Here is a 57,452-nt window from a genome sequence, read left to right on the forward strand (position 1 = left end):
GTGTTATCTCAGTGCCACTTGCCCGGCTGGTCGCCGGTGTCGAAATCGCCTGCCTGATAGCGCAGTTCGGTGAGGACGCGGATCAATGAATCCAACTGCTCGGGGGCGAGTCCGGGTTCGGCGAACACCTGCGCGTTGAGCGCCTCGGTCGCCCGCAGCGCGAGGGCGCGCCCCTCGTCGGAGATCTCGACGAGGGTGGCACGCCGGTCGGTCGGGTGCGGCACCCGCCGGACCAGACCCGCGTCCTCGAGTCGGTCCACGGCGTTGGTGACACTCGTCGGGTGGACCTGCAGGCGGGCACTGGCCTTCGCCATCGGCAGGGCGCCGGAGCGAGTGAACGTCAGCAGCGTGAGTAGTTCGTAGCGGGAGAAGGTGAGCCCGAACGGTTTCAGTGCCTTCTCGACGCGCGCCATCATGATCTGCTGAGCCCGCATCAGCGACGTCACGGCCGCCATGCCGTCGGCCACTGCGCCCCAGCCGTGCTGCGTCCACTGGCGGTGCGCTTCCTCGATCGGATCCAGCGGCAGTGGTGACGGTGACGGCATGCGTCGATCATCCCATGCTGCGCCGGGCGAATCGACCGCTGTCCCTCCCCGAAACGCGCTCGGACGTGCTCTGGGGGCAGACGGCGGCGGTATCCGATCTGTCTGATTCGGCTAGGCTGGCTCGGACCGGTGTACTGCGGATACAGAGCGTGAACGAGGAGGAATCTCATGGGATTTTGGGATCAGCTCAAGTCGAAGACCCAGGAAATGAGCGGACAGCTTCAGACGAAGACCGCGCAGTTCAAGAACAAGGAATTCGCGAACGGCTCCATGGCGATGTGCGCGCTGATCGCGGCCGCCGACGGCAGCATCGATCCGTCCGAGCGTCAGAAGACGGCAGCGCTCATCATGAACAACCAGTCGCTGCAGGTGTTCGACTCCTCCGAACTGCGTGAGAAGTTCGACTGGTACTGCGACAAGCTGGCCGGAGACTTCGACTTCGGCAAGGTCGAGGCCACCGCGACGATCGGCAAGCTGAAGTCCAAGCCGGAGCAGGCGCGCGCGGTCATCCAGATCGGCATCATCATCGGTGGCGCGGACGGCAACTTCGACCAGCACGAGAAGGCCGCCGTCAAGGAGGCCTGCTTCGCGGTCGGCATCGATCCGTCCGAGTTCGAGCTCTGATCCTGCAGATTTCGTGCCCTCGGCGTTCGACAGGTCCGTGAACGCCGGGGGCATTGCTCTGCGCCGGGCGGGACGCTCAGTGGTGTTCGAGCCGGGCGCGCAGCAGCGCCCGTCGTCGACTGGTGCCGTGGTGGCGGTGGTGGTGATGTCGAGGCCCGCGTAGCTGCCGGACGTCGTGGTGGGCCTGCCGTACGAACTCGAACATGCTCTGTCCTCCCGTCGGTACGGGGAACGCTAGTGGAGGCAGGGGGCGAGCGACCTCACTCGTGGAGAGTGAGATCGCTGTCGGCATCGGCCCGGACGAACTACAGGAGCGGCAGCGCACGTGGATTGNNNGTGCGGTCCCGCTCCTGTTCGGCGAAGGGTGGAACTACTTACGGCCTGCCTGCCACTGCATACCCCACCCGTAGGCGGCGTCCAGGTCGGACTGGCTGCCGTTGATGTAGTTGACCAGACGGTTGACCGTGATGCCGTTGCCGTTGTTCTCGAGCATCGCGATCGCGCAGATGCGGGCATTGTTGTCGGCCGAGTCGAGGCGGACCTCGACCTGCGGACCCACCGTCGGGAACAGCGTCACGACGCCGTCGACGGCCGCCCAGTTGGGGGCACCCTGGTAGATCATCGCGAAGATCAGCACCCGCCGGAACATCTCCGGCCGGTCCAGGTTGACGTGCATGTTCTCGCCGCCGGAGACGGCACCGCTCCGGTCGTCGCCGTCGAGTTGGACGAAAGGTGCGGTATCGAGCGCACCGAAGCTGTTGCCCAGCGCCTGGATGACGCCCTTGGATCCGTCAGTCAGCTCGTAGAGGCAGCCCAGGTCGAGGTCGACCCCGCCACCGCCTCCGGTCAGCTTGGCGAAGAAGCCCTTCTTCTGGGGCTCACCGCCCTGCGACCAGTTGAGGTTCACGCGCATCTTGCCCTGGCGCTCACCGGCCTTCGTGAGGCTGACCGACGGTGCACTCTTGGTCAGGCTGATCTTGCTGAGGTTCACACCGCCCTGCGGCGTCGCGCCGGCCGGGGGAGTGCTGGGGCGGCGGGTGTAGTCGATGGCCATCTGTGGCTCCTTCGGTTCGGGTCGGGTCAGCCGACTGAGGCGGGAGTGCGCTCGGCGACAGCGTCGCCGTCCTTGCCGGCCTTGCGGTTACGGACGAGGCTGGAGATGAACGCGGCCCCGATGAGGAGGATGCCGACGAGGCCCGTGATCAGCTCGTTGACGTGCACGCCGATCGACACGAGCAGGATCACCGCGAGGGCGCCGATGGCCCAGTGCGCGCCGTGCTCGAGGTAGACGTACTCCGAGAGCGTGCCCTTGCGGACGAGGAACACGGTGATCGAGCGCACGAACATGGCGCCGACGAAACCGAGGCCCAGGGCGATGATGATCGGATCCGCGGTGATCGCGAAGGCGCCGATCACACCGTCGAACGAGAACGACGCGTCGAGAACCTCGAGGTAGAGGAACAGGAAGAAGCCGGCCTTACCGGTGGCCTTCGCCAGGTTGGACGGCCCACGTGACGGTTCGGCCTCCTCGCCCTCCTCCGGCAGGTTGAACAACTCGCCCAGGCCGTTGACGACGATGTAGAGGATCAGGCCGGCCACACCGGCCACCATGATGGTGCCGCGGTTGTCGTCGTCGGCGAACAGGAACGCGGTCGCCAGTAGCAGGGCGCCGGCGACGACGACCTCGAGCTGATCGAGCTTGCCGATCTTGGCCAGCGGGCGCTCGAGCCAGCTGAGCCAGGTGATCTCGCGCGATTCGAAGATGAAGTTCAGGAACAGCATCAGCAGGAACATGCCACCGAACGCGGCGATCTGCGGATGCGCATCGGTGAGGATCGTCTCGTAGCTCGCGCTGCCGTCCGGGAAGTGCGACGCGCCGTCGGCCGGCGGATTGAGAGCGAGGCGCATCGCCTCGACCGGGCCCAGGCCGGAGGCGACCCAGACGATCACCAGCGGGAAGACCAGTCGCATGCCGAACACCGCGATCACGATGCCGACCGTGAGGAAGATCTTCTGCCAGAACTCACTCATCCTCTGCAGGACGGTGGCGTTGATCACGGCGTTGTCGAAGGACAGGGAGATCTCGAGGATGGACAGGATCGCGACCAGGAAGACGGCCTCGGGGCCGCCGTAGATCCCAGCCACGATGAGAGAGAGCACAGTGACGACTAAGGAGACGCCGAAAATGCGGAGAACCATTGTGCGGCCGTTCTGTAGGGTCGCCGACCGCGGCGGCCGGCGTCAGAGTTGGGTAACTCGGTCAGCCGAGGTTCACGCCGTAGTCGCGGGCGATGYCGGCCAGGCCGGAGGCGTAGCCCTGCCCGATGGCGCGGAACTTCCACTCGGCACCGCGGCGGTAGACCTCGCCGAAGACCATCGCGGTCTCGGTGGACGCGTCCTCGGACAGGTCGTAGCGGGCGAGCTCGATTCCGGTGTTGCGATCGACGACGCGGATGTAGGCGTTGCGGACCTGGCCGAAGGACTGACCGCGCGCATCGGCCTCGTGGATCGACACCGGGAAGAAGATGTTGGTCACATCGGCCGGCAGGGCGATCAGGTCGACGTTGATGACCTCGTCGTCGCCGTCGCCGTCACCCGTGAGGTTGTCTCCGGTGTGTTCGACTGAACCGTCGGGTGATCGCAGATTGTTGTAGAAGACGAAATGCCGGTCGGAGAGGACCTTTCCGGTCGCGCCGGTCAGTAGAGCCGAGGCGTCGAGGTCGTAGGCGACTCCGGTGGTGGCCCGTTCGTCCCAGCCGAGGCCGACAGCGACTGTGGTGAGGTTGTCGGTCTGCTTCGAGAGGGAGACGTTGCCCCCCTTGGTGAGCGTGACGCTCATGGTCTGTTTCCTCTGTTGACAGCGGATCTCGGACACGGGAAAGCGGACGCCCACGGGAATCGGGAACTGTTGTCGTGCAACGTTGCCGGTCCCGTGCAGCGTCGGAGGTTCCTGGCGCGTGTGGCCGCGGGATCGTAGTTCGGATCGCGCGGCCACACGCTCAGGTCGATCGGTGGAACGTGCCGGAACGACTAGACGTTGACGCCGTAGTCGCGGGCGATGCCGGCCAGACCGGAGGCGTAGCCTTGGCCGACCGCGCGGAACTTCCACTCGGCGCCGTGGCGGTACAGCTCGCCGAAGACCATCGCGGTCTCGGTCGAGGCGTCCTCGGACAGGTCGTAGCGGGCCAGCTCGTTGCCGTTGGCGCGGTCGACGACGCGGATGTAGGCGTTGCGGACCTGGCCGAACGACTGTGCGCGGGTGTCGGCATCGTAGATCGAGACCGGGAAGAAGATGCTCTCGATGTTCGCCGGAACGGCCGCGAGATCGACGTTGATGACCTCGTCGTCGCCGTCGCCCGCACCCGTGGTGTTGTCGCCGGCGTGCTCGATCGAGCCGTCGGGCGAGCGCAGGTTGTTGAAGAAGATGAAGTGCTGGTCGGAGATTACCTTCTTGTCGGCGCCCGCGCCGATCGCGCTCGCGTCGAGATCGAAATCCGTGCCGGTGGTGCTGCGCACGTCCCAGCCGAGACCGACTGCAACCGCCGTGAGGTTCGGCGCCTCTTTCGTGAGGGAGACGTTTCCGCCCTTGGTCAAGCTGACACCCATCGAGGAGTCCTTTCGGTGGTGTGGAATCAGGCACTAACCTTCGGCCACGTGCCCGATATGTCGTGTTACAGCGATCGTGCAGCAACACCATAATCGTTCGACATGACATCGCGTTACGGCGCAGGTCGCCAGGTCGCGAATGCGGGCAAACCAGTACGATGCAGCGGTGGCCGGTAGATGGTCGGGACGGTTCTTCGGAGAGTCCCGCGACGAGGACGAGGCGATGCGTCGTGCCCGCGAAACCATGACCGCCGCGTTCCTCGACCTGGACGGCCGCCAGCGTATCGCCGAGTCGTCGGTTGCGGCATCGAATCGGCTCTATCCGGACAAAGGGATCCACCAGCAGTGGCAGTCGGTGCGCGACGGTTGTTACGAGGTCGGCAGTCGGTACGTGGCGACATGTGACGATGCCGACAGCGGACGGGCCACCGTAACCGACCTCGACGCGACCACCCGGGCGCTGATCGACGCGGCCCACCTCGTGGACGAGTTCTACGGCTCCCACCGCGCGCATCTCGAGCATGCTGCGTCGTTGCTCGACGCAATTCCACGGATCGCCGTCGAGGCGCAGTCCGCCGCCGATGCCGCGCGCCGGAGTGCGGTGGGCCCGTACGCGGGCTACTCCTCGGTCCGGGCCGGGGTCGCCGCCATCGACGAGGCCTCGCTCCTGCTGGCCGGCGCGGGTGCGCAGGACGACATCCGTCGGGTCCGCGACGCGGCCGCGCGCCTCAACGACGCGGTGGCCGAGCTGGGATCCGCGTTGGCGGCCGCACCGGACCGGGAGCGCCAGGCGCGGAATGCGCTGTCGTCGGTGACGACCCGGATCGCCGCGGTACGGAACCGGGCCGCGGACCTCGGCCCGGCGTACTCGTCGATCCTCCGCGAGTTCAACGCCGAGAGTTCGGACGACCTGGTCGGCAACGATCGCGAGAGTGTGCGCCTGATCGAGCAGTCCGAGGTGCTGTTCGCCGAGGCCCAGGCTGCGCTCGCCGCGGGCGACCCCGACCTCGCGTCGGAGCTGACCGTGAGAGTGCGTGCAACGCTGGCGGATGCGGAGGGCCTCGTCGACGCCGTCACCGATCGGCTCCGGCTCCTGCGCGACGTACGCACCGACCCGCGTGCGAAGGTCGATGCCGTACGCTTTCGGCTTCGAGACGCCCAGTTGCTCGCGGTCAATTCGGGGCTTGCCGCGGAGTGGGGTTCCGCACTGGACGCTCAGGTGGACCGGATCGAACGCGCCGTCGACCGCCTGACCGGGACACATCCGGACTACTGGGCCTACATCACCGAACTCGACGCCGTGTCGAGTTTCGTCGCTGGAATTGTGCAACGCATGAGAGGGCAGAGCGCCACACCATGACATGGGGGACTACAACCGAGTCGTGCGCGATGAGGCATTTCCATCAACTCGACGCGGCGGCCGCCGAGACGCTGTTCCTGCATCCGACCGAGGCGTTCGACGACAGCGCGGACCGGGATCTGCTGGCCGTCGCGCTCGGTGCGACGCTGTACGTGCCGGCCACGCGTGACGACCTCACCGCGACGATCCTGCGTCGCGGCAGCGAGGGCGTCTGCTCGATGGTGCTCGATCTCGAGGACGCCGTCGCGGACGACGAGGTCGAAGCGGGCATGGCCAATGCAGTTGCGGCGCTGGACGAGCTCGCCGGGACCGTGGCGGCGAACATGCTGCTGTTCGTGCGGGTCCGGACGCCGGACGGTATCCGGGCGATCACCGACGCAATCACCACCGGCGTCGTCGCGCTGACCGGGTTCGTCGTTCCGAAGTTCACCAGTGCTAGCGGCGCGTTCCTCGACGAGATCGCGGACGCGTCCGACCGGCTCGGCAAGCACCTGTACGCGATGCCGGTACTCGAGTCGCCGGAGTTGGTGCACCGGCAGAGCCGCGACGCCGAGTTGCATGCGGTCGGTGAACTGCTCGCGCGACATCGTGACCGCGTCCTCGCGGTCAGACTCGGCGCGACCGACATGTGCAGCACGTTCGGGATCCGCCGGGACCGGGACCTCACCATCTACGACGTCCGAGTGGTCGTCGACGTGATCGCCGACGTCGTGAACTACCTGGGCCGCGCGGACGGGACGGGCTTCGTCATCACCGGCCCGGTGTGGGAGTACTTCGCCGACCACGAGCGAATGTTCCGGCCGATGCTCCGGGCCACCCCGTTCGCCGAACACGACGCGGTGCTCTTCCGCCAGCAGCTCGTCAGTCGCGACCTCGACGGGCTGTTGCGCGAGATCGCCCTGGATCGGGCGAACGGCATCCAGGGCAAGACCGTCATCCACCCGTCCCACGTGGCGGCGGTCCATGCGCTGTCCGCGGTCACGCACGAGGAGTACCACGACGCGCTCGACATCCTCGGCAGCGAGGCGGTCGGTGGTGTACAAGCGTCGGGATACAGGAACAAGATGAACGAGGTTCGCCCACACCGGAACTGGGCCGAGGCGACACTGCGCCGTGCCCGGGTGTTCGGGGTCACCAACAAGGGCGTGACGTTCGTCGACCTGTTGACCGCGCTGGTGACGCGGTGACGGCTCCGGGGGCGCCGGTCGTCGAGTCGTGGGCGACGCGTGAGTTCGGGCTCGCGCTCGACCACGTCGATTCGGACGCCGGCTACACCGTCCCGCAACTCGTCGAGCCGGGACTGCGTCGCAATCCGCGTCGCGCGCACCTGCTGGTGTCGACGGTCCTCGGCAAGCATCTGCCGACCGCGCCCGACGTCGTCATCGCGGCCGGTGACCGGCTCGGTGACCTGGTGCTCGCGGCGCTGGGGGTCCCCGCCGAACGCGAATCCGAAGTCGATGTCACCGTCCTCGGATTCGCCGAGACGGCGACCGGTCTCGGGCACTGCGTCGCCACCCGGATGCGAGCCCGCTGCTATCTGCATTCGACCCGGCGCGACGTGCCCGGGGCCCGGACCTTCGCCGGGTTCGAGGAGGGGCACTCCCACGCGACGAGCCATCTCCTGCAACCCACGTCGCCGGATCTGCTGGCGGACGACTGTCCGATGATCCTCGTCGACGACGAGATCTCCACCGGTGCAACGGCTGTCGACGCCATTCGTGCGCTGCACGCGCATCATCCGCGAGGTCGCTACATCGTCGCGTCGCTGGTCGACATGCGGACCGGACGCCACCGTGACCAGACAGAGGCTGCCGCAGCCGATCTCGGGGTCACCATCGACTTCGTGAGCCTCGCGAGCGGGCGCACCGTCCTCCCCGAGGGGCTGATCGAGCGGGTCGTCGCCCTGCCGGACCCGGTTCTCAACCCGATCTCCGGTGACCGCGGCACGGTCGAACGCATCGAGTTGCCGTGGCCGGCGGCGGTACCCGACGGTGGACGGCACGGATTTCTGCACTCCGACGCCGACGACTTCGACGCGGCGATCACGGCGGCGGCGACGGAACTGGCCACCCGCGTCGACCCCGACCACCCGGCCGTCGTCATCGGTCACGAAGAGCTGATGTACCTGCCGCTGCGACTGGCGGCCGCGCTCGGCGCGAGCGGTCGAGAGGTTCGGTTCCAGACCACCACGCGCTCACCGGCGTACGTGCTCGACGAGCCCGGGTACCCGCTGCGCCGCGGATACACCTTCGTCGCGCCCGAAGGGGACGACACCGCGGCGCGGTATCTCTACAACGCCCACTGGCCCGACGATCCGGCGGTGCGTCCGCTGCTGATCGTCGTCGCGGATTCTCCCGCCGACACCGACCGCCTTCACGTCGGAGGAGGGCTCCTCGACGTGCTGACCGCGGCGGGCAACGACGTCCTGCTCGCGGTGGTCCCGGCTGCCGACCCTCGGTACCTCGCCCGCATGCGACAGGATCCGGCGTGACCGCGCCGTTGACCGGCCCCGACTTCGGCTCGTACCCGGCGGCCGACGTCCGCTGGTTGCTCAAGGACCTGTCCGGGGTGGATCTCGAGGCCGATGTCGCCGAACGTGAGCGGCGCATCCAGTCGGGCCGCGCGCACTACGCCGAATCGCTGCCCATCGAGTACCAGCCGGACGCGCAGTACCGGGAGCTCTTCGACAAGGTCCTCGTCGAGAGTGCCGAGCGCCTGGCCCGGGCGGTGGGTGTGGTCACCGAACTCATTCTCGAGGAGCGGGGCCACGACATCACGCTCGTCTCCCTCGCACGTGCCGGGACCCCGATCGGGATCCTGATGCGCCGGTGGGCGATGCGCATGCACGGACTCGACCTGCCGCACTACGCGGTGTCGATCGTCCGGGATCGCGGGATCGACACTGCGGCGCTGGACTACCTTGCCGCCCATCATGATCCGGCGTCCGTCGTGTTCGTCGACGGTTGGACCGGCAAGGGTGCGATCACGCGGGAGCTCGACGCGGCGCTGGCGGCCTATGCCGCGTCGGGCGGGGCGGTGTTCGATCCCGACCTCGCGGTCCTGGCCGATCCGGGCTCGTGTGCGCGCACCTACGGCACCCGGGACGACTTCCTCATCGCGTCGGCGTGCCTCAATTCGACAGTCTCCGGACTCGTGTCGCGCACCGTCCTCAACGACGCACTGATCGCGCCCGGCGAGTTCCACGGCGCCAAGTTCTACCGCGAACTCGCCGCCGCCGACGTCTCCAACGATCTGCTCGACACGATCGGCGCCTGCTTCCCCGACGTGCAGGCGACCGTCGAGGGAGACGTCGCCGCCATCCGATCCGGCGACCGCACGCCGACCTGGGCGGGCTGGGCCTCGGTCGAGGAGATCCGCGCGCGGTACGACATCTCGACGATCAACTACGTCAAGCCCGGCGTGGGGGAGACCACCCGGGTGCTGCTGCGCCGCGTCCCGTGGAAGGTACTGGTCCGGGATCTCGATGCGCCCGAACACGCCCACATCCGTCTGCTCGCGGATGCCCGGGGCGTCCCGGTCGAGGTCGTGCCCGACCTCGCGTACTCCTGCATGGGCCTGATCAAGGATGTGACATGACCGTTCTCGTCGCCACCGACCTCGATCGGACGATGATCTATTCGCGGGCCGCGATGGGCCCGGACCCGACGGCCACCGACTCCGACATGCGCTGCGTCGAGCACTACGACGGCGCACCGCTGTCGTTCGTCACCGAGACCGGGGCGACGCTCCTGCAGGCCGTGGCGCGGGCTGCGGTGCTGGTCCCGACCACGACCCGCACGATCGAGCAGTTCCGCCGCATCACCCTGCCCGGCGGCCCGTGGCGGTACGCCATCACCAGCAACGGCGGCAACATCCTCGTCGACGGGATCTCGGATCCGCGGTGGCGGAGCGGCATCGACGAAGCCACGCAGCGCGCGGGTGCAGAGCTCGACGAGGTCACCGCCGCACTGCGGTCTCGGATCAGCGACGACTGGGTCAGCAACTGCCGCGTCGCCGACCAGCTCTTCTGTTATCTCGTGGTCGATCTCGCCGCGTTGCCGGGCGGCTTCCTCGCCGAGTGGGGTGCGTGGTGCGCCGCGCGCGGCTGGAACGTCTCCCGACAGGGCCGCAAGATCTACACGATGCCGAACGCGGTGTCGAAGAGTGCCGCGGTGGCCGAGGTTCGCCGACGTCTGATCGCCGACGGCTCCATCGCCGCGGATTCGATGACGCTCGCGGCCGGGGACGGCGCGCTCGATGCCGACATGCTCGCCGCCGCCGACGCCGCGATCCGGCCCCGGCACGGCGAACTCGACGCGTTGGACTGGCAGCACCCGCACCTGACCGTCACGGCCGGACGCGGAATCGCTGCGGGGGAGGAGATCCTGCGCTGGTTCCTCCGTCACGCCGAGACCGCTCGACCGGCCGGCCCGAGCGCGTCGACCGCCACCGCCCCGCGCACCTGACCGAGACCCGTACCGTCCACCAGAAGAGGATGATCGCCGTGCCCCAAGAGCTCACCAAGGGGCAGAACGCCGCCCTGTCCGTGAACGATGTCGTCGTCTCGATCGTCCTCACCGCGGCGGCGGACCTGTCCGCGCTGCTGGTCACCGCGGAGGGAAAGGTCCGCTCCGACAGCGACTTCGTGTTCTTCAACCAGCCCACCGGGCCGGGCGTGCGCCTGCAGCCCGGTGCCCCCGGGCAGGCCGCGGAACTGGCGGTGTCGCTGTCGGCGATCCCGGCCGACGTGGAGCAGGTGCGAGCGGTCATCACCCTCGACGACGTCGCGAGCAGCTTCGGTCGCTCGGCGCCGCCGACCGCGCGACTCTCCGATGCTTCCGGAAACGTGTTGTACGAGTACCGCATCGACGGTCTGGACACCGAGTCGATCGTGATCGCGCTCGAACTGTACCGCCGCCAGGGCTCGTGGAAGGTGCGTGCCGTCGGCCAGGGATACGCCGGCGGATTCGCGGCACTGGTCACTGATCACGGAGTGTCCGTCGACGACGCGCCTGCTCCCACGCCCGCGGTGACCGGCGCGGCCCCCACGATGGTGCCGCCCGCGGCACCCGCGCATCAGTCCACCAACGGCGGCACCGCCGGCACGCATGCGGCGCCGCCACCGGCCCCGGCACCGCCGCAGGCGCCCGAGGTCAGCCTCACCAAGAAGAAGCGGGTGAACCTCAGCAAGGGGCAGAAGGTCACCCTCCGTAAGGACGGCGGGGTGGCGCTGACCCAGGTCCGGATGGGGCTGGGCTGGGATCCCGTCAGCAGCCGAGGACTGTTCGGGTCGCGGTCGTCGTCCAGCATCGACCTGGACGCCTCGGCCGTGATGTTCGCCGGGACCAAGGTCTCCGACATCGTGTTCTACGGCGCGCTCCAGTCCGACGACCGGGCCGTCGTGCATTCCGGAGACAACCTCACCGGGGACGGCGCCGGCGACGACGAGGTGATCACCGTGGATCTCACCCGCGTCGATCCCACGGTCACCACCATCGTCTTCATCGTCACGTCGTTCCGGGGACAGACCTTCGAACAGATCGCCAACGCCTTGTGCCGCCTGGTCGACGCACCACAGGGGACCGAACTCGCGCGGTTCACGCTGCAGGGCGGAATGCCCTTCACCGCTGTCGCGATGGCGAAGGTCTACCGGCAGGGCGGTGAGTGGAAGCTGCAGGCGATCGGCGAGGGCTTCGACGCGAAGACCGCGAGCAAGGCCATTCCGCACCTCGGCCGCTTCCTGAACGACTGACGACGCGGGCGGCCGGGCGCGCGTGATCGGCGCGTGTCACGGCTGCCGGCGTGCAGTCCCGATCATCACGGCCAGGGCGAGCGCGAGCGCAGGGGCGTTCGGCAGCATGAAGCAGATGGCGGCGAGCATGATCCACAGGGCGGCGACCAACCCGGCGAGCCCGCCGAATTCGAAGTGCGCGAACACGATCGCGACCAGCCCGAAGCCCAGCGCGGCGGTGAGCGACGCCCGCACGATCTGCAGCGGAGACCAACGGCGCAGCAGTCGGACGTTGACCTGGGTTGCGCCGATCATCGAGAAGGCGCCCGCGCTGAAGACGAGCGCGAACTGTTGCTGGTCGAGTCCGAAGTGATCCTGGTACACGAAGGACGCCCCGGAGACGTAGGCGAAGAGCGAGGCCGTCACGACACTCGACACGAGCGTCAACGCCACCAGCCGCGCGCCACTGACACTGGGGGCGATCACGGGCGCGACACCGAGGATCAACATCAGTCGGGATATTACGACAGCTACGGCCTTGTCGGAGAACAGGTCCCGGACCATCGCCATCGTGACGACCGCCGCGGCCGCGGCGCCCATGCCCTGGAACACGCGCAGGGCGCCGAGCATCGCGATGCCGGTGGCGAACACCGCGAGGAGCGGACTGACGATATGGAGGGCGATCCCCGCGACCAGGGGACGCTTGCGGCCCAGGCTGTCCGACAGTGGACCCACCACGAGCTGGCCCAGTGCCAGACCGATCAACGTTCCGGTGATGGTGAGCTGCGCGCCCGACGGCGTGGAGTCCAGTGCCGAGGCGATGTCCGGCAGGGCCGGCAGATGCATGTCGATCGTGAAGGGGCCCAGGGCCGTCATGGAGCCGAGTGCCACGATCGTGCCGGTTCGCGGTCCCCGCGTCGCGTTCGTGGCGGCGCCCGCGGCGTCCGGATCGGTTCCGGGCGTTGTTCGTAGCGTGTCGTCGGCCGTCATGCACAGACGATGGCGGATGTGCGCCCGGTCACGCGAGTTCGCTCCCGTGGGATGGAAACCCGGACGCGCGATGGCGCGCCGTGCGCGCGGATTCGGCGTCCGGCCTTCCGCCCGCGGATGCCGCAAGGGCCGGGCTCCCTGGGGAACCCGGCCCTCACGTGCTGGCGATGATCAGCTCAGCGAGCTGAGCTGCTGGATCAGCGGCATGATGGTCTTGACGAGGTCGATGACGGCGCTGAGCGTGGAGAAGGAACCCATGTTTAGTCCTCTGAGTGAGCTGGTGGATGTGGCCCGACGCCACTGGGTCTAGAAGTTAGCAGGCGAATGTCGGATATGGGTGAACTCGAACCAAACTACTGGACATTTGTCCAATTGACGGGTCGTCGACGGGCCGAGGGGGGCGTCGATAGCGTGAGATGGCGCACGCCGACGTGAGGGGGTTCGGGCATGACGGGGCGGGTCGCGGCTTCCGGACCCTTGCCGTCGATCAGCGCGGCTGCTCGCCGGGGGCCCGGCCCCGCGCTCGGTGGGCCTATCGGCTCTCCGAACTCGCGGCGGACACCGTCGCGCTCGTCGAACAGTCCGGGCTCGGTCCGGTACACGTGGTGGGGCACGACTGGGGTGCGGCCGTCGCCTGGACGCTCGCCGCCCGTCGTCCGGACCTGGTCCGGACCCTCACCGCCCTGTCGGCGCCGCATCCTGCTGCCTTCGCGCGGGCGCTGATGACGAGCCGCCAGATCGGGATGTCGTGGTACATGCTTGCGTTCCAGCTGCCGCTCCTGCCCGAACGGGCGTTCGCGGCAGGAGAATTCGTGCGACGTCACCTCCTCGCGAGCGGGATGACCGCGGCGGCGGCCGACCGCGATCTCGCGGCGATGCATGATCGTGGCCGAGCCCGCGGGGGACTGAACTGGTATCGCGCGATGATGCTCACCACTCCCGGTGCGACGTCCGCCAGGGTGCGTGTCCCCACCCTGTATGTGTGGAGCGACGGGGACATTGCAGTCGGGGAGGCGGGCGCGCGTGGGACGGAGCGGTTCGTCGACGCGCCGTACACGTTCGAGATCCTCCGCGGAGTCAGCCACTGGATCCCGGAGGAGGCGCCGGAGCGCGTCGACGCCCTGCTCGGCGCCCACCTCGGGCAGCCSCCGGTCAGCTCCTGACGTAGGTGCTGCGGGCGGCAGCGACCAGGGTTCGACCGTCCTCGAATCGCAGGAAGCCGGCCGCGACCGCGCGATCGGTGGCCTCGGAGACCCGGGAGACGTAGGTGTCCTGGTCCGGGTACAGCGCGGTCAGCGTCTCGGCGTCGAGCGGCACGGTCGCGCCGTTGTTCGGCACCCGAACCGTCTCTCCGGTCAGCGCCGCGACCGGGGCCTCGACGGCCGGCGTGCGCACGCCGCCGCGGGCGTTGCCGAAGCGGTCGCGGACGATGCCGGAGCCGGTGGTCTCGATGGGCTCGGCGGATGCCGGCGCGGTACCGTCCGTGACCCAGGTGCGCAGGGCACGCAGCGCGGCCGACACGACCTGTGCCTGAGGGCCGTCGTTGACGATCCCGAACATGGTGCTCAGATCCCGGATCTGCCCGAACTGGGCGGTGTACTGCGGGTAGAGGATTCGCAGGGCGTGCGCGTCGGAGTGCGCGGTGCCCGCGATCTCCCATGTCCGGAGGCGGTCGGTGTCCGGTTGGCGGGCGGCGACGAACGACTTGGGGCCGGGTCCCCCGCCCAGTTCGAACAGTTCGGTTTCGGTGAGGACCTGGAACACCGGGATGTCGAGGTCCGTTCGCACCCGGGCGGGCGCGACCACCGTCGGGCCGTCCGGCCCGTCGAGCGCCGCGACACCGGATCCGGAGCCGAGCGGAGCCCCGAACCCGGCGCGGCTGTGGACGAAGAGACCGTCGAAGACCCGTGCGTGCGGATGGATCGCGTTGGCGTACGTGAGCATCCGGAATCCGGATTGCGACTGGCCGGTCGCAATCAGGTTCTCCACCACCAGTCCGGCGAGCGGGGCGGCACCGCGCGGTGCGCGCAGTGCCGCCCCGGCCTGGGAGAAGATGTCGTACGAGTAGGCGTCGCCCGGGTGGTGCAGCGGTCCGTAGCGCTGCGGATCCCACGCCTTGAGCCCGACGACGTTGGGTCCGAGCGGGCTGCCGCCGGTGCTGTTGACGCCGGCCGCCTGAGCGGAGACACCCACCCACGCGTAGCCCTGCAGCAACTCGGAGTGCATGTAGCCGAAGTCGACGTCCACATCGACGTTGCCGCTGACGTTGAGCCACTCGACGACGACGGTGCCGTTGAAACGGCTCGGATCCTTCGGCGCCCGCACCAGCAACCGCGTCCGGTACGGGGCCTGCCCGGCCTCGGCGACCCCCCACCGTCCGTCGGATTCCCACGCCCCGTCCTCGCGGTACGCCGTGGCGGTGCCGCTGAGGAAGAACTCCTGCTCGGTGTAACCGGCCGCCGCCAGGTCGACGGAGGTCGCAGTCCCGGGGGAACTGTGCATCCCGTCGGGCAGTCGGTCGCGGTCGGTGTCGAATCGTCTTGCGTGCAGGAACATTCGGATCGAGCCTCTCTGACAGGGGACTGCGCCGTTGCAGCCCCCACGCGTGAAACCTAACGCGTCGGTGTGGCGACGATCACACTAGGGTCTCGCTGGGTGGGACTCTTTCTCGGYTCAGCCCCCGGCGTAGTCCCCGAACCGCTCGTCGACCTCCTCGGCGGTGAGCCCGTACTCCTCGAGCGTGTACCGGTGGGCCGGTTTGCGGTTGCCGGAGTGGCTCTCGGAATGCATGTCTTCCATCTCGCGATGTGCCTGGTCGGACATCGGGATCGAGAACTGGGAATAGATCTTCTCGACCGTCCCCAACGGGTCCGCGACGAAGTCTCGGTAGTCGACGTCGATGAACTGGGCCGGGTCGTACTTGGCCCGCGCCGCCGTGAAGTCCTCGAGCCCGCGTGCCCACAGGTCCAGCTGGCCGCGGCCGATCACCTCGCCGCGGAACGTGTTGGACCAGCCCTCGGTGGCGTGCTCGGCGAGGCTGCACATCGACGGGATGATGGTGCTCGGCGGACGGTGGGTCTGGACGATCAGCGCGTCCGGGTACACCGCCATCAACTCGTCGAGCGCGAACAGGTGGCTCGGGTTCTTGAGGACCCACCGCCGGTCGCGGTCCGGCAGGCCGATGAGCTGGAGGTTCTTCTTGTGTCGGGCGTAGGCGTTGGTCCAGTCCTGGCCCTGCAGCCATGTCGAGTACGTCGGCAGGTTCGCCAGGCACTCGTACGACACCGACTTGAAGGTCTGGCGCAGCAGCTGCCAGCACTCCTCGACCTCGCCGGCCGACATGTAGTGCACGCCCATGAACTCGGGGTGATCCACGTGGTGCTGGCTGAACTGCTGTTCGATCGCCTGGAACACGGGATTGGAGTCCCACGTGTCGCGCGGCGGCCGCGGCTGCGGCATCTCCGTCAGCCACATCTCCAGACCCTGATGCGCGGGGTCGACGGTCAGGAGGCGGTGCAGTGCGGTGGTGCCGGTGCGGGGGAGGCCGGTGACGAAGATCGGACGCTCGATCTGCACGTCGGCGTGTTCGGGGAACTGCTTCCAGGCCGCCTCGCTCAGCAGCCTCGCCACCAGCGCGCCGCGGAGGAAGACGCGAGAGATCTTGCTGCCGAACGGCGTCAGGTCCTCGTCGCGGGCGTACGAGTCGAGCAGTACGCCGAGAGCCTCGGTGTAGTCGTCGACGCCGAAGTCGGTGAGGCCGGTCATCCTGGTCGCGGACGCGTGCAGGTCCTCGACGGTGCCGACGGTCGTGCGTTCAGTCATGGTGCTCCTTCAGAAGCCGGCTCTAGTGGTGGAACTCGCCGCAGTTGACGTCGAGGCACTGGCCCGTGATCGCGCTGGCCATCGGTGAGGCCAGGAAGATCACGGCGTCGGCGACCTCGTCGGTGGTCGGCAGGCGCTTGAGGTCGCTGTTCGCCGCGGTGTGCTCGTAGACCTGGTCCACCGTGATGCCGAACTTCTCGGCCTGGTGCTCGAAGAACTTCTTCAGCGTGTCGCCCCAGATGTAGCCGGGCGCGACGGAGTTCACGCGGATGCCCTGCGGTCCCAGTTCGGTGGCGAGCGACTGCGACATCGCGAGCAGCGCCGACTTGGCGAGCTTGTAGCTGCCGTAGCGCTCCTGCGAGTGCCGCAGCACCATCGAGTTCACGTTCACGACCGCACCCTTGGACTCGGCCAGAGCCGGGGTGAACAGCTGCGTCAGGCGGAGCGCACCGAGCACGGTCAGCTCGATCGCGTCGCGGATGTGCTGGAAGTCGGTGCGGCCGAACGGCTTCATCGACGGCACCGTGAACGCGTTGTTGATCAGGCCGTCGACCCGGCCGAAGGCGTCGGTGGTGGCGGCCAGCAGGTGGGCGGCCGAGGCGTCGTCGGTGATGTCGGTCGACACCGTCACCGCGCGTCGGCCCAGATCGGTGACCTCCTTGGCCACCTCGTCGAGTCGCGACTGGGTGCGCGCGGCCAGCACCAGGTCGGCACCGGCTTCGGCGCAACGCAGCGCGAGTGTCCGGCCGAGCGCCRGACCGACGCCCGAGATGACGATTACCTTGTCCTGCAACAGATTTGTCATGTCCTACCCCAGCATTCTGTCGGCGACGGCAGACTGGCGCGCCGCGATGCGGGCGGCGAAGTCCTCCGGCGTGATCTTGTTGTGTTCGTGGAACGGCAGGTTCGCGGCGATCTCGTCGAGCTTGACCACCTCGACGGTCGGGCCGTCCTCGGGCGTGAACTCCCGCGACGTCCGCTGCCACCGGAACTGCAGGTAGCCGCGCGGATGGCCGAGGGCCTCGAGCCAGTTGGTCACGCCCGGGTTGTGCTCGCTCAGGACCATCCGGATCATTCCGTCCGGATCGACCTGCGCCTGGGTGTTGTTCAGCGACGTCTGGTGATTGATGTAGTCGAGCGAGATGTACCACAGGCTGCCCAGCTGGAAACCCTGGTACGGCGCATCGGATTTCGGCACCGTGATGATCATCGCCTCGTCGTCGGCGAGTTCGTAGTGGCCCACCGAGGAGTACTGCGTGGCCAGGCCGCCCGGGGTGAGCCGCGGTGCGGTCATCGTGTTGACCGGCAGGTTGTCGTAGAACCACTGCGGGAACTGCAGCCACGTCTTGACGCGGGTGACCAGTGCCTTGCCGGCGCGCGCGAACCGCTTCTCGGTCTCTTCCTTCGTGAGCGGCGGCACCGGGACACCGATCCGGTCGGYGCGTTCGATCCGGATGGTGCCGCGCTGCTGGCTCCAGTCGCTGTAGACCTCGCGGACCACCAGCTGGCTCGAGCCCGGTGCAAGCGTGAAGTGGTTCCGTCGCCCGTCCGCCGGACTCGGCCCGAACGTGGCGACGAACGTCCCGTCGTCCTCGATGTGGAGTTCCCGGTCGTCGAAGGCGATCTCGCTGCCCGGCACGTTCGCGTTGGTGTAGTTGCCGCTGAGCACCTGGAAGCTCAGGTCGGCGGTGGTGCCGCGGGTTCCGGTCACGATGTACTCGGCGTCGTCGTTGATCCGCGCCCCGAAGTACAGGGTGTCGGGATTGTCGAGGCCCATCTTCGTGTACGGCCCGGTGCCCTGGATGAAGGTCGGATGAGTCTTCTCGGTGGCCCAAGCCGCGTGGACGGTCGCGAGGATTCCGCCGGCGAGGTACTGCATCCCCTCCAGCAGGTCCTGCTCCGACCGAATATGGGGGGCGCTCTCGACCAGTTTCTCGGCCTCGGCCATGGCCTCGGCGAGTGGATCCGTCAGCACACCTTGCTCCTTCTATCCGGTGGTACAAATATGTACCTGGGTGGTAGAACATGCGATGCGTCAGACGATAGAACGTGTTTCAAGGAGTGGTCAATGACTGCAGGGGTCGCCGAGCCCGCCGAGTCCGGTGGACGCCGTTCTCCGCCGACGGCGCGGGTCGTCCAGATCCTCGACTTCCTCGTCGCTCGGGAGGAGCAGCGATTCGGGCTGTCCGAACTCGCGCGCACGCTGGCGATCAGCAAGCCGACCTGCCTCGGCATCCTCTCCGAATTGGTGTCCGGCGGATACCTCACCCGTGATCCGGCGTCGAAGACGTACGGCCTCGGTCCTGCGCTCATCGCCGCTGGACGCGCCGCGCAGCGAGGATTCGCCATCGGGCCGATCGCGCGTGCCCAACTCGACAAGATCGCCGCCGAGTTCGGTGCGGTGTGTACGGCGTCTGCGGTGGTGGGTGACCAGGTCATGATTCTCGAGACCGTCAACCCGCCGGGGGTCACCCTGGGGCGCACGGCGGCCCGGGTGGGGCAGGCGTATCCGTTCGCCCCGCCGGTCGGACTCATGTACGTGATCTGGGACGGCGACGACGATCTCGAGGCCTGGTTGCGGCGGGAGCCGGCGCTGCCGGTCGTCCTCGACCGTGACCTCCTGCAGCGGGTCGTCGACGACTGCCGCCGGGTCGGCTACCTCGTCGAGCGGCTCACCCCGGTCGGGCGCAAGCTCTTCTCGCTCATGGCGGGCGTCGCCGGTCGGGATCTACCGACGGAGCTTCGTGAGCTGATCGGCGAGATGGTGTCGAGCCTCGGTGAGCGTGTCTATCTGCACAGCGAGACCGAGGTCGGCGTCGAGTATCCGGTGAGCCTGATCGCCGCGCCGGTCTACGACGCGGACGGCCACCAGTCGCTCGTGCTGACGCTCGACGTGGGTGGGGCGATCAGTGGCGCGGAGATCGCATGGCGTGGTGCGGCGCTCGTGGCGGCCGCGGATGCCGTGACTGCGGAGGTCGGCGGTCGGTGTCCCGTCCGCCCCTGACCGGCCGAATGTCACATGCGTTCGGTCTGACTGAACCGATGTGACATTCGGCCACGGCGCGGGGTGATCGCGAGCCATTGACCGCCCGGTGGAACCGGTTCTATTCTCAGCTCAGAGTAAGTATGCGAACCGACCCGGTACAAAACTGTACCGATTTGATCCGTCGAGGAGCCGCGCGTGACACCCCTGGCGTCCCCGTCCACCTACGAGCTGTCCCACCTGCAGGCGCTCGAGGCCGAGGCGGTCCACATCTTCCGTGAGGTCGCCGCGACGTTCGAGCGTCCCGTGCTGCTGTTCTCCGGCGGCAAGGACTCGGTGGTCATGCTGCACGTCGCGGCGAAGGCCTTCTGGCCCGCGCCGCTGCCGTTCGCCGTGATGCACGTCGACACCGGACACAACTTCGACGAGGTCATCGAGTTCCGGGACCGGACCGTCGACCGCCTGGGGCTGCGGCTGGTCGTCGCGAGTGTGGAGCACGACATCGCCGCCGGGCACGTGGTGGAGGAGACGGGCCCGCGGGCCAGCCGCAACCGGCTGCAGACGCACACCCTGCTCCGCGGCATCCGGGACAACCGTTTCGACGCGGTCTTCGGCGGCGCCCGGCGCGACGAGGAGAAGGCCCGCGCCAAGGAACGGGTGTTCAGCTTCCGGGACGAGTTCGGCCAGTGGGATCCCAAGGCGCAACGCCCGGAAGTGTGGAGCCTCTACAACGGGCGACACCGCCGCGGCGAGCACATCCGGGTGTTCCCGCTGTCGAACTGGACCGAACTCGACATCTGGCAGTACATCGCCGCGGAGGAGATCGAGCTGCCGTCGATCTACTACGCCCACCGCCGACCCGTCGTCGAGCGCGACGGAATGCTGCTGGCGCACACGCGGTTCCTGTCCCTGTTACCGGGGGAGGAGTCCCGTGACGAACTCGTCCGGTTCCGCACCGTCGGCGATGCGACGTGCACCGGCTGCGTCGAGTCGTCGGCCGTCACCGCGGCCGAGGTCGTGACCGAGGTGGCCGCGAGCCGCATCACCGAGCGCGGCGCCACCCGCGCCGACGACCGGATCTCCGAGGCCGGGATGGAAGACCGCAAGAAGGAGGGGTACTTCTGATGGTGCACACCCAGCAACTCCTCCGCGTCGCGACCGCGGGCAGCGTCGACGACGGCAAGTCCACCCTGATCGGACGCCTGCTGTACGACTCGAAGTCGATCTTCGAGGACCAACTCGAGGCGGTCGAACGCAGCAGTCGCGAGCGGGGCACCGAGTACACCGATCTCGCTCTGCTCACCGACGGACTTCGGGCCGAGCGCGAGCAGGGCATCACGATCGACGTCGCGCACCGCTACTTCGCCACCCCACAGCGCAAGTTCATCATCGCCGACACCCCCGGTCACGAGCAGTACACGCGCAACATGGTCACCGGCGCCTCGACCGCGGACCTCGCGCTGATCCTCGTCGACGCCCGCAAGGGTGTGCTCGAGCAGACCCGGCGGCACGCCTTCCTGTCGACGCTCCTCGGGATCCCGCACCTCGTGTTGTGTGTGAACAAGATGGACCTCGTCGAGTGGTCGCAGGAGCGATTCGAGGAGATCAAGGACGAGTTCGGCCAGTTCGCAACCAAACTCGACGTGCACGACCTGACGTTCATCCCGGTGTCTGCACTCAAGGGCGACAACATCGTCACCCGCACCGAGAACATGCCGTGGTACGAGGGTTCGTCGCTGCTGCACCATCTCGAGGACGTGCACATCGCGTCCGATCGCAACCTCATCGACGCGCGCCTGCCCGTGCAGTACGTGATCCGGCCGCAGCAGCAGACCGACGCCGACCTGCACGACTTCCGCGGCTACGCCGGAACCGTGGCCAGCGGTGTGTTCAAACCCGGCGACGAGGTGGTCGCCCTGCCGTCGGGATTCACGTCGACGATCGCCGCGATCTGGGGGCCCGGCGGCGAGCYGGTGAAGGAGGCGTTCGCGCCGTCCGCGGTGTGCGTGCAGCTGGCCGACGACCTGGACGTGAGCCGCGGCGACACCCTGTGCCGGCCCAACAACCGCCCGCTCGTCGGTCAGGAGCTCGACGCGATGGTCTGCTGGCTCACCGAGCAGTCGGCCCTCAGCGAGGACGCCCGGTACACCGTGCTGCACACCACGCGCGCCACCAGGGGCCAGGTCGTCCGGCTCGACTACCGCCTCGACGTCAACACCCTGCACCGCGACGAGACCGCGCAGTCGTTGACGCTCAACGAGATCGGACGCATCCAGCTGCGCACCCAGCAGCCGCTGCTGTTCGACCCGTACCGCCGCAACCGGGTTACGGGCAGCTTCATCCTCGTCGACGACTCGACCGGCAACACCGTCGCGGCCGGCATGATCACCGGCCCGACGCTCAAGGAATCGAAGGTGGTGTGGCACTCGGCCGCGGTGTCCCGGGAGGAGCGGGCCACGCGCGGGATGACCGTGTGGCTCACCGGGTTGTCGGCGTCCGGCAAGTCCACCGTGGCCGTCGAACTCGAACGCCGCCTGGTCGCGGCCGGGGTGCCGGCCTACCGGCTCGACGGCGACAATCTCCGGCACGGACTCAACGCCGACCTCGGTTTCACTGCCGCGGACCGCGCCGAGAACGTCCGTCGGGTGGGTGCGGTCTCGCAGTTGCTCGCGGACGGCGGCACCGTCGCGATCGCATCGCTCATCAGTCCGTACCGCGCGGACCGGGACCGGGTGCGCCGCCTGCACGAGGAGGCCGGGCTGCCGTTCGTCGAGGTGTTCGTCGACACCCCGATCGAACAGTGCGAGGCGCGCGACCCGAAGGGCATGTACGCCAAGGCGCGGGCGGGGGAGATCACCGGCTTCACCGGCGTCGACGACCCGTACGAGGCGCCCGAGGACGCCGAACTGGTGCTGCGGCCCGAGGATGGCGACCCGGTCGCGCAGGCCGCGAAGATCATGGAGTATCTGCACCTGTGAGCACCGACGCCGAACTCGCCGCCGACCTCGCCGCTCGCGCGGGCGACCTGCTACTGGAGATCCGCGCCCGCGAGCTGGGGGAGACCCCGCTCGACCGGGCGGCCGCGAAGGAACTGGGCCGACGCGGCGACAAGGCGGCCAACGTCCTGTTGCTGGACGGGCTGGCCGCCGCCCGGCCCGGCGACGCCGTGCTGTCCGAGGAGTCCGCGGACGATCCTGCGCGCCTGGACAGTTCGCGGGTCTGGATCATCGACCCGCTCGACGGCTCCCGGGAGTACGGCCTCGTGGGCCGCACCGACTGGGCCGTCCACGTCGCGCTGTGGGAGCGGGGACTCGGCATCACCGCCGCCGCCGTCGCACAACCCGCGCGCCGCGAGGTGTACGTCAGCGGTGCGGTCCACGCCGTCGCCACCGACCGTGCTCGGCCACGAATCCTGGTGAGCGACAGCCGGCCACCGCAGTTCGTCGACGCGCTGGCCCGGCGGGTCGGCGCCGACGTCGCCCCGATGGGGTCGGCGGGAGCGAAGGCGATGGCGGTGCTGCGCGGTGAGGCCGACGCGTACGTGCACGCCGGTGGGCAATGGGAATGGGACTCGGCGGCACCGGTGGGCGTCGCTCTGGCCGCCGGACTGCACTGTTCCCGGATCGACGGGACGCCCCTGCGCTACAACGAACCCCATCCGTACCTGCCCGACCTGCTCATCTGCCGCCGCGACCTCGCGGTCCCGCTGCTCGCCGGGATCGCCGAGGAGACCGGCGGTCCCACCGACACCCCGCGGGTGGCGATGGCGCGCGAATACATCGACTCCCTCGTCACCCACGACACCAGCAAGGTCCGGCTCGCCCGGCACTGTCACCGCTACGAGAACGGCCAGCGCACAGGCGATTCCGGTGACGAGATTCGCGCCATGCTCGAGAACGGAGCGCAGTACCGGCCGATCAGCGCCGTCCGGGACCTCGAGTTCCGGGAGTGGGGCACCGACGTGGTGGCCCGCTTCCTGCTCGACATGAGCTTCGGACGCGACACCCTCACCGTCGCGATCACCGAACACTTCGCGATCCCGAGCGCCGAGATCGACTCGATCACGGCGATCATCGAACCGCCGCAACGCTAGCTAACTAGGCGTTCAGACCTGTCGGTAGTGTCACCCCCGTGGCATTCGATGACAGCGAACGGTCGGCCCTGTTGGCTCTGAAAGGTGTCGGGCCCACCGTGGTGCGACGGCTCGAAGACATGGGCCACGACAGCTTCGACGCATTGCGATCCGTCCACGCCGACGACATCCTCGACGCGGGGGCTGCCGTCACCGGGTCGACTTGCTGGCGCAACAGCCCGCAAGCCCGCGCGGCGATCGCTGCGGTCCTCGAGCGGGCACACCGGGATCGACCGGAGTTCGGGGCTCCGTAACCGGCCTCCGTCGTCGGGATCGACGATTACGCCGATGCGGACTCCGCCGCCAGGGCGGCCCCGAGCGCGTCGAGTAGAAGATTTGTGCCTTCCTCGCGGGACCCGGCGTCGTCGTAGCCGTCGAGGAACGCGCCCTGCTCGGTCATCACCAGCCGAGTGCCGGCCCCGGACGGGAACAACTCGATCGTCGCCAGCGACACGGAGGTCCGGACGTCGTCCATGTGCATGTCGTACGTGTAGACGATTCGCTCGTTCGGCACGATGTCCTGGTAGATGGACGAGAACGAATGCGCCGGGCCGTCCTTCGGCCCGCCCGCGGTGGTCTCGCGACCGCCGACACGGAAGTCCATCGTGTTCTCGCCCGACACCCATTCGTCGGGGGCGGTGAACCAGCGGGCCTTGGTGTCGGGGTCGGCGAACGCGTGGAAGACCTGTTCCGGGCCTGCGTCGTAGGTGCGTTCGATGACGAATGTGGAATGGGTGACCGATCGGGTGCTCATGGCTGCTCCTTACGAATCAGCGTGCTTCGTCGGTCTCGGTGAGGTACTCGCCGAGTCGGTCGAGTCGACGCTCCCAGGTGGTGCGCCGCTGGGCGATCCACTGTCCGGCGCGGTCGAGAGCGCCCGGGATCAGCTGGTACGTGCGGGTTCGGCCGATCTTCTCGGACCGGACGAGTCCGGACGCCTCCAGCACCCGGAGGTGCTGCACCACGGCGGGCAGTGACATGTCGAACGGCGCCGCGAGCTCGCTGACCGAGGCCGAGCCGCGGCTGAGTCGCTCGACCATTCCGCGCCGACTCGGATCCGACAGTGCGTGGAACACCCCGTCGAGCGGCGCGGAATACTTAAGCACCCACTTAAGTATTCTCGCTCGCCGCCCCAAGTCAAGGGATCGACGTCAATTCGCGGGCCGTCAGAAACGCAGGGTCATCGGACCCGGGTTCCACAGCCCCGACCGCCGTTCCGTCACCGTCGTCAGTTCGGCCGGCACCGCGGACTCGTTGCGCGGCGTGAACTGTTCGATCTGTCCCCAGTCCCGACGCCAGTCGTGATCGAGATACGAAGGGATCGTCTCGGCGGTCAACAGTTGGTCGGTCCAGCCCAGCGGGCCACCACCGAAATGGTCCTCCCACCGGTTCGTCGAGACCGCACCCGGGCGATCGGGAAGGATCCGGTACCCGGGCACCTCCGCGACACCGTTCAGATGCGAGAACGGCTGCTGGCACGGGAACTGGAGCCCCACGGCCCAGTCCGCGAGCACCGGGGTGTCGGACCCGACGACGTCCTGGAGGGTTCGCGTCTGCGGAACTCGCGGAGGAGTGACCGCGAGCCATTGATCGGGATCGCGGTCCTCGTCGGAGGCGACGAGACGAACCGCGTCGGCCTCGGCGGGCAACTGGTCCAGGGGAACCCGCACGTTCCGCCACGACGGCTCGGGCCCGATGTCGAAGGGCAGCGCCCGGCCCAGGACGTCCACCGAACCGTCGGGTCGGCGGACGCCGTACTCGAGCTCGAGGTCCTGGCCGTACGTGACGATGCCGTCGCGGTCCATCGAGCGGATCCGCCCGGCGACCGCAATCGAGACGATGTCGGCGCGGGTGCCGTCGTCGCCGACGGCCGGCAGACCGTACCAGCCGCTGACCAGTGACGCCGGGGTCTGCTCGCTGGTGCGGTAGCTGCCGAGCACGGGCGTGGTGGCGGGGTCGAGCCCGTACGGCAGCGCGACGGAGCTGCCGTTGACGCCCACCGATCCCTCGCCGCCGCCCGTTCCGGCTGCGGTGTCCGTCGTCGTGGTCGTCGTGTCGGGGTTGACCATGTTTGCGGTGCCCGATGCCGCGGTCTCCGCGTCGGCGCTGAGATCAGACGCGACGCCGTTGGGCCCGAACCCGGTGGATTCGGTGCCGGCGAGCGCGGTCGCCGCGTCGCCCGAGAGCGGTTGCAGCATGGACGCATTCGGATCGGTTTCGAGCAGCACGTCGTTCGCGAGCCCGCAGTTCTGGCCACGCAGCGCGTCGAAGTTCGATCTGCCGACCGAGTACGCGGGGTACTGGCTCACCGTGCTCTTCGCGAGCGAGAGCACTTCGAACAGCACCATCGCGGCGGCGGCGATCGTCAGCGGGGGCAGCGCCCACAACCATCGGGTGCGGGAACCAGGTTCGGGTACACGGGAATCGCGGACGTGACACCACGCGGCAACCGCGACCATCACGATCGCCCCACCGAACAGCACGGTCGCAGCTCCGGTGCCGGCGAGCGACGGCGGCTTGTCCCACCACATCACACCCCACGCCGACACGTACCAGTAGTTGTTCGTCCCGATGAACGTGAACGCCAGGAGGAACAGGATCCCGGCTGCGAACAGAGCGCGGTTACGGGGCGAGCGCAGCACCGCCGTGCTGACGGCGACTGCGGTGAGCACAGCGAGGGTACCCGCCAGGCCGGCGAAGACGCCGAGGTGGTGCGTCCACTTGGTGGGCGTGAACATCATCAGCGCGACAGCGCCGAACGTGACCCCGATGATCCGGCGGGACGGACCGGCCGAGGTGCCGGGGATGCGTCCTCCCTTGCACAACATCGCGAGGACGGAGACCGCGAGCCCCAGGAACATCACGAAGATGCCGAACCTCCGCGAGAGCGAGCCGTCGGCGGTGTCGTTGAGCAACCACTGGTACCTCAGGTTCTCGCTGAACCACTTCTCGCTCGGGCCGCCGGCGTCGTGGGCGTCCTGCATCGCCGGGACGACCGCGAGCGTCTGGTCGGCGAAGATCGCGACGAGTATGGCGGTGCCGGCGGCCACGAGCGGCAACAACAGCGCCGCATAACCGACGGTCTTCGCGCGTGCGATCACGATCCGCAGGAGCGGCCGCAGTCCGGCGAGCAGTGCAGCGAAACAGATGATTCCGGAGGGCCCGACCGAGAGCGTCGCGGCGGCGACGAGGATCGCGACCGCCGCCGGCAGCAGGCGCCGGGTCGCGATCGCCCGCTCCACCGAGCACCAGGTGAGCAGCACACCGGCCGCGACGATCGGTTCCGGACGCAGGCCGTTGTTGTACGGCAACCACACCGCGAGGAAGCCCAACGCGCCCGTCCACAGCGCGAGGCGACTCGTGCGCGCCGCGGCACCGAGCCGCGGCACCACCTCGCGACTGAGCACCATCCACGTCACGATGCCCGCGAGCAGCGCCGGCAGGCGCACCCACGGACTCGCGTTCCAGATGTCGTCGAGCAGTCCGAAGATGTAGTAGTACGGGGTGCCGAACGGGGTCTCCGGGACACCGAAGTAGCGGAAGTAGTTGGACATGTAGCCGGACGACTGCGCCGAGCGCGCCATCGTGTACTGGTAGCCGTCGTCGGCAGTGGTCGCGCCGATGAAGTGCCACAGCACCAGCGTTCCGATGACGACCACGTCCACGACCCCGAAACGCCACCACCGGGCGGGCAGGAAACGGCGCGCCCGGCGGCCGTCCGTCAGATCGAGTCGATGCAGCGCGAGCAGGGCCAGCAACGTCGCCAGCACCGTGACGATCATCGCGACGATCTTGATCAGCGTGGGCGTCGTGGAGAACCGGGTGTCGAGTTCCGCGGTCACCTGCAACCCGGCCGGTGCCGAACCGTCGAGATCGCTGAACACGCCGACCATCTGGGGGCGGACGTCGCCCTCGACGGTCTTCGTCGTCAACTCCCCGCCGGGGCCCGTGATCGACGCCGTCGTCCGATTCGAATCGGACGAGATGACGATCGCGCAGTCGACGCCGCGCAGTTCCGACAGCGGAGTCGAGATCAGCGACCTGTCGCGGAGGATCACCTCCAGGCGGGCGGGTGTGGACTCCGACGCCGCCACGGTCTTGGCGATGAGGCCGTACTGCTCCGTTCCCGGCGCACCGGCGGGAATCGTCGAGACCAGAAGGCCTCCGTCGTCGAGGCCCGCGGCCGTCGCGCACGGGATGCGGGCGTCGAAGGTGAAGGGCGCATACGACACGAGGGGCGCCTCGACGCTGGTCGTGACGCCGTTCTGCGGCCACGACAGCGTCGCCTGCTCCTGATGCACCGGCAGTAAAGGTATGACCAGCGCCGACACGATGCCGACGATTGCCGCGACGATCGCGATCAGTCGCGCGCGTCGAAGCCCCCACCTCGACGCCGCCCGATCGTCTGCTCGTGCCTGCCCGCTCGCGGATGCATGCTCCGCCCCCACCATGCTGTCGACCACGAGAAGCGATGGTAACCGCAATCACACGAACCGCGGCCATACGCACCGCGTCACTGCGAAATCCGGCAATTCGCCGGGTAGAACTGACGGATGAAGGTCTACACCGGAACCGATCCCGCCATCGATCTGTCGAAGGTGGCCGAGTTCGCCCGACGCGTGGAGGCCGCCGGCTACGACGGCCTCCACGTCTCGGAGACCGTGCACGACCCGTTCCTGCTCGCGTTGCTCGCGCTGCAGGCCACCGAACGGATCACGGTGCGGACCTCGGTGGCGCTCGCGTTCGTGCGCAGCCCGCTCGTGACCGCCTACACCGCATGGGACCTGTCGAAGCTGTCCGGCGGACGGTTCCATCTCGGTCTCGGCAGCCAGATCCGGCAGAACATCGAAGAGCGGTACGCGATGCCGTGGAGCGCGCCCGCGGCGGCGATGCGTGAATACGTCGGCGTCGTGCGGGCCGCGTTCGCGACGTTCCGCACCGGAGAACTCGTTGCGTACGAGGGGGACAGGTACCGCTTCACGCGGATGCAGCCGTACTTCAACCCGGGCCCCGATTCGGCAACCCCGATGCCCCCGATCTACCTGGGCGGGGTGGGACCGCTCATGTGCCGCGTCGCAGGAGAGTGCGCGGACGGCCTCGTCACCCACCCCACCAACTCCGATCCGCGCTACCTCGTCGACGAATGCGTGCCGGCGCTGACCGACGGTGCGTCGACGGTAGGTCGCTGCCTCGACGGCTTCGATGTCGTTGCCGGACTGCAGGTGATCACCGGCGCGACCGACGCGGACGTCGCCGAGGAACGCGAACGTCGCCGCCGCCTGTTCGCGTTCCTGTACTCGACGCCGGCCTACCGCGGTGCGCTCGAGCGTCACGGCTTCCCCGACCTCCAGGGTCGGTTGTCCGACCTGGTCCGTCGCGAGGACTGGGATCGGTTGCGCGACATCGTCACCGACGACGTCCTCGGCACGATCGTGCCTACCGCGCGCTACGACACGCTCGCCGACGCGATCAGCCGGCGTCTGGACGGCGTCGCGCAGGGTGTCACGCTGGCGCTGCCCGAGAACCCCGACCAGGATCGGCGGATGGCCGACGTGGTGGCCGAGTTGCAGGCCATGTAGGGCCCGGAAGCTGGAGAGTTGTGGAGGGGAGTGGGATGAGTCGTGTCGCTCGGATCGTGCCCGTGCTCGCCGCACTGCTGTGCGGTGTGCTCGCCGGTCGGGTGCTGTGGTCGCCGATGCCCGACGACTACGTCAGGGGCGGGAGCAGGCTGCCCGACGCCCTCTCCGCGAACGGGGCGGGTGTCGCGTGTGCCGCCGTCGTGGCCGTGCTGGTGACGGTTGCACTGACCCGGCGGCGCTCGGTGACGCTGGTGACGGCCGCTGCCGTGGCCGGGCTGCTGCTGCTCGCCTTGCCGGAGGTGCTGTCGTATCCCGACGATCCGGCGGTGCTCCTGTACTCGAATTCCGTTGCCGCAGGCATGATTCTGGGTGCGATCTCACCTCTCGCCGCCCGCGATCGGAACGTCCAGGCCGCGCTCGCCGGGGGTGCCATCGGTGCCTTCCTGCTGTCGGGGTCCGTCGTCGACCTGCGTCGGTTCGGTAGTGCGGACTCGGGTTGGATCGGCTATGCCCCGCTGACGTCGCGCGAGTCCGTGGAGCAGTCGGGCGTGGTGGGCCTGTGGCCCGCCGTCGTAGCCGCGGTTCTGGTCGTCCTGACGGCCCTCGTCGATCGGAGAGTTTCGTGGACTGCGCGGGTCGACACCCGGTGGCTCGCGGTCGCCGCCGCACTGCCCGTCGCGGCCTTCGCGGCCAACTGGATCCTGATCGAGTCGGGGGCGCGTCCCGAGTGGTGGTATCCGTACGTCGGTGTGACGGTGGCGCTGGTTGCCTGGATCGCGTGGCAGTTGCCCGGGCGTGACGGGCAGGTGGTGTTCGCCGGTGCCGCGGTACTCGCCGCGGCAACAGGGGGAATGCCGTGGTCGAGCACCGACTGGTGGGCCCTCGCGATCCCGGCCGCGCTGATCGTCGCCGGAGTCGCGACGGGGCTCCGGTGGCCGGTTCCGGTGGCCGGGTTCGCGCTCCTGGCGGCGGTGGCTGCGGCGTCCCTGGTGGCACCCGAGTGGGATCTCCGCTCGATCGCCTCCATGTTCGTGCTGCCCGCCGCAGCAGGGTACGTGGTCGGTACCTGCCTGCCCACAGCCGCGCCTGCGTCCACGGTCGGACTCTCGCTACCGTTCACCGTCGGGATCCCGGGCATCGCGGCAGCGGCCTGGACGATCACCGAACGGTACGCCGACTACGCGTCGTCGTCGGTCTTCGAACCGCAGGTGTCGGTCACGGCGCCCGCCGCCGCGGTTGCCCTCGCAGCGATCGTGTTGTGCGGTGTGGGCGCGTGGGGACTCGATCTGCGATCGGGAGCCCGGGGGGCCTACTGACGTCACGGACCATGCCCGGAAACGGCCGAAGGCCCCACTCTCGAAAGAGTGGGGCCTTCTCGGTGCCCCCGGCAGGATTCGAACCTGCGGCCTTTCGCTCCGGAGGCGAACGCTCTATCCCCTGAGCTACGGGGGCGCACCGGAAATCCAGTGTGCCAGTGGGCGGAGTTAGCGTAGCGCATTGTCGGCGATCATCCACATCGYCTGGTAGATCGGTGTTTCTCGGCCGGTCGGCGCGGAAACGAGACCGGGCGGCACACCTGTTCGAGGATGCGCCGCCCGGTCCACAGGCGTACCGACTAGTTCATCGGTAGCGGGGCGGCGTTCCGCTCCGCGAGCATGCCCGTGATGAGCGTCGACTCGCCCTGCTGCGTCGCGACCATCGTCTTCGCGAGGTTACGAACCACCGGAACGTCCGCGTACTGCTCGGCGTACTGCATCATCGGGAGCCCACCCTGATGGTGCCGCAGCATGAGCTGAAGGAACATCACGTCGAGCGCCGGCCCCGACGACTGTCCCAGCGCCGACATCTCCTCGGGGCTCGCCATACCCGGCATCGAACTGGAGTCCTGTGCCGGCTCCGCCGTCGATGCCGCTGCGTGGTCCGAATGACCGTGGCCCTCGCCCTCGGTCATCCAGGTCATGTACCCGCCGCTGGGCAGTGGCGCCTGATCCCACAGGGCCAGCCAGCCTTGCATCTGGCCGACCTGGTTCTGCTGGGTCGTCAGGATGTCGTACGCGAGGTTCTTCACCGCCTGATCGCCCGACTTCGTCAGCGCGATCGTGGCCATGTCGATGGCCTGGTTGTGATGGACCGTCATGTCCTGCGCGAACCCGACGTCGACGGAATCAGATTTCGGGACTGTGGTGGTGTCGTCGTTCAGCGGCAGCTTCACGAAGAACCCGAGCGCGAATCCGATGGCCAGGACACCGATCAGCCCGATCACGGTGAGCGCCGTTCGTTGACTGCGGCTGGACGGAGCGGGACCGGCCTCGGCCTGGTTCTGGTTGTCGGTCATCGTGTCGGTCAGCCGTTTCCGCCGGTCGCGGGCGCCGGCTGCTGGAGTTCGGTCGGAATCTGCATGCCGTTGGGCAGACCGGCGCCGCCGCCGGTCTCACTCGCGTCCGGCGTGATGCCGCCGCCGTCCATCGGGACCGCGTCCGGTCCCGGCGCGGCCGCGTCGAACGGAGGCGGGTTGGCGGGATCGAACGAGCCGGGGATCGTCGAGCAGCTCGCGCCGACCTCGGGGTAGGCGTACCGGTTGAGGCGCAGGGCGGCGATGAACTGGTCGATGCGCTCGTCGTCGGCGGTGGCGACCTCGAGCTGGTGTCCCCACGACTGCAGCGAGATCGGGGAGTCCATGCCCGGGTACGGAGACATCAGCATGTAGCCGTCACGGGAGCTCGCACGCTCCTCGAGCTGCTTGCGCTGCGCGTCGTCGATCTTGTCGGGGTTGTACGCGATCCAGATCGCGCCGTGTTCGAGCGAGTGGACGGCGTTCTCGGTGCGGATCGGATCGGCGTACACGGTGCCCATGCACGTGGCCCACACGGAATCGTGCGGTCCGCCGAACGGCGGGGTCTGGTCGTACGCGACCCGCTGGGTCGCGTCGACGTGCACGCCGGCCGGGTAGTCGACCGTGACGACGCCGTCGATCGCTGTCGACGGATCCTGATTGGACTCGGACGGGGTGAACTTCGCCACCGCCTGCTGATCCTGGTACTTCGGGAAGATGTTGATCGCGAGGACGCCGATCAGGGCGACGACGGCGATGACCGCGCCGATGGTCAGCCACGGAATCTGGCGCGCCGTGCCCCCGCCGCGCTTGGCGGCAGGCACCCCGCCCTTGTTCTTCGCTGCCTTGATTGCCTTGGCTGACTTGGCCCGGGTGTTGTTATTTCCGGGACCGCGACTTTCCGAACCGCTGGGCATCGATGAGTGCTCTTTCGGTGATTGGACATAGGGCATCTCCGAGGAGTATTTAGCCTCCCCGATCCCCCTCAGGCTTCACCACTGTACGTTCCGACCCTGAGTGAAACCTCTGAGACGGCGATACTGGGTAATCGGTGTGCTCGTCCAGGCAATAAGATGGACTCCTGTGACTCCAGCCGACCTTGCCGAACTGCTCCGAGGGACCGCCGCGAAGGTGCTCGCCGAGCACGGACTCGACGTATCCGTACTGCCCGCGACGTTGACGGTCGAGCGTCCGCGAAATCCCGAGCACGGCGATTACGCCACCAACGTGGCGATGCAGGTCGCCAAGAAGGCCGGCGTCAATCCCCGCGATCTGGCCACCTGGCTGGCGGAGGCGCTGACGGCGTCCGAGGGCATCGACTCGGCCGACGTCGCGGGACCCGGCTTCCTCAACATTCGCCTCGCAGCCGACGCACAGGGCGCGATCGTCGCGAAGGCGCTCGAGGCGGGCGCGGCGTACGGCGCGGGTGACGCGCTCGCCGGGAAGCGGATCAACCTCGAATTCGTCTCCGCGAACCCCACCGGCCCCATCCACCTCGGTGGAACCCGCTGGGCCGCGGTCGGCGACGCGCTGGGCCGTATCCTGTCCACGCAGGGCGCCGACGTGACGCGCGAGTACTACTTCAACGACCACGGCGCCCAGATCGACCGCTTCACGCGTTCGCTGATCGCCGCGGCGAAGGGCGAACCGGCGCCGGAGGACGGGTACGCCGGCGAATACATCGTCGACATCGCCGCCGATGTGCAGAAGCAGGCCCCGGGCGTCCTCGAGCTGCCCGAGGCCGAGTGCCACGAGACCTTCCGGTGCATCGGCGTCGAGCTGATGTTCACCCACATCAAGCACACGCTCCACGAGTTCGGCGTCGACTTCGACGTCTACTTCCACGAGAACTCGCTGTTCGAGTCGGGCGCGGTGGAGACGGCGGTCGAGACCCTCAAGAGCTCCGGCAACCTGTACCACGAGGACGGTGCGTGGTGGCTCAAGAGCACCGACTTCGGTGACGACAAGGACCGCGTCGTCATCAAGTCGGACGGCAACGCGGCCTACATCGCCGGTGACATCGCGTACTTCCAGAACAAGCGGGCCCGCGGCTTCGACCTGTGCATCTACATGCTCGGCGCCGACCACCACGGCTACATCGGCCGCCTCAAGGCCGCCGCGGCCGCGTTCGGTGACGACCCGGACACCGTCGAGGTCATGATCGGGCAGATGGTCAACCTCGTTCGCGGCGGCGTCGCCGTGAAGATGAGCAAGCGTGCCGGCACCGTCATCACCCTCGACGACCTCGTCGAGGCGATCGGCGTCGACGCCGCCCGGTACGTCCTGGTGCGCTCGTCGGTGGACCAGAGCATCGACATCGACCTCGAGCTGTGGACCAGCACCAGCAACGAGAACCCGGTGTACTACGTCCAGTACGCGCACGCGCGCCTGTGCTCGATCGCCCGCAACGCCGCCGACCTGGGGTTGAGCGCGGAGAACCCGAACCTGGGTCTGCTCACGCACGACCGCGAGGGCGACCTCATCCGCACGATCGGCGAGTACCCGCGCGTCGTCGCGAAGGCCGCCGACCTGCGCGAGCCGCACCGCGTCGCGCGGTACCTCGAGGAGCTCGCGGGCACCTACCACCGCTTCTACGACGCGTGCCGCATCCTGCCGCAGGGCGAGGAGGAGGCCGGCGACCTGCACACCGCGCGTCTGGCCCTGTGCGACGCGTCGCGTCAGGTGCTGGCCAACGGTCTCGGACTGCTCGGCGTCTCCACCCCGGAGCGCATGTGAACGCGCATCCCGCCGGTCCCCGGCACGCCGAGATCCAGCACGCCCCCGGGCTGCCGCCGCGTCCGACCACGGCGTCGGCGATGACGGCGCTGCCCGCGCAGGTGTGGCCGCGTGGCGCCGAGCGTGGCGCCGACGGTGTCGTCCGCATCGCCGGTGTCCCGGTCACCGACCTGGCCGCGAAGTACGGCACCCCGCTGTTCGTCGTGGACGAGGACGACTTCCGGTCCCGGTGCCGCGAAATGGCTCGCGCGTTCGGCGGCGCCGAGCGCGTGCACTACGCGTCCAAGGCGTTCCTGTCCGCCGAGATCGCCCGCTGGGTGCGTGACGAGGGACTGTCGATGGACGTCGCATCGGGCGGCGAACTCGCCGTCGCGCTGCACGCCGGGTTCCCCGCCGGGCGCATCACGATGCACGGCAACAACAAGTCCGTCGCCGAACTCGACACCGCGGTCACCGCCGGCGTCGGGCACATCGTGCTCGACTCGATGGTCGAGATCGACCGCCTGGACGAGGTCGCGGCTCGGCACGGTGTCGTGCAGGACGTGCTGATCCGGATCACGGTCGGTGTCGAGGCGCACACCCACGAGTTCATCGCGACCGCCCACGAGGACCAGAAGTTCGGGTTCTCGCTGTCCGGCGGCAAGGCCATGGAGGCGGCTGCCGCCGTGTTCGCTTCGGCGAACCTGCGACTGGTCGGTCTGCACAGCCACATCGGCTCGCAGATCTTCGAGGTCGACGGCTTCGAGCTGGCCGCGCACCGCGTGATCGGGCTGATGCGCGAGATCGTCGACCGTTTCGGGCCGGAGAAGACCGCGCAGCTGTCGATCGTCGACCTCGGCGGCGGTCTCGGTATCTCGTACCTGTCCAGCGACAATCCGCCGCCCGTGGACCAGCTCGCGGCCAAGCTCGCGCGCATCGTCGCCACCGAGTCCGAGGCCGCGGGACTGCCCGCCCCGACCCTCATGGTCGAACCGGGCCGCGCCATCGCCGGTCCGGGCACCATCACGCTGTACGAGGTCGGCACCATCAAGGACGTCACCCTCGACGCCGGTGCGACGCGGCGGTACATCAGCGTCGACGGCGGCATGAGTGACAACATCCGCACGTCGCTGTACCAGGCGGAATACGATGCGCGTCTGGTCTCGCGGGACAGCGACGGCGAGCCCGTCGTCGCGCGTGTCGTCGGCAAGCATTGCGAAAGTGGTGACATCGTCATCCGCGACGCGTGGATGCCGGACGACCTGGGTCCCGGAGATTTGCTCGCGGTCGCTGCGACGGGCGCATACTGCTATTCGATGTCCAGCCGGTACAACCTGCTCACCCGCCCAGCCGTGGTGGCAGTGCGAGACGGCGCCTCACGCCTAATCTTGCGTAGGGAAACTGTGGAAGATCTGCTCAGCTTGGAGGTTTCGGAGTGACCAGCGAATCGGCGCAGCGCGCCATCGGGGTGGCTGTTCTCGGCCTCGGGACCGTGGGCAGCGAGGTGGCTCGGATCATCCGGGACCACTCGACGGACCTCGAGGCCCGAGTCGGTGCGCGTCTGGAACTGCGCGGTGTCGCGGTGCGCCGCATCGACGGTGATCGCGGCGTGCCGCAGGAGTTGCTGACCACCGACGCGGAGTCCCTCGTGACCCGCGACGACGTCGACGTGGTCGTCGAGGTGATCGGCGGTATCGAGTTGCCGCGCAAGCTGGTGCTCGCAGCGCTCAACGCGGGCAAGTCCGTGGTGACGGCCAACAAGGCCCTGCTCGCCGAGTACACCGGCGAACTCGCCGAGGCGGCCGAGCGGCAGAGCGTGGACCTGTACTTCGAGGCCGCCGTCGCCGGCGCGATCCCGGTGATCCGCCCGCTGACCCAGTCCCTCGCCGGTGACCGGGTGGACCGCGTCCTCGGCATCGTCAACGGCACCACCAACTTCATCCTGTCCGCGATGGACGAGACCGGCGCCGACTACGCCGACACGCTCGCCGAGGCCGGTCGTCTGGGTTACGCCGAGGCCGACCCGACCGCCGACGTCGAGGGCTTCGACGCGGCGTCGAAGGCCGCGATCCTCGCATCGATCGCGTTCCACACCCGCGTCACCGCCGGTGACGTGTACCGCGAGGGCATCTCGAAGATCACCTCCGCCGACCTCGATGCCGCGAAGTCGCTGGACTGCACGATCAAGCTGCTGTCGATCTGCGAGCGCATCGTCGGCGAGGACGGCAGCGAGCGCGTCTCCGCCCGCGTGTACCCGGCGCTCGTCCCGCGCGAGCACCCCCTCGCCGGTGTCAACGGCGCCTACAACGCCGTGGTCGTCGAGTCCGCCGCCGCGGGCCGCCTGATGTTCTACGGCCAGGGCGCCGGTGGCGCTCCCACCGCGTCGGCCGTCATGGGCGACCTCGTCATGGCCGCGCGCAACCGCGTGCACGGCGGACGCGGACCCCGCGAGTCCAAGTACGCGGACCTGCCGATCGCGCCGATGGGCGACATTCCCACCCGGTACTACGTGAACATGCAGGTCGCCGACCGCGCCGGCGTCCTCTCGGCGGTCTCCGCCGAGTTCGCCAAGCGTGGCGTCAGCATCTCCACGGTCCGGCAGGAGGGCGCCGGCGACGGCGCGCGCCTGGTGGTCGTCACTCACCTCGCGAACGACGCGGCACTGTCGGAAACGGTTGCCGCCCTTGCCGAACTCGAATCTGTAACCGCTGTGACCAGCGTGCTCCGACTGGAAGGTACCTCCGAATGACCGGCGCCAACCCCAAGGCCGATACCAAGACCACCCCCGTCCACACGCCGTGGCCGGGACTGATCGAGGCCTACCGTGACCGGCTCGCGATCGGACCGAACTGGAAGACCGTCACCCTGCGCGAGGGCGGCACGCCGCTGCTGCCCGCCGGGCACCTGTCGGAGCTCACCGGCTGCGACGTGTACCTCAAGGTCGAGGGCCTCAACCCCACCGGTTCCTTCAAGGACCGCGGCATGACGATGGCCGTCACCGACGCCCTCGCCCGCGGCCAGCAGGCCGTGCTGTGCGCGTCCACCGGTAACACCTCCGCCTCCGCCGCCGCGTACGCCGCCAAGGCCGGGATGGGCTGCGCCGTGCTGGTTCCGCAGGGCAAGATCGCGATGGGCAAGCTCGCGCAGGCCGTCATGCACGGCGCGCGAATCATCCAGGTGCAGGGCAACTTCGACGACTGCCTCGAGCTGGCTCGCAAGACCACCGCCGAGTTCCCGACCATCGGCCTGGTCAACTCGGTCAACCCGGTGCGTATCGAGGGCCAGAAGACCGCCGCATTCGAGATCTGCGACGCCCTCGGCAAGGCCCCCGACGTGCACGCGCTGCCCGTCGGCAACGCCGGCAACATCACCGCCTACTGGCGCGGCTACTCGGAGTACTTCGCCGACGGGATCACCTCGGTGCGTCCGCGCATGCTCGGTGTCCAGGCCGCCGGTGCCGCTCCGCTGGTGCACGGCGCCCCGGTCAAGGATCCCGAGACCATCGCGACCGCGATCCGCATCGGCGCACCCGCGTCGTGGGACGGTGCCGTCGCCGCCAAGGAGGAGTCGAACGGAGCGTTCCGTGCCGCGACCGACGAGGAGATCCTCGAGGCGTACCGCCTGATCGCGGCCACCGAGGGTGTCTTCGTGGAGCCGGCGTCGGCCGCCAGCGTCGCGGGCCTGCTCGCCGCGCGCAAGGAGGGCTGGCTCGATTCCGGCCTGACCGTGGTCTGCACCGTCACCGGCAACGGCCTCAAGGATCCCGACACCGCGCTCGCGGGCATGCCTGCGGTGCAGCCGATCCCGGTCGACCCCGTGGCTGTCGCCTCCGCCCTCGAGCTGGCGTAGTGACCGCGGCCAGGGACACGGCAGCCACGCCGGTGAACCAGGACGAGACGACCCGGACCACGACTCGGAACCAGACGATGACACAGACCCTCCCCATCGGACTCACGGTGACCGCGCGCGTCCCCGCGTCCAGTGCGAATCTCGGTCCGGGATTCGACACCCTGGGGCTGGCGCTGGGTCTGTACGACGAGATCACGGTCACCACCACCGAGTCGGGCCTGACCGTCCGGGTCGAGGGTGAGGGCGCCGACGACGTGCCGTGGGGTCCGTCGCACCTCGTCGTCCGCGCCATCGAGCGGGGTCTCGAAGCGGCGGGAGTGTGGGCCGACGGCCTGGATGTGGTGTGCCGGAACGCCATTCCGCACTCGCGCGGGCTCGGTTCCTCGGCCTCGGCCGCTGTCGGTGGCCTGGCCGCGGCCAACGGACTCGCCCGCAAGGCGGCTCCCGAACTCGAGCTCACCGACGCGCAGCTGGTGCAGCTGTCGTCGGAGTTCGAGGGACATCCCGACAATGCCGCCGCCAGCGTGCTGGGCGGGGCAGTGGTGTCGTGGAGCGAGACCTCGGACGACGACGATGCGCAGCGCCTCTACCGCGCGGTGCGGTTGCCGGTGCACCCCGACGTCCGAGTGGTGGCACTGGTGCCGTCCGAGCGTTCGTCAACTGCGCTCACCCGCGGACTGCTGCCGGAGACGGTTCCGCACCGCGACGCCGCGTTCAACGTCAGCCGCGGTGCGCTCGCGGTCGTCGCGCTCACCCAGCGACCGGATCTGTTGATGACCGCGACGGAGGACAAGCTGCACCAGACGCAGCGCGCTCCGGCGCTGCCGTTGACGACGCGGTGGATCGCGAAGCTGCGTGAGGCGGGCATCGCGGCCACCGTCTCGGGCGCYGGCCCGACCGTGCTGGCGCTTTCCGACCGGCCGTTCCCGGAGGCGCTGCGGGTCGAGGCCGAGCGCGAGGCCCTGCGAGTGCTCGAACTCGAGATCGCAGACGGCGTTCAGATCGACTGAGTCCGGATGGACCGATGGGACGCGCTCAGGACTGGTTCTTGCCGAGTAGGGCATTCGCCGCTATCCTGAGCGTGTCCGTACATCGTGCGCTTCAGACGCCGGTGCTTCACCAGGGCAATCACTCCATTTCTTCGGGGTAATCCTGGCACGATTCCTACGCGATTTCTTCTGCGTGGATCGATCGACAGCACCCGCCTTCTCGGGTGATGTGATGGGGGACAAGGCCGACATTCCATCCAGCGGATACGGCACATCCGAGTTCAGTTGTCGACTGAACTGCGGGACGAACCCTCGGCTTTGCGCAGCGCGAGCGAGGGAAGGAAAGGACCTCCGTGACCGATACGGACCTGATTGCCACGCCTGTTCAAGATTCCCCGGCAGAGGCCGAGGGTGCCCGGGCGGGTAATTCTCCAAAGACTTCTGACGCTGCACCGCGCGAGGGCGCGGTCGTCGCGTCCACCAAGCGTGCCGAGGCCCGGCGTGGAGCCGGGCTGTCCGGGATGGTGCTCGCCGAGCTTCGTTCGCTCGCGGGCGAACTCGGCATCAAGGGCACCTCGGGAATGCGCAAGGGTGACCTGATCGCCGCAATCAAGGAGCGTCAGGGTGGCTCGAGTGCCGCCAAGGCGGCTCCTGCCGAAGCCGCTCCCGCCGCGGAAGCGCCGGCGCCTCGCAAGGAGAGCGCCGAGTCGTCGGCACCGGCGACTGCCGATGTGCAGGAGAGCGCCGACGCCGAGCAGGGCAGCCGTCGTGGTCGTCAGCGTCGCGGCGCCTCGCGTCGTACGGGTGCTCCCGAGGGTGCCGAGGCGGAGAACGCGCAGGCCGACACCGCCCAGGCCGAGCCCAAGGCCGCCGACTCCAAGCAGGAGCAGGGCCGGGAGCAGACCAAGGACCAGGGCAAGGACCAGCAGTCCGACGACCGAGGCGAGCGCGGCGGACGTCGTGAGCGCGGTGAGCGTGGCGACCGTGCTCAGGGCGGTGACCGCGGTGAGCGTGGCGAACGCGGTGAGCGCGGCGAGCGTGCTCAGGGCGGCGACCGCTCCCAGAGCGGCAACGGACCTCGTGGCGAAGGTCGCGGTGAACGCCGTGACGGTGACGACGAAGAGGGCGGTCGCGGACGTCGTGGACGTCGCTTCCGTGAGCGTCGCCGTGGTCGTGACCGTGGCGAGGGCGGCGAGGTCCGCGAGGGCCGCGAGCCCGAGATCCGCGAGGACGACGTCCTGCAGCCGGTCGCCGGCATCCTCGACGTCCTCGACAACTACGCGTTCGTGCGCACCTCCGGCTACCTCGCGGGCCCGAACGACGTGTACGTCTCGATGAACCTGGTTCGCAAGAACGGCCTGCGTCGCGGTGACGCGATCACCGGCGCGGTCCGCGTTCCCCGTGAGGGCGAGCAGCAGAGCAACCAGCGGCAGAAGTTCAACCCGCTGGTGCGCCTGGACACCGTCAACGGTGGCGACGTCGAGGCGGCGCGCAAGCGTCCGGAGTTCAACAAGCTCACGCCGCTCTACCCGAACCAGCGACTGCGCCTCGAGACCACGCCGAACATCCTCACCACGCGTGTCATCGACCTGATCATGCCGATCGGTAAGGGTCAGCGTGCCCTGATCGTGTCGCCGCCGAAGGCCGGTAAGACCACCGTCCTGCAGGACATCGCGAACGCGATCACGGTCAACAACCCCGAGTGCTACCTCATGGTCGTCCTCGTCGACGAGCGTCCCGAGGAAGTCACCGACATGCAGCGCTCGGTGAACGGCGAGGTCATCGCCTCGACGTTCGACCGTCCGCCGGCCGATCACACCTCGGTTGCCGAGCTGGCGATCGAGCGCGCGAAGCGCCTCGTCGAGGCCGGTCGCGACGTCGTGGTGCTGCTCGACTCGATCACCCGTCTGGGCCGCGCGTACAACAACTCGTCGCCCGCGTCGGGACGCATCCTGTCCGGTGGTGTCGACTCGACCGCGCTGTACCCGCCGAAGCGATTCCTCGGTGCCGCTCGCAACATCGAGAACGGTGGCTCGCTGACCATCATCGCGTCCGCGCTGGTCGAGACCGGCTCGACCGGTGACACCGTGATCTTCGAGGAGTTCAAGGGCACCGGCAACGCCGAGATCAAGCTCGACCGCAAGATCGCCGAGCGACGCGTCTTCCCGGCGGTGGACGTCAACCTGTCCAGCACCCGCAAGGACGAGCTGCTGATGAGCCCCGACGAGTTTGCCGTCGTGCACAAGCTGCGGCGTGTGCTCTCCGGCCTCGATTCGCACCAGGCCATCGACCTGCTCGTCGACCGCCTCAAGAAGAGCAAGAGCAACATCGAGTTCCTGATGCAGGTCTCGAAGACTGCTCCGGGCGCGCTGGGGGACTGACCTCCACAGGCCCGAACATGATCGACGACCTCGTCCCCGTGTGCCTCGCGCAGCGGGGACGAGGTCGTATCGGGCGGGAATCAATCTGCGTGGGGGCGCGTTTATGAGGATGCGTCCGCCTCTGGCAGAATGGGCGATCGCGTGACAATCATGTCCGGTTCCGGTTCACGGCCTCGAACGGCGAGGTCGACCCGGCGGCCATCGAAAGGGACACCATGAAGGCTGGAATCCACCCCGAATACGTCGCCACCACCGTCGTGTGCGGTTGCGGTAACACGTTCGAGACCCACAGCACCGCGACCAGCGGACGTATCAACGTCGAGGTCTGCTCGCAGTGCCACCCGTTCTACACCGGCAAGCAGAAGATCCTCGACACCGGCGGCCGCGTGGCTCGCTTCGAGGCTCGCTACGGCAAGCGTGCCGACAAGAAGGCCGCTGCCGACCAGTAGCTGTCCCGCCGACGCCCGTCCTGCGATTCTGCAGGCCGGGCGTCGGTCTTTTTCTCCGGCACGACAGTTGTGCCGTCCCCTGAACCGCGTTTGGCGCGCTTGCCGCGGTCCGGAGGCTTCGAAAACACCGACAAGTGCGCGAAACGCGAAACAGGAGCCCACCATGGCAGGGACGACGCAGCCGTCGGCGATCGACGACATCCTGGCCGAGCACGCAGGTCTCGAGCAGCAGTTGGCCGATCCGGCACTGCACAACGATCCGACCGCGGCACGCAAGGCCGGCAAGCGCTTCGCCGAGCTCGCACCCGTCATGGCCACGTACGCCAAGCTCGTGGCGGCGCAGGAGGATCTCGAGGCCGCGCGTGAACTCGCCGCCGACGACTCCACCTTCGCGGCCGAGGTTCCCGCGCTCGAGGAGACGGTCACCGAGCTCGACAAGGCACTCACCGACCTGCTGGCCCCGCGGGATCCGCACGACGGCGACGACGTGGTGCTCGAGCTCAAGTCCGGCGAGGGCGGCGAGGAATCGGCGCTGTTCGCCTCCGACCTCGCCCGCATGTACGTCCGTCACGCCGAGCGGGCCGGCTGGAAGGTCGAGATCCTCGACGCCACGGTCTCCGACCTCGGCGGATACAAGGATGCGACCATCTCGATCAAGTCGAAGGGCGACGTCCGCGACGGTGTCTGGTCGCGCCTGAAGTTCGAGGGCGGCGTGCACCGCGTGCAGCGGGTGCCGGTGACCGAGTCGCAGGGACGCGTCCACACCTCCGCCGCCGGTGTGCTGATCTACCCCGAGCCCGAGGAGGTCGAGGAGGTGCAGATCGACGAGACCGATCTGCGCATCGACGTCTACCGCTCGTCGGGCAAGGGTGGCCAGGGCGTCAACACCACCGACTCCGCGGTGCGGATCACCCACCTGCCGACGGGCATCGTCGTGACCTGCCAGAACGAGCGTTCGCAGCTACAGAACAAGGCCCGCGCGATGCAGGTGCTCGCGGCACGCCTGCAGGCTGCCGCCGAGGAGGCCGCGGACGCCGAGGCGTCGGCGGGTCGTCAGAGCCAGGTCCGCACGGTCGACCGCTCCGAGCGCATCCGCACCTACAACTTCCCCGAGAACCGCATCACCGATCACCGCATCGGGTTCAAGGCGCACAACCTCGACGCGGTCCTCGACGGCGACATGGAAGCGCTGCTCGACGCCCTCGGCAAGGCCGACCGCGAAGCGCGTCTCGCTGCCGAGTAGTCGCCCGCGTCACGGGACGACGGTGGTGGCGACGCCGCCCTGCGCCAGCACACAGGGCTGACCGGTGCCGTTGGTGTAGACACCGTCGAGCACGGTGACGACGGTGCCCGGTCCGGTGTCCGCGACGAACTCGGCGCGGGTCCCGTTGTTGGTGAGCGTGGCGATGCCGTTGGCGCCGGTGGAGTTGTTGACCCATACGACCCTGCCGCCGCCGGCCGGCGGCGGCTCGTCGACGCTGATCGCGAGCCGTCCACCGGGCAGTGGAGTGGCGTCGGCGACTCCCATCCCGTTGGGGCAGATCGCCGGTGCCGGCTGTACGTCGAACGGGGTGGCGTGCGCGAGAGCGGGTCCGATCGCGACGGTGACTGTGGTGAATGCTGCGGCGGTCAGCAAGCGCGCCGCTGTGGCGGAGAACATGGGATGTTCCTTCGTCCGGCCTCGGTCTGACGGTGTCCAGACCGGTCGTATTCTATCGCCGGTACGGCCGCTGGAGCGTCCGCGCAAGCCGTCCGGCACCTATCCGTGCTGCGTCCGTGACCGACGTGGCAGTCTGTACCCGTGAGACAACCCATCCGCCTGGCCATCATCGAGGCAGCCGCCGAGTTGGAGAGAGCCGGGGTCCCCTCGGCGCGGGTGGATGCCGAGCTCCTCGCCGCGCACCTGCTGGGCGTCGAACGGACGCGACTCGGCCTCGTGCCGCTGGTGGACCCGCCCGTGATCGACGAGTACCGCAAGCTCGTGGCGCGCCGCGCGGAACGTATTCCGCTGCAATACATCACGGGATCGACAGCGATGGGCAACATTTCGCTCGAGGTCGGGCCGGGGGTGTTCGTTCCGCGGCCGGAGACCGAACTCCTGCTGGCGTGGGCGCTCGCACATCTCGAGTCGTCCGGCCGCCGTGCGCCCGTCGTGATGGACCTGTGCACCGGATCCGGCGCACTGGCGCTGGCGATCGCGCACGCCAGGCCCGATGCCGTCGTCCATGCCGTGGAACTCCAGCCGGAGGCGCTGGCGTGGGCGCGCCGCAACTCCGATCGTCGGCGCGAGGCCGGCGACACTCCGATCCGCCTCGTCCAGGGCGACGTGACCGACCGCGCGTTGCTCACCGAACTCGAGGGTGGCGTCGACCTCGTCGTCTCCAATCCGCCGTACATTCCCGAGGGCGCCGTGCTGGACCCCGAAGTGGCCGACCACGATCCGCACACCGCGCTGTTCGGTGGGGCGGACGGGTTGTCGGTGATCAAGCCGATGGTCAACAACATTGCGCGGTGGCTGCGCATCGGCGGCGCGGTGGGCGTCGAGCACGACGACACCAACGGCGCCCAGGTCGCCGAACTGTTCCGGTCACGCCGGGTGTTCGATCACGTCGTCGAACATCCGGATCTCGCGGGTCGGCCCCGATTCGTGGTGGCGCACCGCGTGGCGACCGATGTCGAGGCGGCACGATGACGGCGCTCCGAGCGTGAGTGAAAGGATGGGGGAGTGAGCACCGTCTACGACTGCAAGCAACCCGACAACCGTGAAGCAGGACTGACCGCGGCCAAGAACGCGCTGCGGGCCGGCCGACTGGTCGTGCTGCCGACCGACACCCTGTACGGACTGGGCGCCGACGCGTTCGACGGTGACGCCGTCGCAAGCCTGCTCAGGGCCAAGGGGCGCGGTCGGGACATGCCGGTGCCGGTCCTGGTGGGGTCGTGGAACACGATCGACGGACTCGTCTACTCGGTGCGCCCGCAGGCACGCGACCTCATCAAGGCCTTCTGGCCCGGTGGTCTGAGTCTCGTTGTGCAGCAAGCGCCTTCGCTGGCCTGGGATCTCGGCGACAGCCGGGGGACGGTCATGCTGCGGATGCCGCTGCACCCGGTCGCGCTCGACCTCCTGCGTGAGGTGGGTCCGCTCGCGGTCTCGAGCGCCAACATCTCCGGACGCCCGCCGGCGACCACCGTCGACGAAGCCCGCGACCAGTTGGGCGGGGCCGCCAGCGTCTACCTCGACGGCGGACCGGCCGCCCACGCCGTCGCGTCGACGATCGTCGACCTCACCGGCGACGAGCCGCGCATCCTCCGCGAGGGAGCGGTGTCGACCGCCGACGTCGCCGAGGTGCTCGGTGTCACCGCGGAGAGTCTGCTGCCGGGAGGGGCGTAGTCGTGACGGGACTCGTCGTGCACAATCCCGGCCGTCGGCCGGTCGGCCGGTAGCGTCGTCCAGGTGAGTCCTGCGGATACGGCCCTGCTGGCGCTCGCCCAGGGTGGCAACGGGGCGGGTGTGCCGCTGCGTGAGCTACTCCTGGTGCTGTTCACCGCAGCCGTCGTCACGTTCCTGGGGACGGGCGCGGTCCGGGTGCTCGCGATTCGCTTCGGGGCGGTCGCCGTGCCCCGCGACCGCGATGTCCACGTACAGCCCACGCCACGACTCGGTGGTGTCGGGATGTACATCGGCATGCTCGTCGCGCTCCTGTTCGCGCAGCAGCTACCGGCCCTGACACGTGGGTTCGAGTTCACGACCGACATCAGCGCGGTCCTGGTCGCCGGTTTCGTCATCGTGCTGGTCGGCGTGATCGACGATCGCTGGGGCCTCGACGCGCTCACCAAGTTCGTCGGTCAGGTGACCGCGGCCGGGATCCTCGTCGTCATGGGGGTCAGTTGGTACATCGTCTTCCTGCCGTTCGGCGAGGGCACCACGGTGATCCTCGATCAACTGCAGGCGGGCTTGGTGACGGTCGCGGTGGCGGTCGTGATGATCAACGCGATGAACTTCGTCGACGGCCTCGACGGCCTCGCGGCCGGGCTCGGGCTGATCGCGTCGCTCGCGATCTGTGCCTTCTCGGTGGGACTGCTCCACGACCAGGGCGGCGACGTCAGCGCGTACCCCCCGGCGATGATCGCGGCGGCCCTCGCCGGCGCCTGTCTGGGCTTCCTGCCGCACAACTTCCAGCCGGCCCGGATCTTCATGGGCGACTCCGGGTCGATGCTGATCGGTCTGACCCTGGCAGCGGTCTCGACGAGTGCGTCCGGCCGGATCAGTCTGAGTGCGTACGGGTCCCGGGATCTGCTCGGCCTGCTCTCACCGCTCCTGCTGGTGGGTGCGGTCATGTTCATTCCGATCCTCGATTTGCTGCTCGCCATCGTCCGGCGGACGCGTGCCGGGGTCAGCCCGTTCAGCCCGGACAAGATGCACCTGCACCATCGACTGCTGCAGATCGGTCACTCGCACCGTCGCGTCGTGTTGCTGATCTATTTGTGGGTCGCGGTGCTCGCGTTCGGAGCGGTCGGCTCGGCRCTGATCGATCGGCGGGTCGTGGTCCTACTGGTGGCCGGTGGACTGGTGTTCGCGCTGGTGGTCACGGCGGTCCCGTCATGGCGTGGATTGCAGCAGGATCGCCGCCGGTAGCCAGGGCGGGGGCAGCGGGCGTCCCGCAGCCTTCCTCTAACCTGGGTGCCGTGACTTCGACCCCCGCGCCGTACTCTTCCGATCCCACCGCTGCCCTCCGCCGAGGCGTCCGTTACGGACTGCTCGGACTGCTCGTGCTTGCCGTCGGAGGCGCGATCGTCGCGAGCCTGTTCGCCGGTGTCGAGGGCTTGTGGGGGGCGCTCCTCGGAGCGGCCGTCGGCGGCGGATTCATCCTGTGCACCGCCCTCGCGGTGCTGCTGACCGCCAAGCTCCCGGCCGTGACGGCCGGCGCGGTGCTGCTCGGCAGCTGGCTGCTGAAGATGATCCTCGCGATCACGGTCCTCGCGATCCTGGACCCACTGGACTTCTACAACCGCCAGGCCATGGTCATCGTCATTGTCCTGTCGCTGGTCATCGTGCTGGGCGCCGAGACTTACGGCGTGATGCAGACCAAGGTTCCGTATGTCACGCCCGCCGAGTCCGACGACGACGGGGGCACCGACTAGCCCGTCACCGTGCGGGCCCGCAGGGGGGGTGCCGGGAATGCCCGGAGAGCCTTTCCCGGATTCAAGGGGTACCCCATCTACACAACGTCGTAGATGTCTTGATAGTCTCTGGGCCAAGCGAGTGTGCTGACTACGGGAAATTCCATAGAACCCGCAGATTGGGCCGCGCTTGCAGGCAGCAGGGGTCGTCGGAGTTGTCCGAATTTTCGATTCGGACGGAACCGCCCTCGCGTTGCCGAGTCGACGACCGTCGCCGACACCGACAGACGCCAGGACCGGTTCACCCGGGTCTCCAGCTGCTGACGAATACGCGAGCCGACCTGGTCGACTTGTTAGATCGTCAATGTCCGATCGAACCGCAGACAGTGATGCCTGCGGCCGACTACGGGAGAGACCGCTGAGCGTCACCTTCATGGCCGCGGGTGAATACCATCCGCCGTCACTCGATGATTTCTACCCGCCCGCAGTGCTGTTCGAGGGCACCGCCTTCGAACTCGACCGTCTGATGCTCATCCGCCTTGGGATGTCGGCGCTGGTGGCACTGTTCTTCATCATCGCGATGCGTAGCCCGAAGATCGTTCCGCGCGGTATCCAGAACGTTGGCGAGATCGCTCTCGATTTCGTCCGGATCAACATCGCGGAAGAGATCCTCGGCAAGGAGCAGGGAAAGCGTTTCCTGCCTGTCATCACGACCATCTTCTTCGTCGTGCTCGCCAGCAACTTCGCCAGCATCACGCCGTTCCTGAACATCTCGCCGAACGCTCGAATCGGTATGCCGCTCGTGCTCGCCGCACTGGCCTACATCGTGTTCAACTACGTGGGCATCAAGAAGTACGGCTTCTTCAAGTACGTGAAGTCCAGCATCGTGGTGCCTGGTGTGCCGCTGCCGCTGCACTTCCTGCTGATCCCGATCGAGTTCATCTCGACCTTCGTGCTCCGGCCGTTCACGCTGATGGTCCGTCTCATGGCCAACATGCTCGCCGGACACATCCTCCTGGTGCTGTTCTTCAGCGCTACGCAGTACTTCTTCTTCACCTCCGGAGGGTTCCAGGCGATCTTCGGTGTGGCCTCGCTGGCCGCCGGTATCGCCTTCACCTTCTTCGAGTTGCTGGTGATCTTCCTGCAGGCGTATGTCTTCGCCCTGCTGACCTCGGTGTACATCGACCTGGCTCTCCACGCCGACTCGCACTGACCACTCTAAATCGTTAGACCTGCCCCACTGGCCGACCGGCGGTGGGCAACAGAAAGGGAACGGAACACCAAATGAGCGTTGCGCTTCAGGCAGTTGAGGTCCTCGCGCAGGATGCGACCACGACTTTCAAGGGTCTCGGTGCAGTCGGCTACGGTCTCGCGGCCATCGGCCCCGGCATCGGCGTGGGCATCGTTGTGGGTAAGGCAATCGAGGGCATGGTCCGTCAGCCCGAGATGGCCGGCCAGGTTCGTACCACGATGTTCCTCGGTATTGCATTCACCGAGGCCCTCGCGCTGATCGGCCTCGTTGCCGGCTTCATCTTCTAAGAACACACCATGTCAACCACCATCGCATTGCTCGCGGCCGAGGGGGAAACACACAACCCCCTCCTGCCCGCGACGTATGACATCACTTGGTCGATCGTTGCCCTGGTGGTCGTCGGGTTCGTCTTCTGGAAGTTTGTCCTTCCGATGTTCCAGAAGGTTCTCGCCGAGCGCACCGAGCAGATCGACGGCGGCATCAAGCGTGCCGAAGAGGCTCAGGCCGAGGCCAAGGCCGCGCTGGAGCAGTACCATGCCCAGCTCGCCGAGGCTCGCACCGAAGCCGCACAGATCCGCGAGGAAGCACGTACTCAGGGCCAGCAGATCATCGCTGAGATGAAGGCACAGGCTCAGGAGGAGAGCGACCGCATCGTCGCCGCCGGTCACAGCCAGCTCGTCGCCCAGCGTCAGCAGATCGTGACCGAGCTGCGGGGAGACCTCGGCAAGACCGCGGTCGACCTGGCCGAGAAGGTCATCGGGGAGTCTCTCGCCGACGACGTCAAGCGCGCCGGAACGGTTGATCGCTTCCTCAACGAGCTGGACGCAGTCAGCGCCGATTCCGCAGCAGGAAAGTGAGCACCATGTACGCAGCGAGCCGTGAAGCCCTGACGCAGACCCGTGCTGCGCTCACCGCGGCGTTGGATTCCGTCTCTCCCGGCGCGGCCACTTCGGCCGCGGCGCAGGCTGGATCCGAGCTGTTCTCGGTGGTCGAGGTTCTCGACGGTCAGCGCACTCTTCGGAGTGCCCTGGCCGACGCGTCCACGCCTGCCGCTGGTCGACAGGGCCTGGCCCGCCAGGTGTTCTCGGGGAAGGTCGGCGCCGAGGCGCTGGCAGCCCTCGAGGCCGCCGCGGGCCGGGACTGGTCGACCTCGGCGGATCTGCTGAACTCGCTGGTCACGGTCGGACGCGAGTCCCTGCTCCGGGCAGCGGCGGACCAGAACCAGAGCGACACGGTCGAGGACGAGCTCTTCCGCCTCGGCCGCATCGTTGCCGGCAATCCGCAGCTGGAGCAGGTCCTTTCGGATCGTTCGACGCCCGTCGCCGGCAAGCGCGAGCTGCTGTCGAAGCTGCTGTACGGCAAGGTCACCGCGATCACGGAGGCCCTCTCCATTCAGGCCGTGGGTCGCCTGCGGACCGCTCCCGCTGACGCGTTCGACGAACTGTCGACGCTGGCTGCGGCTCAGCGGAACAAGGCCGTTGCGCACGTGCGCAGCGCCTCGGCGTTGTCGAGCGAGCAGGTCGATCGCCTGTCGGCGACGCTGACCCGTACCTACGGCAAGCCCGTCACCGTGCACGTGGAGGTCGAACCCGCCCTCCTCAGTGGCATGGTCGTCCGGGTGGGCCACGAGGTCATCGACGGGAGCGCGGCCGGTCGCCTCGCTGCCCTGCGGAAGACCTTCAAGTAGCCGACGACCGAACACATACTCCCGATCTTTTCGAAGACCAGATACCGAGAGCAGGAAAAACATGGCGGAGCTGACGATCTCCTCCGACGAGATCCGTAGCGCGATCGAGAACTACACCGCGAGCTACTCACCGGAGGCCTCCCGCGAGGAGGTCGGCACGGTGTCCGACACCAGCGACGGCATCGCTCACATCACCGGCCTGCCGTCGGCGATGGCCAACGAGCTGCTGGAGTTCCCGGGCGGCGTGCTCGGCGTGGCGCTGAACCTGGACGCGACGGAGATCGGCGCAGTCGTCCTGGGCGACTACGAGCACATCGAAGAGGGCCAGGAAGTCAAGCGGACCGGCGACGTTCTGTCGGTGCCGGTCGGCGACGGCTACCTGGGTCGTGTCGTGGACCCGCTGGGTCGTCCGATCGACGGCCTCGGCGACATCGAGACCACCGAGACTCGCGCGCTCGAGCTGCAGGCCGCTTCGGTGCTGGAGCGTCAGCCCGTCGAGGAGCCGCTGCAGACGGGTATCAAGGCCATCGACGCCATGACCCCGATCGGTCGCGGCCAGCGTCAGCTCGTCATCGGCGACCGTAAGACCGGCAAGACCGCGGTCTGCGTCGACGCCATCCTGAACCAGAAGGCAAACTGGGCGACCGGCGACCCGAAGCAGCAGGTCCGCTGCATCTACGTCGCGATCGGCCAGAAGGGCTCCACCATCGCCGGCGTCAAGCAGGCGCTCGAGGAGCAGGGCGCGATGGAGTACACCACCATCGTCGCTGCCCCGGCCTCCGATTCCGCCGGCTTCAAGTGGCTGGCCCCGTACACCGGTTCGGCCATCGGCCAGCACTGGATGTACCAGGGCAAGCACGTCCTCATCGTGTTCGACGACCTGACCAAGCAGGCCGAGGCGTACCGCGCCATCTCGCTGCTGCTGCGTCGTCCGCCGGGACGTGAGGCCTACCCGGGTGACGTCTTCTACCTGCACTCTCGTCTGCTGGAGCGTTCGGCCAAGCTGTCCGACGAGCTCGGTGGCGGTTCGCTGACGGCTCTGCCGATCATCGAGACCAAGGCCAACGACGTCTCGGCGTACATCCCGACCAACGTCATCTCGATCACCGACGGCCAGGTCTTCCTCGAGTCCGACCTGTTCAACAAGGGCATCCGCCCGGCGATCAACGTCGGTATCTCGGTCTCCCGAGTCGGTGGCGCCGCACAGACCAAGGGCATGAAGAAGGTCTCCGGTTCGCTGCGTCTCGAGCTGGCCCAGTTCCGTGAGCTCGAGGCCTTCTCGGCCTTCGCCTCCGACCTGGACGCCGCTTCGAAGGCTCAGCTCGAGCGTGGCCAGCGCCTCGTCGAGCTGCTCAAGCAGGATCAGTACTCGCCGATCGCGGTCGAGGACCAGATCATCTCGATCTACCTCGCCGGCGAAGGCGTGTTCGACTCGGTTCCCGTCGGCGACGTCCGTCGCTTCGAGGCCGAGCTGCTCGAGGACCTGCACCGCAACGCTGCCGGTGTCTACGAGTCGATCAAGGGCGGCAAGGCCCTCGATGCGGATTCGACCGCAGCCCTCATGGCGGCCACCGACAAGTTCAAGCAGGGCTTCCTCGCCTCCGACGGAAGCCGTGTCGTGAACGAGGCCGAGGCTGAAGCTCTCGACGCTTCCCAGGTCGGCCAGGAGAAGGTCACCGTCAAGCGCACCACTGTCAGCAAGTGAGCGTGGACCCCATGACTCAGCGTCACCCGAAGGGAGAGTGATCGATCGATGGCAAGCATCCGCGAACTGCGTTCTCGCATCAAGTCGGTCAACTCGACCAAGAAGATCACCAAGGCGCAGGAACTGATCGCGACTTCGCGTATCACGAAGGCGCAGGCCCGGGTTGCGGCTTCCAAGCCGTACGCCGAGGAGATCACCAAGGTGCTCTCCGAGCTGGCCAGTGCTTCGGCGTCGCTCGATCACCCGCTGCTCAACGAGCGTGCGAATCCGAAGCGCGCCGCTGTCCTGGTCGTCACCAGTGACCGCGGTATGTGTGGCGGTTACAACTCCAATGCCCTCAAGGAGGCGGAGGAGCTGTTCCAGCTGCTGCGCTCCGAGGGTAAGGAGCCCGTGATCTACGTGCTCGGTTCCAAGGGACTCGGCTACTACACCTTCCGCGGCCGCAACATCGGCGGATCGTGGACCGGCTTCTCCCAGGAGCCCGGTTACGCGGATGCCGCGAAGGCGAGCCGTCACCTGGTCGAGCTGTTCATGGCCGGATCCGGTGCCGAGGTCGAGGCACCGAACGGGGAAGGCACGATCGAGGGCGTCGACGAGCTACACATCGTCTACACGCGCTTCGTCTCGATGCTCACCCAGAAGCCGGAAGTCCGGCGGATGGCCCCGCTCGAGGTGGACTACACCGAGGATCACATCGAGCTGGGCGAGGACATCCTGTCCAACGGCCAGCACGACGGCAAGTCGGGTCCGGTGGCTGGCTACGACTTCGAGCCCGAGGCCGGCACGCTGCTGTCGGCTCTGCTGCCGAAGTACGTCAGCACGCGTATCTACTCGGCTCTGCTGGACTCCGCCGCCTCGGAGTCTGCCGCCCGTCGTACCGCGATGAAGGCCGCGACGGATAATGCGAACGAACTGGTGAACACCCTGAGCCGTCAGGCAAACCAGGCTCGCCAGGCCCAGATCACCCAGGAAATCAGCGAGATCGTCGGTGGCGCGAATGCGCTGGCCTCGAGCGCAGGAAGTGACTAGCACATGACCGCAGCAGTAACCCAAACCAACGCGAACGGCCAGGACACCACGTCCGGCCGGGTCGTGCGGGTCATCGGTCCCGTTGTGGACGTTGAGTTCCCGCGCGGCCATGTTCCCGACCTGTTCAACGCCCTGCACTCGCAGGTCACCCTGCCGTCGGTGGCGAAGACGCTGACGCTCGAGGTTGCGCAGCACCTGGGCGACAACCTGGTGCGCACCATCTCGATGCAGCCGACCGACGGCCTGGTCCGTGGCGCTGCGGTGACCGACACCGGCAAGCCGATCTCGGTTCCCGTCGGCGACGTCGTCAAGGGCCACGTGTTCAACGCCCTCGGTGACTGCCTCGACGCTCCGGGCACCGGTCGCGACGGCGAGCAGTGGGGCATCCACCGCAAGCCCCCGGCCTTCGATCAGCTCGAGGGCAAGACCGAGATCCTCGAGACCGGCATCAAGGTCATCGACCTGCTGACCCCGTACGTCAAGGGCGGCAAGATCGGTCTGTTCGGTGGTGCCGGCGTCGGCAAGACCGTTCTGATCCAGGAGATGATCACCCGTATCGCCCGCGAGTTCTCCGGAACCTCGGTGTTCGCAGGCGTCGGTGAGCGGACCCGTGAGGGCACCGACCTCCACCTCGAGATGGAAGAGATGGGCGTCCTCCAGGACACCGCCCTTGTCTTCGGCCAGATGGACGAGCCGCCGGGAACGCGTATGCGCGTCGCCCTGTCCGCGCTGACCATGGCGGAGTACTTCCGCGATGTCCAGGGCCAGGACGTCCTGCTGTTCATCGACAACATCTTCCGCTTCACCCAGGCCGGCTCCGAGGTCTCGACCCTGCTGGGTCGTATGCCTTCTGCCGTGGGTTACCAGCCGACGCTGGCGGACGAGATGGGTGAGCTCCAGGAGCGCATCACCTCGACCCGTGGTCGCTCGATCACCTCGCTGCAGGCGATCTACGTCCCCGCCGACGACTACACCGACCCGGCGCCGGCCACCACGTTCGCGCACCTCGATGCGACCACCGAGCTCTCGCGTCCGATTTCGCAGATGGGTATCTACCCCGCTGTGGACCCGCTGACGTCGACCTCGCGCATCCTGGAGCCCGGCATCGTCGGTGCCGAGCACTTCCGCGTCGCGAACGAGGTCAAGCGGATCCTGCAGAAGTACAAGGAGCTGCAGGACATCATCGCCATCCTCGGTATGGACGAGCTTCAGGAAGAGGACAAGGTCCTCGTCGGCCGCGCCCGCCGTATCCAGAAGTTCCTCGGCCAGAACTTCATCGTCGCCGAGAAGTTCACCGGTGAGCCCGGCTCGGTCGTGCCGCTGCGCGACACCATCGAGGCGTTCGACCGCGTCTGCAAGGGCGAGTTCGACCACCTGCCGGAGCAGGCGTTCAACAGCTGCGGTGGACTCGACGACGTCGAGGCCGCTGCCAAGAAGATCGCCGGAAAGTAGACCGACATGGCTGAGATGACCGTTGAACTCGTTGCCGTCGAGCAGCGACTCTGGTCGGGATCGGCGAAGCTCGTCAGCGCCCAGACGACCGAGGGCGAGATCGGTGTCATGCCCGGGCATGAGCCGGTCCTCGGTCAGCTGGTGGAGGGCGGCGTGGTTTCGATCACGACCGTCGACGGCGAGCGTGTGGTCGCGGCCGTGCACGGCGGTTTCCTCTCGGTGACCGCCACCACGGTGACGATCCTGGCCGAGTCCGCGGACATGGCCCAGGACGTCGACGTCGAGGCGGCCAAGGCCGTCCTGGCTGAGACCACCGACGACCTCGAGGCGATTGCGGTCGCCAAGGGTCAGCTGCGTGCGGTCGAGCGCGCCTAGTCAGTTCACGACGAGCCGCGACGGAGCCGACGAGCAGTGACGATCGGGATGGTAGTTCTCATCATTCTGGTTGTGCTGCTCGCGGTCTTCGTCGCGGCTTTCGTGTATCGACTGACGGTGTTGCGTCGCGGCGGGACTGCCGCGATCCTCCGTGTCACGCCCGCCCCCGGCGGGAGCGGTTGGCGGCACGGAGTGGTGCGGTACGGCGAGGGCTCCCTGGTCTTCTTCAAGCTGTCGAGTCTGCGGCCGGGTCCGGACACGCGGATGAGTCGCCAGGGCATCGAGGTCGGCGCTCGTCGCGGTCCGGTCGGCAACGAGTACGACATCATGACCGACGAGATCGTGATCCTCGAGGTGACGGACGGCGACAGGACGTACGAGATCGCGCTGGACCGGGGCGCACTGACCGCGTTCCTCTCGTGGGTCGAGTCGCGGCCATCGGGGCGTTCGATGCGCGGTCGTCCGGCCTGATCGAGCCGAGACGCCGCTGACGGAAAGAGAAAAGGGAGGCCCGCGGGCCTCCCTTTCGCGTTACCCGGTTGCGGTCAGGCGTCGCCTCCGGCACCGGGCTTCCAGAGGACGTCGCCGCCMGGGTTCGCCAGCCGGCTGACGATGAACAGCAGGTCCGACAGTCGGTTGAGGTACTTCGCCGGAAGCACACCGGTGTCCTCGGGGCTGGCTTCGACGGCAGCCCACGCCGAGCGCTCCGCGCGCCGGGCGATCGTCCGGGCGGAATGGAGCAGGGCCCCGAGGGGGGTGCCGCCGGGCAGGATGAACGAGTGCAGCGGCTCGAGGCGCTCGTTGAACTGGTCGCACCAGGCCTCGACGCGGTCGATGTACGGCTGCGTCACGCGCAGAGGCGGGTATTTCGGGTCCGGGACGACAGGTGTCGAGAGGTCGGCTCCGGCGTCGAAGAGATCGTTCTGAATCTGCCGGAGTACGTCGACGATCTCCTCGGGTGGCGCACCCAGAGCGAGCACGACGCCGATGCTCGCGTTCGTTTCGTCGCAATCCGCGTACGCGATCAGTCGAGGATCGTTCTTGGACACACGGGAGAAATCGCTGAGTCCCGTGGTGCCGTCGTCCCCGGTCCGGGTATAGATCCGCGTCAAGTGAACAGCCATGGGCTAACGGTACCGCCCAGCAGGTCTGCCGCAGCCCTGGCTAGGCTGTGCGACTGTGAGTGAGCGCTTTCTTGTCACTGGTGGAAACCGCCTCGTCGGTGAGGTGCCAGTGGGCGGGGCGAAGAACAGCGTCCTGAAGCTGATGGCCGCGGCATTGTTGGCCGAGGGAACCAGTGTGATCAGCAACTGCCCCGACATCCTCGACGTGCCCCTGATGGCCGAAGTCCTCAGGGGCCTCGGGTGCGAGGTCGTCCTCGAGGGGTCCGTTGCGACCATCACGACGCCGGCCCAGCCCAAGTACCACGCAGACTTCGCCGCCGTGCGCCAGTTCCGGGCGTCGGTGTGCGTGCTCGGACCACTGGTTGCACGCTGCCGGAAGGCGGTTGTGGCACTGCCTGGTGGCGACGCGATCGGTTCTCGGCCTCTCGATATGCACCAGTCGGGACTGCGACTGCTCGGCGCTCACAGCGAGATCGAGCACGGATGCGTTGTGGCGGAAGCCGATGACCTGCACGGCGCGAACATTCGATTGGCCTTCCCGTCGGTCGGGGCGACCGAGAACATCTTGATGGCCGCAGTTCTCGCCAGGGGCGAGACCGTCATCGACAATGCTGCGCGGGAGCCGGAGATCGTCGACCTGTGCAACATGCTGACGAGGATGGGCGCGAAGATCAGTGGCGCCGGCTCGACGACGCTGACCATTCGCGGTGTCGAGAAGCTGGAGCCGACCACGCATCGCGTCATCGGAGACCGGATCGTCGCGGCGACGTGGGGGATTGCGGCGGCCATGACTCGCGGTGACGTCCTTGTTCGCGGGGTGAACCCGAAGCACCTGACTCTGGTGCTCGACAAGCTGCGGTCGGCCGGCGCCCAGGTGTCGGCAGAGGCTGATGGGTTCCGCGTGGTCCAGGCGAAGCGTCCCCAGGCCGTCAACTTCGCGACGTTGCCGTATCCAGGGTTTCCGACGGACCTGCAGCCCATGGCGATCGGGCTCGCTGCGATCGCAGAGGGCACCTCGATGATCACCGAGAACGTCTTCGAGGCGCGGTTCCGCTTCGTCGAGGAGATGATCCGGCTGGGTGCCGATGCCCGGACCGATGGCCATCACGCAGTAGTGCGGGGGGTGCCCGAGCTGTCCAGCGCCCCGGTGTGGTCGTCGGACATTCGCGCAGGGGCGGGCCTCGTCCTCGCCGGCCTGGTCGCGGACGGCGTGACGGAGGTGCACGACGTCTACCACATCGACCGTGGCTACCCGCGCTTCGTCGAGGACCTGTCGGGACTGGGCGGCGACATCCGGAGAGTGGTCGACGGCGAGTAGCGGCCGCGCAGGGGAGGGGCCCTGGAGCCTCTCGAGGGCCTGTGCTCGGCGTCACAACTGGACGTTTGTTCGTAATCGTCGCCGATCGGGCCGCACGACCTGCGGAAAGTCTGCTCCGTACGTCTCCGACCAGGCGGTTTGACGCCCACCGCCGGCTCGCGTAACTTATTCCAGGTCAGAGCGACACGGACACCGACCCGGACCTGAGGGACTGGGAAAACGAGGTTGTACGGAGAGCGCCTGGCGAATCTGCTTCGATCGGTTCTGGTTCACGGATTTGCGTCCGGGTACGGATCTGGTTAGGC

The 57,452-nt window shown here is 68.2% G+C and carries 55 protein-coding genes and 1 tRNA gene; 37 read left to right on the forward strand and 19 right to left on the reverse strand.

Annotated elements, in window-relative coordinates:
• Positions 1-8: 8 nt before the first annotated feature.
• The gene (locus tag AB4Z09_RS17810; RefSeq protein WP_174909455.1) at positions 9-545 is read right to left on the reverse strand and encodes a MarR family winged helix-turn-helix transcriptional regulator; all 537 of its coding nucleotides are present in this window, start codon (positions 543-545) and stop codon (positions 9-11) included.
• Between the two features lie 168 nt (positions 546-713).
• Here AB4Z09_RS17810 and AB4Z09_RS17815 point away from each other — a divergent pair, with 168 nt between their 5' ends.
• Positions 714-1,169, forward strand: a complete 456-nt coding sequence (locus AB4Z09_RS17815) for a tellurite resistance TerB family protein (RefSeq protein ID WP_114722214.1) — start codon at positions 714-716, stop codon at positions 1,167-1,169.
• A 76-nt stretch (positions 1,170-1,245) separates the two neighbouring features.
• Here AB4Z09_RS17815 and AB4Z09_RS17820 read toward each other — a convergent pair whose 3' ends face one another.
• The 5 genes from AB4Z09_RS17820 to AB4Z09_RS17840 all read right to left on the reverse strand — a co-directional run bounded on the left by AB4Z09_RS17820 (position 1,246) and on the right by AB4Z09_RS17840 (position 4,775).
• A complete protein-coding gene (locus AB4Z09_RS17820; RefSeq protein WP_302675480.1) occupies positions 1,246-1,374 on the reverse strand; it encodes a hypothetical protein in 129 nt (42 codons plus the stop codon).
• A gap of 165 nt (positions 1,375-1,539) precedes the next feature.
• Entirely contained in the window at positions 1,540-2,223 is a 684-nt protein-coding gene (locus AB4Z09_RS17825; RefSeq protein ID WP_114722213.1) for a TerD family protein, read from the reverse strand.
• A gap of 26 nt (positions 2,224-2,249) precedes the next feature.
• A complete protein-coding gene (locus AB4Z09_RS17830; protein ID WP_114722212.1) occupies positions 2,250-3,368 on the reverse strand; it encodes a DUF475 domain-containing protein in 1,119 nt (372 codons plus the stop codon).
• A 61-nt stretch (positions 3,369-3,429) separates the two neighbouring features.
• On the reverse strand, positions 3,430-4,008 hold the full coding sequence (locus tag AB4Z09_RS17835) for a TerD family protein (RefSeq protein ID WP_442240319.1): 579 nt from the start codon (positions 4,006-4,008) through the stop codon (positions 3,430-3,432).
• Between the two features lie 191 nt (positions 4,009-4,199).
• The gene (locus AB4Z09_RS17840) at positions 4,200-4,775 is read right to left on the reverse strand and encodes a TerD family protein (protein WP_114722211.1); all 576 of its coding nucleotides are present in this window, start codon (positions 4,773-4,775) and stop codon (positions 4,200-4,202) included.
• A 166-nt stretch (positions 4,776-4,941) separates the two neighbouring features.
• On the opposite strand from AB4Z09_RS17840, the gene AB4Z09_RS17845 reads away from it, so the two are divergent.
• From AB4Z09_RS17845 to AB4Z09_RS17870, 6 genes are read left to right on the forward strand one after another with little or no spacing between them, the layout of a single operon-like run.
• Entirely contained in the window at positions 4,942-6,135 is a 1,194-nt protein-coding gene (locus AB4Z09_RS17845) for a hypothetical protein (protein ID WP_254622883.1), read from the forward strand.
• Between the two features lie 29 nt (positions 6,136-6,164).
• Positions 6,165-7,322: an HpcH/HpaI aldolase/citrate lyase family protein gene (locus AB4Z09_RS17850; protein WP_174909459.1), complete on the forward strand. Its 1,158-nt coding sequence runs from the start codon at positions 6,165-6,167 to the stop codon at positions 7,320-7,322.
• A complete protein-coding gene (locus AB4Z09_RS17855) occupies positions 7,319-8,626 on the forward strand; it encodes a phosphoribosyltransferase family protein (RefSeq protein ID WP_174909461.1) in 1,308 nt (435 codons plus the stop codon). Before AB4Z09_RS17850 ends, AB4Z09_RS17855 begins: the two co-directional genes overlap by 4 nt.
• Entirely contained in the window at positions 8,623-9,732 is a 1,110-nt protein-coding gene (locus tag AB4Z09_RS17860; protein ID WP_174909463.1) for a cysteine protease StiP family protein, read from the forward strand. The genes AB4Z09_RS17855 and AB4Z09_RS17860 overlap by 4 nt, the downstream gene beginning before the upstream one ends.
• Complete coding sequence (locus tag AB4Z09_RS17865; protein WP_174909465.1) at positions 9,729-10,601, forward strand: HAD family hydrolase; 873 nt, start codon at positions 9,729-9,731, stop codon at positions 10,599-10,601. The genes AB4Z09_RS17860 and AB4Z09_RS17865 overlap by 4 nt, the downstream gene beginning before the upstream one ends.
• 38 nt (positions 10,602-10,639) lie before the next feature.
• Positions 10,640-11,887 (forward strand): TerD family protein, encoded by a 1,248-nt coding sequence (locus tag AB4Z09_RS17870; protein WP_442240320.1) that lies wholly within the window; start codon positions 10,640-10,642, stop codon positions 11,885-11,887.
• A 36-nt stretch (positions 11,888-11,923) separates the two neighbouring features.
• On the opposite strand, the gene AB4Z09_RS17875 is transcribed toward AB4Z09_RS17870, so the two are convergent.
• The gene (locus AB4Z09_RS17875; RefSeq protein ID WP_174909469.1) at positions 11,924-12,856 is read right to left on the reverse strand and encodes an MFS transporter; all 933 of its coding nucleotides are present in this window, start codon (positions 12,854-12,856) and stop codon (positions 11,924-11,926) included.
• 416 nt (positions 12,857-13,272) lie between these two features.
• Between AB4Z09_RS17875 and AB4Z09_RS17880 the strand changes: the two genes are divergently transcribed.
• Complete coding sequence (locus tag AB4Z09_RS17880) at positions 13,273-14,019, forward strand: alpha/beta fold hydrolase (RefSeq protein ID WP_174909471.1); 747 nt, start codon at positions 13,273-13,275, stop codon at positions 14,017-14,019.
• Here AB4Z09_RS17880 and AB4Z09_RS17885 read toward each other — a convergent pair.
• The 4 genes from AB4Z09_RS17885 to AB4Z09_RS17900 form a co-directional block, all read right to left on the reverse strand.
• Positions 14,009-15,412, reverse strand: coding sequence for an alpha/beta hydrolase domain-containing protein (locus AB4Z09_RS17885; RefSeq protein ID WP_174909473.1), 1,404 nt, complete (start codon positions 15,410-15,412; stop codon positions 14,009-14,011). The genes AB4Z09_RS17880 and AB4Z09_RS17885 overlap by 11 nt on opposite strands.
• Positions 15,413-15,529: 117 nt before the next feature.
• On the reverse strand, positions 15,530-16,678 hold the full coding sequence (locus AB4Z09_RS17890) for a sulfotransferase family protein (protein WP_174909475.1): 1,149 nt from the start codon (positions 16,676-16,678) through the stop codon (positions 15,530-15,532).
• Between the two features lie 22 nt (positions 16,679-16,700).
• On the reverse strand, positions 16,701-17,483 hold the full coding sequence (locus tag AB4Z09_RS17895; RefSeq protein WP_442240321.1) for an SDR family oxidoreductase: 783 nt from the start codon (positions 17,481-17,483) through the stop codon (positions 16,701-16,703).
• 3 nt (positions 17,484-17,486) lie between these two features.
• The gene (locus tag AB4Z09_RS17900; protein ID WP_442240322.1) at positions 17,487-18,653 is read right to left on the reverse strand and encodes a hypothetical protein; all 1,167 of its coding nucleotides are present in this window, start codon (positions 18,651-18,653) and stop codon (positions 17,487-17,489) included.
• A 93-nt stretch (positions 18,654-18,746) separates the two neighbouring features.
• Here AB4Z09_RS17900 and AB4Z09_RS17905 point away from each other — a divergent pair, with 93 nt between their 5' ends.
• The 5 genes from AB4Z09_RS17905 (at position 18,747) to AB4Z09_RS17925 (ending at position 24,047) form a co-directional block, all read left to right on the forward strand.
• The gene (locus AB4Z09_RS17905; protein WP_174909480.1) at positions 18,747-19,682 is read left to right on the forward strand and encodes an IclR family transcriptional regulator; all 936 of its coding nucleotides are present in this window, start codon (positions 18,747-18,749) and stop codon (positions 19,680-19,682) included.
• A 177-nt stretch (positions 19,683-19,859) separates the two neighbouring features.
• Positions 19,860-20,786: a sulfate adenylyltransferase subunit CysD gene (gene cysD, locus AB4Z09_RS17910; protein ID WP_429517927.1), complete on the forward strand. Its 927-nt coding sequence runs from the start codon at positions 19,860-19,862 to the stop codon at positions 20,784-20,786.
• Positions 20,786-22,639 (forward strand): adenylyl-sulfate kinase, encoded by a 1,854-nt coding sequence (cysC, locus tag AB4Z09_RS17915; protein WP_442240323.1) that lies wholly within the window; start codon positions 20,786-20,788, stop codon positions 22,637-22,639. The genes cysD and cysC overlap by 1 nt, the downstream gene beginning before the upstream one ends.
• A complete protein-coding gene (locus tag AB4Z09_RS17920) occupies positions 22,636-23,754 on the forward strand; it encodes a 3'(2'),5'-bisphosphate nucleotidase CysQ (RefSeq protein ID WP_442240324.1) in 1,119 nt (372 codons plus the stop codon). The genes cysC and AB4Z09_RS17920 overlap by 4 nt, the downstream gene beginning before the upstream one ends.
• Before the next feature lie 38 nt (positions 23,755-23,792).
• Complete coding sequence (locus AB4Z09_RS17925; protein WP_429517921.1) at positions 23,793-24,047, forward strand: helix-hairpin-helix domain-containing protein; 255 nt, start codon at positions 23,793-23,795, stop codon at positions 24,045-24,047.
• 26 nt (positions 24,048-24,073) lie between these two features.
• Here the strand turns inward: AB4Z09_RS17925 and AB4Z09_RS17930 are convergent, their stop codons facing one another.
• From AB4Z09_RS17930 to AB4Z09_RS17940, 3 genes are read right to left on the reverse strand one after another with little or no spacing between them, the layout of a single operon-like run.
• The gene (locus AB4Z09_RS17930; protein ID WP_442240325.1) at positions 24,074-24,547 is read right to left on the reverse strand and encodes an SRPBCC family protein; all 474 of its coding nucleotides are present in this window, start codon (positions 24,545-24,547) and stop codon (positions 24,074-24,076) included.
• 16 nt (positions 24,548-24,563) lie between these two features.
• Positions 24,564-24,899 (reverse strand): ArsR/SmtB family transcription factor, encoded by a 336-nt coding sequence (locus AB4Z09_RS17935; RefSeq protein WP_174909488.1) that lies wholly within the window; start codon positions 24,897-24,899, stop codon positions 24,564-24,566.
• Positions 24,900-24,959: 60 nt separating this feature from the next.
• The gene (locus tag AB4Z09_RS17940; RefSeq protein WP_442240326.1) at positions 24,960-28,256 is read right to left on the reverse strand and encodes an arabinosyltransferase domain-containing protein; all 3,297 of its coding nucleotides are present in this window, start codon (positions 28,254-28,256) and stop codon (positions 24,960-24,962) included.
• 90 nt (positions 28,257-28,346) lie between these two features.
• On the opposite strand from AB4Z09_RS17940, the gene AB4Z09_RS17945 reads away from it, so the two are divergent.
• Positions 28,347-29,372, forward strand: coding sequence for a TIGR03617 family F420-dependent LLM class oxidoreductase (locus AB4Z09_RS17945; protein WP_174909490.1), 1,026 nt, complete (start codon positions 28,347-28,349; stop codon positions 29,370-29,372).
• A 35-nt stretch (positions 29,373-29,407) separates the two neighbouring features.
• Complete coding sequence (locus AB4Z09_RS17950) at positions 29,408-30,688, forward strand: hypothetical protein (RefSeq protein WP_442240327.1); 1,281 nt, start codon at positions 29,408-29,410, stop codon at positions 30,686-30,688.
• A 63-nt stretch (positions 30,689-30,751) separates the two neighbouring features.
• Here the strand turns inward: AB4Z09_RS17950 and AB4Z09_RS17955 are convergent.
• The 3 genes from AB4Z09_RS17955 to AB4Z09_RS17965 all read right to left on the reverse strand — a co-directional run bounded on the left by AB4Z09_RS17955 (position 30,752) and on the right by AB4Z09_RS17965 (position 32,621).
• Positions 30,752-30,824, reverse strand: a tRNA-Arg gene (locus tag AB4Z09_RS17955).
• A gap of 163 nt (positions 30,825-30,987) precedes the next feature.
• Entirely contained in the window at positions 30,988-31,707 is a 720-nt protein-coding gene (locus AB4Z09_RS17960) for a DUF305 domain-containing protein (protein ID WP_114722191.1), read from the reverse strand.
• A gap of 8 nt (positions 31,708-31,715) precedes the next feature.
• A complete protein-coding gene (locus AB4Z09_RS17965; RefSeq protein WP_442240328.1) occupies positions 31,716-32,621 on the reverse strand; it encodes a DUF3105 domain-containing protein in 906 nt (301 codons plus the stop codon).
• A gap of 166 nt (positions 32,622-32,787) precedes the next feature.
• Here AB4Z09_RS17965 and argS point away from each other — a divergent pair, with 166 nt between their 5' ends.
• The 8 genes from argS to prfA all read left to right on the forward strand — a co-directional run bounded on the left by argS (position 32,788) and on the right by prfA (position 43,330).
• On the forward strand, positions 32,788-34,440 hold the full coding sequence (argS, locus tag AB4Z09_RS17970) for an arginine--tRNA ligase (protein WP_442240329.1): 1,653 nt from the start codon (positions 32,788-32,790) through the stop codon (positions 34,438-34,440).
• On the forward strand, positions 34,437-35,858 hold the full coding sequence (gene lysA / locus AB4Z09_RS17975) for a diaminopimelate decarboxylase (protein ID WP_442240330.1): 1,422 nt from the start codon (positions 34,437-34,439) through the stop codon (positions 35,856-35,858). Before argS ends, lysA begins: the two co-directional genes overlap by 4 nt.
• Complete coding sequence (locus tag AB4Z09_RS17980; RefSeq protein WP_442240331.1) at positions 35,855-37,168, forward strand: homoserine dehydrogenase; 1,314 nt, start codon at positions 35,855-35,857, stop codon at positions 37,166-37,168. The genes lysA and AB4Z09_RS17980 overlap by 4 nt, the downstream gene beginning before the upstream one ends.
• Positions 37,165-38,268: a threonine synthase gene (gene thrC, locus AB4Z09_RS17985; RefSeq protein ID WP_114722186.1), complete on the forward strand. Its 1,104-nt coding sequence runs from the start codon at positions 37,165-37,167 to the stop codon at positions 38,266-38,268. The genes AB4Z09_RS17980 and thrC overlap by 4 nt, the downstream gene beginning before the upstream one ends.
• Before the next feature lie 77 nt (positions 38,269-38,345).
• The gene (thrB, locus tag AB4Z09_RS17990) at positions 38,346-39,278 is read left to right on the forward strand and encodes a homoserine kinase (protein WP_114722309.1); all 933 of its coding nucleotides are present in this window, start codon (positions 38,346-38,348) and stop codon (positions 39,276-39,278) included.
• 332 nt (positions 39,279-39,610) lie between these two features.
• Complete coding sequence (gene rho / locus AB4Z09_RS17995) at positions 39,611-41,638, forward strand: transcription termination factor Rho (protein WP_442240332.1); 2,028 nt, start codon at positions 39,611-39,613, stop codon at positions 41,636-41,638.
• Positions 41,639-41,853: 215 nt separating this feature from the next.
• A complete protein-coding gene (gene rpmE, locus AB4Z09_RS18000; RefSeq protein ID WP_031938367.1) occupies positions 41,854-42,087 on the forward strand; it encodes a 50S ribosomal protein L31 in 234 nt (77 codons plus the stop codon).
• Positions 42,088-42,250: 163 nt separating this feature from the next.
• Positions 42,251-43,330, forward strand: coding sequence for a peptide chain release factor 1 (gene prfA, locus AB4Z09_RS18005; RefSeq protein ID WP_174909500.1), 1,080 nt, complete (start codon positions 42,251-42,253; stop codon positions 43,328-43,330).
• 9 nt (positions 43,331-43,339) lie between these two features.
• On the opposite strand, the gene AB4Z09_RS18010 is transcribed toward prfA, so the two are convergent.
• The gene (locus tag AB4Z09_RS18010; protein WP_174909501.1) at positions 43,340-43,747 is read right to left on the reverse strand and encodes an amidohydrolase; all 408 of its coding nucleotides are present in this window, start codon (positions 43,745-43,747) and stop codon (positions 43,340-43,342) included.
• Positions 43,748-43,888: 141 nt separating this feature from the next.
• On the opposite strand from AB4Z09_RS18010, the gene prmC reads away from it, so the two are divergent.
• The 13 genes from prmC (at position 43,889) to AB4Z09_RS18075 (ending at position 55,176) form a co-directional block, all read left to right on the forward strand.
• On the forward strand, positions 43,889-44,779 hold the full coding sequence (prmC, locus tag AB4Z09_RS18015; protein ID WP_174909503.1) for a peptide chain release factor N(5)-glutamine methyltransferase: 891 nt from the start codon (positions 43,889-43,891) through the stop codon (positions 44,777-44,779).
• Between the two features lie 33 nt (positions 44,780-44,812).
• On the forward strand, positions 44,813-45,475 hold the full coding sequence (locus tag AB4Z09_RS18020) for an L-threonylcarbamoyladenylate synthase (protein WP_114722181.1): 663 nt from the start codon (positions 44,813-44,815) through the stop codon (positions 45,473-45,475).
• A 63-nt stretch (positions 45,476-45,538) separates the two neighbouring features.
• Entirely contained in the window at positions 45,539-46,720 is a 1,182-nt protein-coding gene (locus AB4Z09_RS18025) for a glycosyltransferase family 4 protein (protein ID WP_114722180.1), read from the forward strand.
• A 41-nt stretch (positions 46,721-46,761) separates the two neighbouring features.
• The gene (locus tag AB4Z09_RS18030; protein WP_174914605.1) at positions 46,762-47,226 is read left to right on the forward strand and encodes a hypothetical protein; all 465 of its coding nucleotides are present in this window, start codon (positions 46,762-46,764) and stop codon (positions 47,224-47,226) included.
• Between the two features lie 412 nt (positions 47,227-47,638).
• On the forward strand, positions 47,639-48,418 hold the full coding sequence (gene atpB / locus AB4Z09_RS18035) for a F0F1 ATP synthase subunit A (protein WP_174909505.1): 780 nt from the start codon (positions 47,639-47,641) through the stop codon (positions 48,416-48,418).
• A 71-nt stretch (positions 48,419-48,489) separates the two neighbouring features.
• A complete protein-coding gene (locus AB4Z09_RS18040) occupies positions 48,490-48,744 on the forward strand; it encodes an ATP synthase F0 subunit C (RefSeq protein WP_174909507.1) in 255 nt (84 codons plus the stop codon).
• Positions 48,745-48,753: 9 nt separating this feature from the next.
• The gene (locus tag AB4Z09_RS18045; protein WP_114722177.1) at positions 48,754-49,314 is read left to right on the forward strand and encodes a F0F1 ATP synthase subunit B; all 561 of its coding nucleotides are present in this window, start codon (positions 48,754-48,756) and stop codon (positions 49,312-49,314) included.
• Between the two features lie 5 nt (positions 49,315-49,319).
• The gene (locus AB4Z09_RS18050; RefSeq protein ID WP_174909509.1) at positions 49,320-50,144 is read left to right on the forward strand and encodes a F0F1 ATP synthase subunit delta; all 825 of its coding nucleotides are present in this window, start codon (positions 49,320-49,322) and stop codon (positions 50,142-50,144) included.
• 61 nt (positions 50,145-50,205) lie between these two features.
• Positions 50,206-51,849 (forward strand): F0F1 ATP synthase subunit alpha, encoded by a 1,644-nt coding sequence (atpA, locus tag AB4Z09_RS18055; protein WP_114722176.1) that lies wholly within the window; start codon positions 50,206-50,208, stop codon positions 51,847-51,849.
• Between the two features lie 48 nt (positions 51,850-51,897).
• The gene (locus AB4Z09_RS18060) at positions 51,898-52,878 is read left to right on the forward strand and encodes a F0F1 ATP synthase subunit gamma (protein ID WP_114722175.1); all 981 of its coding nucleotides are present in this window, start codon (positions 51,898-51,900) and stop codon (positions 52,876-52,878) included.
• Positions 52,879-52,881: 3 nt separating this feature from the next.
• On the forward strand, positions 52,882-54,330 hold the full coding sequence (gene atpD, locus AB4Z09_RS18065) for a F0F1 ATP synthase subunit beta (RefSeq protein WP_174909510.1): 1,449 nt from the start codon (positions 52,882-52,884) through the stop codon (positions 54,328-54,330).
• 6 nt (positions 54,331-54,336) lie between these two features.
• A complete protein-coding gene (locus AB4Z09_RS18070; protein ID WP_114722173.1) occupies positions 54,337-54,705 on the forward strand; it encodes a F0F1 ATP synthase subunit epsilon in 369 nt (122 codons plus the stop codon).
• 48 nt (positions 54,706-54,753) lie between these two features.
• A complete protein-coding gene (locus tag AB4Z09_RS18075; RefSeq protein WP_174909512.1) occupies positions 54,754-55,176 on the forward strand; it encodes a DUF2550 domain-containing protein in 423 nt (140 codons plus the stop codon).
• Positions 55,177-55,250: 74 nt separating this feature from the next.
• On the opposite strand, the gene AB4Z09_RS18080 is transcribed toward AB4Z09_RS18075, so the two are convergent.
• Positions 55,251-55,829, reverse strand: coding sequence for a cob(I)yrinic acid a,c-diamide adenosyltransferase (locus AB4Z09_RS18080; RefSeq protein ID WP_114722172.1), 579 nt, complete (start codon positions 55,827-55,829; stop codon positions 55,251-55,253).
• A gap of 55 nt (positions 55,830-55,884) precedes the next feature.
• Between AB4Z09_RS18080 and murA the strand changes: the two genes are divergently transcribed.
• Positions 55,885-57,147 (forward strand): UDP-N-acetylglucosamine 1-carboxyvinyltransferase, encoded by a 1,263-nt coding sequence (murA, locus tag AB4Z09_RS18085; protein ID WP_174909514.1) that lies wholly within the window; start codon positions 55,885-55,887, stop codon positions 57,145-57,147.
• Positions 57,148-57,452: the final 305 nt, after the last annotated feature.

This window comes from Rhodococcus sp. TAF43, assembly GCF_052113525.1.
Lineage (GTDB): Bacteria > Actinomycetota > Actinomycetes > Mycobacteriales > Mycobacteriaceae > Prescottella.

Excerpts from the sequence above, each read along its gene's own strand:
- AB4Z09_RS17810 (WP_174909455.1), bottom strand. The coding sequence starts at position 545 with ATGCCGTCACCGTCACCACTGCCGCTGGATCCGATCGAGGAAGCGCAC.
- AB4Z09_RS17815 (WP_114722214.1), top strand. The coding sequence starts at position 714 with ATGGGATTTTGGGATCAGCTCAAGTCGAAGACCCAGGAAATGAGCGGA.
- AB4Z09_RS17820 (WP_302675480.1), bottom strand. The coding sequence starts at position 1,374 with ATGTTCGAGTTCGTACGGCAGGCCCACCACGACGTCCGGCAGCTACGC.
- AB4Z09_RS17825 (WP_114722213.1), bottom strand. The coding sequence starts at position 2,223 with ATGGCCATCGACTACACCCGCCGCCCCAGCACTCCCCCGGCCGGCGCG.
- AB4Z09_RS17830 (WP_114722212.1), bottom strand. The coding sequence starts at position 3,368 with ATGGTTCTCCGCATTTTCGGCGTCTCCTTAGTCGTCACTGTGCTCTCT.
- AB4Z09_RS17840 (WP_114722211.1), bottom strand. The coding sequence starts at position 4,775 with ATGGGTGTCAGCTTGACCAAGGGCGGAAACGTCTCCCTCACGAAAGAG.
- AB4Z09_RS17850 (WP_174909459.1), top strand. The coding sequence starts at position 6,165 with ATGAGGCATTTCCATCAACTCGACGCGGCGGCCGCCGAGACGCTGTTC.
- AB4Z09_RS17865 (WP_174909465.1), top strand. The coding sequence starts at position 9,729 with ATGACCGTTCTCGTCGCCACCGACCTCGATCGGACGATGATCTATTCG.
- AB4Z09_RS17875 (WP_174909469.1), bottom strand. The coding sequence starts at position 12,856 with ATGACGGCCGACGACACGCTACGAACAACGCCCGGAACCGATCCGGAC.
- AB4Z09_RS17885 (WP_174909473.1), bottom strand. The coding sequence starts at position 15,412 with ATGTTCCTGCACGCAAGACGATTCGACACCGACCGCGACCGACTGCCC.
- AB4Z09_RS17890 (WP_174909475.1), bottom strand. The coding sequence starts at position 16,678 with ATGACTGAACGCACGACCGTCGGCACCGTCGAGGACCTGCACGCGTCC.
- AB4Z09_RS17905 (WP_174909480.1), top strand. The coding sequence starts at position 18,747 with ATGACTGCAGGGGTCGCCGAGCCCGCCGAGTCCGGTGGACGCCGTTCT.
- AB4Z09_RS17930 (WP_442240325.1), bottom strand. The coding sequence starts at position 24,547 with ATGAGCACCCGATCGGTCACCCATTCCACATTCGTCATCGAACGCACC.
- AB4Z09_RS17945 (WP_174909490.1), top strand. The coding sequence starts at position 28,347 with ATGAAGGTCTACACCGGAACCGATCCCGCCATCGATCTGTCGAAGGTG.
- AB4Z09_RS17950 (WP_442240327.1), top strand. The coding sequence starts at position 29,408 with ATGAGTCGTGTCGCTCGGATCGTGCCCGTGCTCGCCGCACTGCTGTGC.
- AB4Z09_RS17960 (WP_114722191.1), bottom strand. The coding sequence starts at position 31,707 with ATGACCGACAACCAGAACCAGGCCGAGGCCGGTCCCGCTCCGTCCAGC.
- AB4Z09_RS17965 (WP_442240328.1), bottom strand. The coding sequence starts at position 32,621 with ATGCCCAGCGGTTCGGAAAGTCGCGGTCCCGGAAATAACAACACCCGG.
- thrC (WP_114722186.1), top strand. The coding sequence starts at position 37,165 with ATGACCGGCGCCAACCCCAAGGCCGATACCAAGACCACCCCCGTCCAC.
- rpmE (WP_031938367.1), top strand. The coding sequence starts at position 41,854 with ATGAAGGCTGGAATCCACCCCGAATACGTCGCCACCACCGTCGTGTGC.
- prfA (WP_174909500.1), top strand. The coding sequence starts at position 42,251 with ATGGCAGGGACGACGCAGCCGTCGGCGATCGACGACATCCTGGCCGAG.
- AB4Z09_RS18010 (WP_174909501.1), bottom strand. The coding sequence starts at position 43,747 with ATGTTCTCCGCCACAGCGGCGCGCTTGCTGACCGCCGCAGCATTCACC.
- atpB (WP_174909505.1), top strand. The coding sequence starts at position 47,639 with ATGGCCGCGGGTGAATACCATCCGCCGTCACTCGATGATTTCTACCCG.
- AB4Z09_RS18040 (WP_174909507.1), top strand. The coding sequence starts at position 48,490 with ATGAGCGTTGCGCTTCAGGCAGTTGAGGTCCTCGCGCAGGATGCGACC.
- AB4Z09_RS18045 (WP_114722177.1), top strand. The coding sequence starts at position 48,754 with ATGTCAACCACCATCGCATTGCTCGCGGCCGAGGGGGAAACACACAAC.
- AB4Z09_RS18050 (WP_174909509.1), top strand. The coding sequence starts at position 49,320 with ATGTACGCAGCGAGCCGTGAAGCCCTGACGCAGACCCGTGCTGCGCTC.
- atpA (WP_114722176.1), top strand. The coding sequence starts at position 50,206 with ATGGCGGAGCTGACGATCTCCTCCGACGAGATCCGTAGCGCGATCGAG.
- AB4Z09_RS18060 (WP_114722175.1), top strand. The coding sequence starts at position 51,898 with ATGGCAAGCATCCGCGAACTGCGTTCTCGCATCAAGTCGGTCAACTCG.
- atpD (WP_174909510.1), top strand. The coding sequence starts at position 52,882 with ATGACCGCAGCAGTAACCCAAACCAACGCGAACGGCCAGGACACCACG.
- AB4Z09_RS18070 (WP_114722173.1), top strand. The coding sequence starts at position 54,337 with ATGGCTGAGATGACCGTTGAACTCGTTGCCGTCGAGCAGCGACTCTGG.
- AB4Z09_RS18075 (WP_174909512.1), top strand. The coding sequence starts at position 54,754 with ATGGTAGTTCTCATCATTCTGGTTGTGCTGCTCGCGGTCTTCGTCGCG.